Here is a 44,977-nt window from a genome sequence, read left to right on the forward strand (position 1 = left end):
CCCGAGGATCTGTGGAAGCTGGCTTGGATTGGACACCAGTTCCACATAATGACTGCATTCCTTGAAGAGCGACTCAGGATGCGTCGCCTGAAAATAGTCGATACCAATTTCGGTACTCGGGATATGGGCCGCAATGGCGAGGACGGGAACGCCGCTGCGATGGCAATCAAAAAGGCCATTGATAAGGTGCAAATTCCCCGGACCGCAGCTGCCCGCGCAAACCGCCAGCGTGCCGGTCAAATGTGCTTGTGCACCGGCCGCGAACGCCGCACCTTCCTCGTGCCGCGTATGAATCCACTCAATCGTACCGAGGCGCCTGAATGCGTCGGTCAAGCCATTGAGCGAGTCTCCCACGACTCCATAAACATGTTTGATGCCAGCCAGCTCCAGAACGCGAGCAATGTAGTCAGCAGAGGTCATGGCCATCGTAACGATCTCCTTTGCAATAAACATCAGCGCACGAATAGCTGCCCATCATGCGAATCGAACGAATCCATAAGTAGGTGGATGGTTCGAGTGTATTGAGATCCATAGACCTACTGCGGTGTGGAATGAACACTCAAGGATCGCGATTTCGCTTGGCCTTGGGTGGTGATGCCTGAAACACTGAATTGTGGTTGGGATTGGTCACTCCATGCGACGCGCCGACCCCAAATGGCATTGCAACGTGTCGACGTGACAGGGTGCCGCTAGTCCAACCTTCATCGTTCTTCCTTCTGTCACGAACCGCGCTTCATGCGTGGGAACGTTAACGCGCGCATTGAGTCGCTGGCTTGTACGTGATTGATCAGCCATGTACGAAACACTTCAGTTCGGGTGAAAGAGACGGGTGCCGCCGACGTCAACACTTTTGAGTCAAAGGCACGAGCATTTAAATCACCGTTATGGCGATGAGTCATCCCATATGTTCCTTATCGGACATTTTTGTCCAATACCCTATTTTTACGTTCGACGTAACGTCGTTGCATCCCAAGTGATGCGGTAACCGGGGCAAGCGGCATATCGATCTGCGTGCTGTATGCCGTGCCGCCGGGGGCTTTGGCTTAAGCGGTGATGACAGCCAGCGTCACATCAATGCATCGAATGGACGACAACACCACTTTTGGGTTGCAATGAGGAATCGTGATGCTTAGAAACATGACGCTGTCGTCTTGCTCCCGCCTGATGACAGTCGCGGCCTGCATGTTCCTGAACGCTTGTACCGAAGGAGTGCTTCTCCCCAAGGGGCCAATCGGTTCTCAGGAGAAACAGCTGCTACTGGAAGCGCTCATTCCGATGTTGATGGTGATTGCACCCATCATTCTTCTTACGCTGTGGTTCGCCTGGTGGTTTCGCGCATCCAATGCGAGAGCGACATATCGGCCGCGATGGGAGTATTCCGGGCGCATCGAATTCTCCATCTGGATGATTCCGATGCTGATCGTCCTCTTTCTCGGCAGTCTCGCGTGGGTCGGTGCGCATCAATTGGACCCCTATCGGCCATTGACGTCAAAAAGAAAGCCGCTGGTCGTTGATGTTGTCGCAATGGATTGGCGTTGGCTGTTCATTTACCCGGCGCAGGGTGTTGCCAGCATCAACCAGTTAGCCCTGCCGATCGACACTCCCATATCTTTTCGGCTGACCTCGGCGACAGTGATGAATTCGTTTTTCATTCCTTCACTGGGCGGCCAGATGTATGCCATGCCAGGCATGCAGTCGCAGTTGCATTTGCAGGCAAACGAAGCAGGTAACTACCGTGGATTATCTGCCCAATTCAGTGGCGATGGATTTTCCGATATGCATTTCCAGGTGCTCGCCACCGACGAAACGGGCTTTGAAGCATGGGTTACGCGAGCGAAGTCAACCAAAATATCGTTGGACGCAACGTCGTACGACCGCTTGGTGACGGAGCATAAAGTCGGCGAGGTGGCTTATTACTCCCCGGTTTCCGATGGACTATTCGATCACGCGATCGAACACGCCAAGAAACGTACTGGGTCGCCAATGAATGCCTCGGTGAATAGCCCTCGCGCGAATGCACCCGCTTCCGCACTCGCTACCGCTGGATCGGAGCATTAATATGTTTGGTAAGCTTACGCTCAGTGCGATTCCCTTTGATCAGCCCATCATCATGGGGACGTGTCTGGTGCTCATCGTCGGCATCTTGGCAATCCTTGCTCTGATCACCTACAAGCGCAAATGGACCTGGCTGTGGACGGAGTGGATTACTACTGTCGACCATAAGCGCATCGGCATCATGTACGTCTTGTTGGCGGCGGTCATGCTGCTTCGTGGATTCAGCGACGCGATCATGATGCGCTCGCAGCAGGCATTGGCTAGTAATGATGCTCACGGCTTTCTACCGCCCGAGCACTACGACCAGATCTTTTCTGCGCACGGCACGATCATGATTTTCTTCATGGCGATGCCGTTTGTTGTGGGTTTGATGAATTTTGTCATGCCATTGCAGATCGGTGCACGCGACGTGGCTTTCCCGGTGTTGAACTCGGTCAGCTTCTGGCTGACCGCCGCGGGTGCCTTGCTGATCAACCTTTCCCTTGGTATCGGCGAATTCTCCCGCGCGGGTTGGTTGGCATATCCACCACTTTCCGAATTACCTTTCAGCCCCGGCGTGGGAGTTGATTACTATTTATGGGCGTTACAGATATCGGGGGTCGGCACGCTACTTTCGGGTGTGAACCTTGTTACGACCATCGTAAAGCTTCGCGCTCCGGGTATGCGCTTGTCGATGATGCCGGTTTTTACATGGACTGCGCTGGCGTCCAACATGCTCATTGTTGCAGCGTTCCCCATCTTGACGGGGACATTCGCCATGCTGCTATTGGATCGTTACCTTGGCACGCATTTTTTCACCAACGATGGTGGTGGAAATCCCATGATGTACATCAACCTCATATGGACATGGGGGCATCCAGAGGTCTATATCCTCATCCTTCCTCCGTTTGGGGTTTTTTCGGAAGTCATTGCCACGTTCTCGGGCAAGCCGCTGTTCGGCTATCGGTCGATGGTGATAGCCACGATGGCGATCACGCTTTTGGCTTTCACGACCTGGCTGCATCACTTCTTTACGATGGGCTCGGGCGCGGATGTCAACGGATTCTTCGGCATCACCACCATGGTGATCGCCATACCGACGGGTGTGAAGATCTTCAATTGGCTCTTCACCATGTACGGCGGACGGGTGCGTTTTACCTCACCGGTTCTCTGGACGATCGGCTTCATGATTACGTTCACAATCGGCGGTATGACCGGTGTGCTGATGGCGGTGCCACCGGCCGACTTCGTGCTGCATAACAGTCTGTTCCTTATCGCCCACTTCCATAACGTCATTATCGGTGGCGTGGTTTTTGGCTGTTTCGCGGGAGTGACGTATTGGTTTCCGAAGGCGTTTGGTTTTCGACTGCATGAAGGCTTGGGGAAGGCCGCCTTCTGGTTCTGGTTCGTCGGTTTTTATCTGGCTTTCATGCCGCTTTACATTCTTGGCTTCATGGGCATGACGCGCCGCATGAACCATTACGACGATCCGGCGTGGTTGCCTTACCTGCTTGTCGCAGAGTGCGGGGCCGTCTTGATTCTGATCGGCATTCTTCTTCAGATCACGCAACTGGTGTGGAGCATCAGGCATCGCGATCAATTGCGCAGTGGCGCGTCCGACCCATGGGATGGACGAACGCTGGAATGGTCAACGACTTCGCCACCACCAGCTTACAATTTTGCGCGAATCCCGAAGATAAACGGGCTGGATGCGTATTGGGAGGCAAAACAGGAAGTCACTCCCGTTCCGGATGAGCCGTACGAAGCCATAGAAATGCCGAAGAATTCGGCGCTTGGTTTTTTTATCGCATTTTTTGCCGTCGTTGGCGGGTTCGGCATGATCTGGCACATCTGGTGGATGGGTGTCATTGCGCTCATTGGCTTTATTGCGCTCATCACGTGGAAATCCTGGGACGAAGACGACGAATTCGAGCTGTCGGCAAGTGAGATTGCCAAGCTCGAACGCTTACCTCCTCATCTTGCTTGATTAGTAAGGGACAGATCTATGTCTAGCAGTTCCGCTACCTTGGACATATTGCCGGAGGAGTATCAGCGCTCTCGGCAGCACATCACCGGATTTGGCTTTTACCTCTATCTTTTGAGCGACGGTATTCTCTTTGCGTCGCTGTTCGCCGCATTTGCCGTACTAAGAACGTCGACGGATGGTGGCCCAGATGGCCATATGCTTTTCAGCGCCCACAATGCCTTCATCGAAACAGCATGCCTGCTGACCAGCAGTTTTACGTGTGGGATTGCCATGTTGGCCTGTGACCGCCGCAATAAGTTCGTCGCGCTACTTGGGTTTCTTGTTACCGCTGTACTCGGTGTCGCGTTTCTCTCGCTTGAGGTTCATGAATTTTCCGACCTGGTATCAAGAGGCTACGGTCCCGGCCGCAGTGCTTTTCTGTCTTCGTTTTTTACCCTGGTCAGTACGCACGGGTTGCATGTGACATGCGGGCTCATATGGCTCGGCATTCTCCTTGTCCAATTTCTCGGTCGCGGATTCACGCCTGCGATGACGCGCCGCTTTCTGTGTTTCAGCCTTTTCTGGCATGTCCTGGACGTAGTCTGGATTGGCGTCTTTACGTTTGTCTACTTGGTAGGAGGCTACTTATGAGCAACCATCAGCGCCACGATCCGCCGCGTGGAGGATCGGATACGCCGGGACTGGAGAATCACCAGACCCATGGAAGTTTGCTCGGCTACGTTATCGGCTATGTCGCGGCGATTGCGCTTACCATCGCGGCGTTCGCCGTGGCGCCGAGTACGAGTATGGCGCCTTTCAGCATCGAAGCGGCACTTGCCGTGCTGGCGATCGCCCAGATGCTTGTGCATCTGATCTTTTTCCTGCACATCAATACCGCACCCGGACAAAAGAACAACATCGTGGCGTTCGCAGTGACGATGCTTATCATTGCCATCGTGGTTATCGGATCCATGTGGATCATGGATCATCTCAATCGGAACATGGTTCCTATGGATCAACTGATGCAGATGCAACGCTGAGTAGCCGGACAGGACGCCACTGCACCAATGCGGCGTTGGGTTTTCTCTAAGACTAAGGAGATGATGATGCGTATATTCGGTACGGCAGCTTTGGTGCTTGGCTGTGTCGCCACCATGGCGATGTTTCCAGTGGCTCGCGTGAAGGCGGCAGAAGCCAGTGTGACTTGCCAATTGAGCTTCAGCCTGTCGGGTTGGTCGGTGATCTACAAGCACGCATCGGGAACTGGCCTGGTGACTTGCAGCAATGGTCAGCATGCACATGTAAAGATCCGCATCAATGGTGGTGGGCTCACTGCCGGCAAATACCGGATCGACGATGGCAAGGGCGATATCACTCATGTGCGTACCATCAACGATGTATTTGGCAATTATGCTCAAGCCAGTGCGGAAGCGGGCGCAGGGAAGAGCGGGGAAGCTCAGGTGCTTACCAAGGGCACGACCTCGCTGGTGCTCCACGGTAGTGGTCAGGGTATTAACCTGGGGCTTTCCGTAGGCGCCGTTTCTATCACCAAGCTTTGATCTGTCTCGGTTTCAAGATGGAGGGCGCCCCAGGGCGCCCTTTGTTTTGTTGCACATGGATGGAAGGATTAGACTACCGCCTGCAAACCGTCTGCATCGCCACGGATGCCGCTTATCCGCCTAAGAGCCTGGAAGGCCCTCCACTTCAATTTGCGTCGGTATAACTATGAAAGTTCCACGAGTAACGGGAAGGCTTCGCGAAGCGGCGGCCGAGTATGCGCGTGATCCATCCATGATCGTCGAGCGAGCCTATCGGGCAATCACCCAAGGCGACCCGGTCTACGCCGGACTTCCCGCAAGCACCAAGAACGATTTTATGGAGTCGATTCGGTTCTCGGCGGTGCTCTGGTCCACGTCCATGCTGACGGGGGAATATCCCTCTGACGAAGATATGGAACGATTTCGCAATGTGGGACGGCGTCGCGTTCATCAAGGGATTGAGCTGGCATCGCTTCTCAGGGCCTACCGAGTAGGTTCGAAGGAGCTATGGGCTATCTATCTGGAGTTTGCGGCGGAGCACGAGGACGTACGGAACGAACTACTTTTTAGCGTGTCGCCCTATCTCCTCGACCATTTCGACGAGATGGCCCAGGCGATCGCGACAGCCTATATGGCAGAGCAATACGAGCAGTCCAGATGGAGAGATGCACTACGGTATGAACTGTGTAATCTAATTTTTAGCGCTACCGGTGACGTCAACGAATTCAATCGAGTGTCGGAGACAATCGGCATTGATCCAACCATCGCCCGGGTGGCGTTCGCGTTCAACGCTAACCCGCCGGATACGCTGCCATCGCGTGTGGAATCGGAACTGGACAGGATGTTGCTGACGGTGGCTCGCATAGCGAAGGTTGGCGTGGAGGATCTCGTCCGAGTGATGTACCGCGGGCGGTTCATCGTCTGGGTGCCGTGCATCCGGGGTGATTCGCTGCTTGCCAGCGATCGAAGGATGGCGGAGTTGGCTGCACAGCTGACTGCACATGCTCCCGAGTTCAAGCAGGTGGGCGTCGGAATGATGGGGCAAGGACCGTCTGGCTGGTCCGGCTCCGTGGACGAAGCTGTCAAGGCGTTGGAGGTTGGTGAGCGCAATGGAGGTGGCGACAGCGTTTACCGATACTCGAATATTGCGTTGAGTGAAGGGGCACGGCGATCCGATAATGTGCTGCGTTACCTGGAGTCTCTGATTGAGCGCTTGTCGCACGAGGCAGACTTGCTGAAAACGCTGGAGTGCTACCTGGAGCAGCTCCAAAAGCGAAAGAAAACCGCATCGGTCCTGGGGATTCATCCCAACACGCTCAACTACAGACTCGAGCGCATCCAGGAAATCACAGGCGGAAGCCTCGAAGACCCCGCGTGGCTTGCGAACTTGTACGTCGCGATAAGGCTACGCAAATGCAGCATATAAAAGCAGGCAGTCCGGCGGCATGGCTTGATGTATCCCGTAACGCCGCAGACTCCTTGGTGTTGGGGGAGCACACGCGTATGCTTCCAGAAAGTAGCCTAGGCAGCTAATGGAGGAGCGCGATACGGGGTGCTAGCCGATCGTCATTGTGTGTTTTTACAAAAAAGATCAGCAATCTTCCAATTCTTATCGCCATGACCCACTGATAAACAGTTAGCCGAGCGCAAGCGGGTCGGCTACAGAGGTGGTGATTGTGCGGAGCGGTCTAGCCATTTCCCAGGCAGGTTGGGTGAGGTCATTGGGTATTGGGGTAGCGCTGCTTATCGCGCTTTGGAATTTAAACAAGCTTCGATTGAAGTACGCAAGGAAAGGAGCCCGCTTTCTGGAAGATGAGCGACGGGCTGAACGCAAGCGCATAGCCCGAGAACTGCATGACACGCTGCTGCAGGGTCTGCAGGGCATCTTGCTTGAGTTTGAGGTGCTTTCGTCGAGACTTCCCGAACAAGAACGCGAGCGTGCGACAAAGATTGAGCGGAAACTTCGCCATATCGTCGTCGATGCGCGCAATGCGATCAACGCGCTCCGTTTACCTGAAGACAGCGAAAGGGATTGGGCGGCATCGGTTCTAGAGATGGGAGAACGTGCCGCCGCGGATTCGAAAATGGAATTCGCCCTGAAGGTAGTGGGCCGGCCTTGGGGCCTTCCGATCAAGGTTCGTACTGAGGTATTAGCGATCGTTCGTGAAGGTATGCGCAACGCTTTTGAGCACTCTCGTGCCAAGACTGTCCTTGTCGTTATTCGATATGCCAAACGCGGGTTGAAGATTTCAATTCAAGACAACGGCATCGGCGTCAGTGAACAGCAGCTCAAACTTCGCCAGAGCGAGGGGCATTGGGGAATCGCCGGCATGCACGAGCGTGCCGAAAAGCTGTATGGAAGACTGACGATCGTAAGCCAGCCATCCAAAGGAACCACGGTTAATCTGATCATGCTACGCCGTGTCACCTCCATAAAGAGCCGCGTCTCATGCACTTCTGGAAAAGGGCGTCGTTGGGGCAGGAGAAAACCGCCACTATCGTTGGCTCGACTGCTGTCGAGAATAGGGCGGTGAATGGCGTGACACGCTCGTTCGCAGGCTACACGTGGTAACGACGATACATAGCAACGGCGCCGAAAGGCGCTGTTGCGTTATCTGAAGCTGTTGAAAGCAATGACCCAGTGATGCGATCTGGAGGAAGCACTCGTCCCTAGCACTTGAGAAAGGCCAAGATATCCGCATTGATGACGTCCGCGTGCGTCGTCATCAACCCGTGCGGGAGGCCCGGATAAATCGTGAGTGTCGCATTCTTCAGTAGCTTGGCCTGGAGTAGGGATGCATCTTTGTACGGAGCGATCTGGTCATCGTCGCCCTGCATCACGAGTGTCGGTACCGAGATCGCCTTCAGATCGTCTGTTTGATCTGTCTCGGAAAAGGCTTTGATACCTTCGTAATGGGCAAGCACGCTGCCCATCATTTCCTGACGCCACCAACTCTGGATGATTCCTTGCGAGTTCTTTGCACCATCTCTATTGAAGCCATAAAACGGGCCCGAGGGAACATCCAGGAAAAATTGCGCCGTTGGCCGCGAAGAACAGCAACTGTGTATCCCAGCCGTCCGACGATAGTGGCCAGCCGTGATGAAATACGATGGGCTGAGCGTCTTTCGGACCTCAATCTTTAAAAAAGATTTCAACGCCATCTTTTGTAACAATTTTGCTATGCATAGGCCGGCCTTGAGTCGATGAGTGCGCCGGATTCGCAGGCTCGCCGCATGCCACACCTGCGGAAGAGAGCGGGGATGTCGCGATTCAGACTGAAGCATGGGCTGGTGAGGCATGTATAAGCTGTCACTTTTATCATGCTCTTTGAATAAATGTGATGCTTTTCAATATTGACGATGTGCGGCCGGATGATCGATGGCACGTGGTCGTGCCATGCAGTTTTTACCGCGCAGCATTCATTGCAGAAGCTGCTTGGCATTGGATAAAAGTGATAGGCCGTGAGGTCTATGTATACCCTTTAGGGTAACGATATATGCCGGCAAAATTAGTAAAGTGCAATCGCTAACAGGAGAGTGTAAATGAACGCTCAAAACCCTAAAGCCATCACATCAACCTATGCGAAAGCGTATGCAATCGCTTGGGGATTTGCGGCCATTTTCTACTTTCTGGAGTATGCGTCGCGCTCTGCGCCCGCTGTCATGATGCCTGAGCTGGCTCAGGCCTTCGGCGTGAGCGTGCTAGGGTTGAGTGGCATCCTTGGGCTTTACTACTACACCTATTCGACGACAAGTCTCGTCGCGGGCGTGTTATTGGACCGATGGGGAGCCAAGTACGTCGTCCCCATGGGGATGGTGATGCTTGCATTAGGTTGCGTTCTGTTTGCCGCTCCGAAAGCGAATGTCGGCAGTGCAGGGCGATTGCTGCAAGGTGCGGGCTCCGCGTTTGCCTTTACGGGCGCTGTGTATCTCGCTTCGCACGGATTCTCTGCGAAGAAGCTGGCGACGGCTATCGGCTTTACGCAATGCTTCGGAATGCTTGGCGGCACGATGGGGCAAATCGCCGTCGGTCCGCTTATTCATGGCGTCATAACCGTTACAACGTTTTGGGGCGCACTAGGGATCATCGTCCTTCTCGTTGCGATCGTGCTCTTTTTAATGACACCTAAAGAGGATGTCGCCAAGAGCTCCTCGACACAGAGGAGCTTCCTTGCGCCCTATAAGATTGTCTTCAGTAATCCGCAATCTTATTTGTGCGGTCTAGTCTCAGGATTGTTGTTCACACCGACGACCATTGGCGACATGGTGTGGGGTGTCCGTTTCTTTCAGCAAGACCGGCTGTTTAGTTATCACGACGCGGTCTTTGCTATATCTATGGTTCCCCTAGGCTGGGTTTTGGGTTGCCCATTGTTTGGCTGGCTTGCCGACGCCTTAGGTCGCCGCAAAGTAGCACTTGGCATCGGCATCTGTTTGATGCTGGCATGTGCGCTGCAACTGACGTTTTTACCGGATATGTTACCTGCGCCATGGACGCTGTTTGCGCTTGGTGTGGCGTCAGGTGCGGCAATGATTCCGTACACCATCATCAAGGAAGCCAATCCCGACAACGTCAAAGGCAGTGCTACTGGGGCTATCAATTTCATTACGTTTAGCGTTACCGCGTTGGTCGGTCCGTTGTTTGCCAGCAAGCTCGGAAAGTCGCTAGGTACGCCGATTACCACCCCCCAAATTCACTTCTTTCAATCGACGTTATTCTGGGTATCGATTCTTGTTGCTGCACTTTTGGTTTCACTGTTTCTGAAGGAAACAGGGCGCCAAGCGCAGCGCAGCTCACCCTGAATGGGTGGGCGAAATGGTGGCTGGCACTACATGCTTTGTATGCTGCGGCCGCGACTGGTTATGCAGAAGCGCTCTTGAGCCAGCTATGCGCGGATACCGGCTGCGTCTCCTTGAAGCAGGTCCGGGCAGCTTCCATGAACTGGCCAATGCGGCGACGAGGAGAGCGGGAGGAACGCAAACCGTAGCGAGTGCGGCCTTTCCAGGCTATCGCTGCCAGCACATCATGTTGGTGTCGCCGGGATGTCCGAAATAGATCTACTCGCCAGTCGGTTATCTGCTGCAATCACCGACTCTGATCAGGTGAAAGACGCCAACGGTATCCAGATCGGTAACGAGGTGCTCGTGCGCGCACTACTCGATACCGTTCCGGCGCTGATGTGGTCAGTGAGTCCGAGTGGCGAGCCGAGTTATATCAACCAGCGCGTCGGATGAAGTGGTGAACTGTTGCCGGATACCCAAGCGGCCCTGCTAAGGGTCTTGCAAGAGCGGGAGTTCGAACGAAAAGGTAGAAAAAATTTACCGGAAGAGAGATTGGCTATTGCGTGAGGTTCGTAGAAGGTAGCAACCGTTGCTGCAATTGTTGGGCCGATCCGAGTTAGGCGGCTCTGCGATGTCATCTGCGTCCTCACAGAAATGGCACCTTGAATGTGCGCATCGACGGCCCGTAGCGTGATGACGCTACAGCGCTCGCAACGTCGAGTACGCAGCGTCAAATTGAAGCTTGAAGTACGCGTGAAATCCTTGGCGCCATGGCGCCTGCCATATCATCAAAGGCATCGCTCAGGCTCATGTCCCTGCAGCTGCTGGGCTCGATATGAGTAAAGAGGTGCGCGCTTACCCCGATCTGACGCTCTGCTAGCATGGCGACGAGGTTTATCAGCGGAACCTGGCGCGAGGAGCCAACTATTTATGCAGTCGCTGCTGTTCACGACGCCGAAAGGGCCCGCTTCTATCTGTCAGTGCCTGGCTGGCATTGACGATCGCAGCGGCTGCTAAGGTATCACCGATGCGCCTTTGCACAGAGCACTAATTACATTCGCAACGGTACAAACATGAAAATTCCAGTGGTAACGGGTCAGCTTCGCGAAGCGACGGAAAAATATGCAGGCGATCCGAGCGCAGTTGTCGAAAGAGCCTATCGGGCAGTCACGCAAAGTGACGAGATCTACAAGGAGCTTTCAGCGGTCACCAAGAGTGACGTCATGGAGTCGATTCGGCTCTCGGCGGTGCTTTGGTTCAACTCGATGTTGACGGGAGAGTGTCCTTCCGACGAAGACATGGAGGCATTTCGAGATCTTGGGAGAAGGCGTGTCCATCAAGGTGTGGACCTTGCATCGCTTCTAAGGGCCTATCGGGTCGGTTCAAAAGAGCTTTGGGCCGCTTACCTGGAGTTTGCATCAAAGCATCCGGATGTTCAGAACGAACTTCTTTTCGTCGTCTCGCCGTATCTCCTTGATCATTTCGACGAAATGGCTCAGTCGATCGCAGCGGCCTATATGGAAGAACAATATGCGCAGTCAAGATGGAAGGATGCGCTGCGATACGAACTTTGCAACCTGATCTTTAGCGCCGCCCCGGATGTCGCCGAGTTCAATCGGGTGGCTGAGAACATCGGCATCGATCCGACGATCGGTAGGGTGGCATTTGCATTCAATATCGATGTGACGGATACGCTGGCCTCCCGCGTGGAGAAGAAGCTGGACAGGTTGCTGCTCACCGTGGCACGCATAGTAAAGGTCAGCGCAACGGATCTGGTGAGATTGATGTATCGCGGGCGACTTATCATTTGGTTTCCCTGCATTCGCGGGGATTCTCTTCTCGCTAGCGATCGAAGAATGGGAGCGCTGGCCGAGCGGTTGGTCGCGACCGCCCCCGAGCTCAAACAAGTGGGTGTCGGAATGATGGGGCAGGGACCCTCCGGTTGGTCCGGTTCCGTGGACGAAGCATTCAAGGCGCTGGATGTCGGCGAGCGCGGCGCTGGTGGTAATGGCGTGTATAGGTATTCGGACATTGCGTTGAACGAAGGCGCAAGGCGGTCGGATAACGTGCTTCGCTATTTGGAATCCTTGATCGAGCGGCTATCGCATGAGCCCGATCTCTTGAGGACTTTGGAGTGCTACCTGGAGCAGTTCCAAAAGCGCAAGCAAACCGCCTCCGTTTTAGGGATACATCCCAATACGCTCAACTATAGGCTTGAGCGCATCCAGGAGATCGCAGGTGGGAGTCTTGAAGATCCTGCATGGTTTACGAAGTTGTACATAGCGATACGGCTACGCAAAGAAAGCCAATAAGCATAGTCAGCGCCGCGGCGTGGGTCATCACGCCCGACAATTTTGACGCACCTCGACACTTCTTTGCCGAGACTGCGAATTTTCGCCTAAAAAAAACAGCCGTCGATAAATGTACGAAGCCCACATGCCGTACCGCTCGGCATTGTGGTTTTTTACGAAAAAGACCGCAAATCCTCCAATTCCTATTAGGAAGGCGTGCTGATAAACAGGAGATCGAAAGCAAGCGCGTCAATAAGCGAGACAGGCCAGTGTCCCTTGTACGTATGGAGAAGGATGGTAATCGAGCAGGAGAAAAGCTACAGGAAATTATTTCTGCTTAGTTTCTTTGCAAGGAAATGCCATCAGACCGCCATTCTCCACACTATCGGTCCGTTTTTATAACGGCGATAGATCACGCAGACGCTGAAACAAAAATGAAATTGCCGCCCTGTGCAGACAGGCTTCGACTTAAATTTTGTCTGAAATGAAATTAGCAATGAGCAAAATCATTCCTACTACGGCCGTTTCATTCAATACCAAAACCGTCCCTAACGGCACCGTAGCGTACTGTCTCTGAGCGATTTCGCATCAGTTCTACATACAGGTAACCCATGTCTGAAGTCATCAAAGGAAACCATCGGAGCATAGTTGCCGAATCCACCGTTCCGCGTCTATTTGTGCTCGAGCTGAATGCTGGACGCATTCATTCAATGAATACGGATGGTTCAGATCGTAAAACCATCGTAACGGACTGCCATTTGCCGGATGGCATCATCGTCGATCTCGATGCCGGTCACATCTATTGGACCAATATGGGGGTGCCGAATCTAAATGACGGTTCAATCGAACGCACCGACATCGATGGCAAGAATCGAAAAATGATCATCGCGAAGGGAGATACGCACACTCCGAAGCAGATACTTCTCGAAAAGAGAGATCGCAAACTTTATTGGTGCGATCGCGAAGGAATGCGTGTTATGCGCTGCAACCTTGATGGTTCGCAGCTGGAGACACTTATCGAGGCAGGTCGCGGCGAATCGGATAGCCAAGACCAGACACGATGGTGTGTCGGGCTGACGATCGATGTGGCACGCGGACATATCTATTGGACGCAAAAAGGGCCGGACAATGCGGGGCTCGGTCGTATCTATCGAGCGAATGTCGAAATCCCGCCCGGCCAAACGGCAGCGACCCGGACGGACATCGAAATCTTCTATGACGGGCTGCCCGAACCGATCGATCTTGAGCTCGATTCAACAGACCGCGTCTTGTACTGGACGGATCGTGGCGATCCTCCGCGAGGTAACACGGTCAATCGCGCCTCCATCGACAACAAGCCGGCCGAACCACAAATTGTGATGAGCCATCTGATGGAGGGCATCGGCATCGCCTTGGATGTGGCTGGCAATCGCATGTTCGTGACCGATCTTGCGGGGTCGATTTACTCCGCACGACTGGATGGTTCCGATAAAAAAAATTTCCTGTATGCCCAGGGGAACCTGACGGGCATTGCATACGCCGAAGTTCCAAAGGAGAAGTAAGATGCCGCAAAACAAGCCCATTCGCCGCATTGCCATTATTGGTACAGGCGTCATAGGCGCCAGCTGGGCCGCACTTTTTCTTGCGAACGGTCTTGATGTCGTGGCGACAGATGTTGCGCCGGACGCGGAAGCAGCGTTGAAGCGTTTTATCTCAAACGCGTGGCCCGCATTGGAACGTCTCGGCCTGGCGCCCGATGCCTCACAGGAAAGGCTGTCGTTTACGGCGTCCCTTGCTGATGCTGTCAAAGACGCTGATCTCGTGCAGGAAAATGGCCCCGAGAAAATCGATTTCAAAAAGACGCTTTATCGACAATTGGATGAATTGCTGCAACCCGGCGTCATCATCGCTTCAAGTTCGTCAGGTTTGACGATGAGCGAAATCCAATCGGCATGCGCGTTGCGCCCTGAGCGCTGCGTCATCGCTCATCCTTTTAATCCACCGCACTTGGTTCCGTTGGTCGAGATTGTCGGCGGAGCAAAGACGTCGGAGCAGACGATCGAACGTACCGCCGAATTTTATACGAGCCTCGGCAAGCGGACGGTTCGCTTGAAAAAGGAAGTGCCAGGCCATGTGGCGAATCGTTTGCAAGCCGCGTTGGCTCGCGAGGTTTACCATCTTGTCGCCGACGGTGTCGTGAGTGCTGCCGATGTGGATACCGCGTTGTGCTGGGGGCCTGGTCTGCGCTGGGGCATCATGGGTCAGTTGATGCTCAATCATCTCGGCGGCGGTCAAGGTGGCATCGAGCACTTCTTCCAGCAATTCACCGGTCCCATGACCGCTTGGTGGAAAGTGCTGGGCTCGCCGCAACTGACGCCCGACGTTCAGAAGACATTGATTGATGGCGTTCACGCCGAAGTCGGTTCGCGCTCGATCGATGAGCTTGCTGCGGAGCGAGATGAAGTCCTGCTCGGATTGATCGAACTGCGCAACAAAGCTGAAAAGTTGAACCGCGCTAGATCCGCGACATAAGTCGCCTGAAACAAAGCGCCCTCGTAGAACCAGTCAAATATATTTAAATTCTCCCGCTCAAAAGCTGGAGGAAGGAAACTCCTAAATGTCCGATGCAAGCGCAACGAACAAGGCCGCTGAATCAAAGCGTGCACCCATGCCGAACGGTGATTTTTACCAACTGGCCGATCTTCTTACGCCTGAAGAGAAAGCTACCGTGACAAAGGTAAGGACGTTCATGGAGGCCCACGTCCAACCTATCATCAATAAGTACTGGTCGGATGACGCGTTTCCGTTTGAACTGCTTCCTTCGTTCAAGGAGCTCGGCATAGGCGGTCTTGGTTACGAAGGTTATGGTTGCGCTGGCGGCAGCCAGAAGCTATTCGGCTTCGTCACGATGGAGATGGCACGCGTCGACGCATCGATCTGTACCTTCTTCGGTGTGCATAGCGGCCTGGCCATGGGCTCCATTTTCCTCGATGGCTCCGAAGAACAACGACAGAAGTGGCTGCCGCAGATGGCACGCTTTGACAAGATCGGATGCTTCGGCCTCACCGAGCCATTGGTGGGTTCCGGGACGAGCGGTGGTCTGACGACGACTGCAAAGCGTGAAGGGAATAGCTGGATCCTCAATGGCCAAAAGCGCTGGATCGGCAATTCGCCGTGGTGCGACATCTCGATCATCTGGGCGCGAGACCTTGATGACAATCAAGTCAAAGGCTTTATCGTCGAAAACAAGATCACGCCCGGGTTTAGCGTCGAGAAGATGGAGCACAAGATCGCGCTTAAGGTGGTCCAGAACGGTCAGATCACTCTGAAAGATGTGCGAGTGCCCGAAGCGAATCGCCTGCAGGGCGGTAACTCGTTCCGGGATACGGCACGTGTGCTGCGAATGACGCGATACATGGTGGGCTGGGCTTCTACTGGCATCCAGATGGGTGCATACGAGGCAACACTTAAATACACGCAGGAACGATCGCAGTTTGGAAAGCCGATTGCTTCGTTTCAGTTGGTCCAGGACGTTCTTGCGAAGATGCTCGCGAACCTCACTGCATGCCAATGCTTAATGCTCCGGCTTGCACAGCTCGATGACGAAGGGACGCTTACCGATCATCAAGCGGCACTCGCGAAGGCATTTTGCACGGCCAAATCACGTGAAACCGTCGCGTGGGGACGCGAGCTTTTGGGAGGCAATGGCATTTTGGCGGACTACAACGTCGGCCGTTTCTTTGCCGATGCGGAGGCCCTCTATTCCTACGAGGGTACTTATCAGATGCAAAACCTGATCGTTGGAAAAGCGATCACCGGTCACGGGGCCTTTGTGTGACATCACAGTATGTCGATGCGTTGGCATTGGCGGATTTCACCTAGGAGTAGTGAAGATGGTTTCCGGGACCGAATCATCTACATCGTCGCCAGCAGCGGCGTCCGATGTGTCAACGAACGTGACCTTGGCGCTTGCGAACGTCAAATACGAAAAGAAAGGCTCCATAGCCTATGTCATGGTTGATCGGCCAAAAGTGCTCAACGCACTGAATACGTCGACATGGAACGACTTGAGGACAGCGTTCGAGGATGCTAAGGCAGACGCTTCTGTGCGCGGCGTCATCCTAACTGGTGCCGGAGACAAGGCGTTCATCGCCGGTGCTGACATCAGTGAACTTGCGCACTTGGACGCTTATCAAGCCGAGGAGTCCAGCCGATTGGGGCAGGGCGTGCTCGATCTCATCGAGAACTTGGGTAAGCCGGTGATCGCCGCCATCAATGGGTTTGCGCTGGGCGGTGGCTGCGAGACAGCCATGGCTTGCACGATGCGGATTGCCGTTGAACAGGCCCGCTTTGGGCAGCCCGAAGTGAAGTTAGGTCTGCTGCCTGGCGGTGGTGGAACACAACGTTTGCCGCGGCTGGTTGGGAAAGGGCGTGCACTGCAACTGATTCTCACCGGCGAAACGATTTCTGCGCAGGAGGCCTACCGCATTGGCCTCGTTAACGAAGTTGTTCCGATCGACAACTTAATCGACCGTGCCGAGACCATCCTGAAACAGATCGCTGCGAACGCACCGATCGCCGTGAAGTTTTCCCTGGATGCGGCAAACAAAGGTCTGGACAGCAGCCAAAGCGCAGGTCTGGCACTGGAAGCGTCCTATTTCGGCATTTGTGCTGCCAGCGAAGACAAGAAGGAGGGCACTTCCGCCTTCCTCGAAAAGCGCGCGCCCCAATTTCGGGGTCGCTGACGTAACGGCCGCCTACTGCGAATCAAAGAGAACAAACATGGCAAGCGAGAACATTTTTTCTGGGCTGAAAGTCGTCGATTTGGCGAGCTTCATTGCTGGACCGAGCGCTGCAGTGATCTTGTCTGACTTCGGCGCCGACGTCATCAAGGTGGAACCACCGAGCGGCGAGCTGTGGCGGCATGCACACAACGTTCCACCACAACCGATCGCAGAGGACGCATACCCCTGGCACCTGGCCAATCGCAATAAGCGGGGCATGGCACTTGATCTGAAATCTCCGAAAGCACAACAGGTGCTCGAGAAGCTCGTCAAATGGGCCGATGTTCTTATCGTCAATACACCGCATCCAGCGCGCGCACGACTCAAGCTGGAATATCAAGATGTTGTTCAATGGAATTCGCGCTTGATCTATGCAGACCTCACAGGCTTCGGCGAAAAGGGGCCTGATGCGGACCTTCCCGGCTTTGACATTACCTCTTACTGGGCGCGTAGCGGGCTGCTATCGATGACGCGCGATGCGGGTGCACCCCCCACTTGGCCGGTGGCGGGCAGCGGTGACAATGCAACCGCAGTCAGCCTCTATTCGGCGATTGTTACCGCCCTGTATCGTCGAGAGCGAACGGGGAAGGGCGCGCACGTCACCACCTCGCTACTGGCAGGCGGTGTATGGTCTGCGAGCGTCTCCATCCAGGCGGCGCTGTGCGATGCTAAATTCTTTGGTTTGCACGATCGCAAGAATCCCGCGAATGCAGCGATGAACGTATATCGCGCTGCCGACAATACATGGTTCGTCCTTGTCGTCACATCCGACAAATTGGCGGCTGTGGCAACGGCGATTGGGCGCTCAGACCTCCTGACCGACCCGAGATTTTCTGTTCCCGAGAAAATGATGGAGAACATGCCGCAGCTCAGTGCCATCCTTGATGAAGTATTCGACACACAGCCGATGGAATATTGGTACAAAGTATTCCAGGGTATTCACGTAACGTTCGGTGCGGTACGCGATCCACGGGAAGTCATCAACGACCCACAGCTGAGGGCAAATAACATCGTCGTTCCGCTTGATGGTGCGGGCGGAAAGTTGACGTCCACCATTAGTAGCCCACTTCAAGTGCATGGTGTTGACAAGGTGTCCGCCAAGCGCGCTCCGACAATTGGTGAGCACAACGACGAGATTCTTCAGCAGTTGGGATTCGGCGCAACCGAAATAGAAGAGTTGCGCACAAGTGGGGCCATTCCGGCAACGAAGGTGCGTGCGGGCTAGTACTATAAAAAGACCACGTGATCTTGAAGGCCGATGGCACCCGGGTTTTCTGGGTGCCAGTTATTTGTCGTGGCAATGGTTAATGGGATGAATAAGCGTCCCTACGTCATTTCGATCCCAACCTCGAACGAGCGCTTATGGAAACAGCATTGATTGGCGCATTGTCTGCACTCACGGGCTCTGCTATCGGTGCGCTCGCACCTGTTCTAAGTAACGTCATCTTGCAGAGAGGCACGACCAGCCGGGAATTTTTGACGCGGAGGAATGCTTGTCATGGCAAAGTCCTCAGGCTTGCATAGTCGGCCGGTTAACCTCGGCGATGTCGGGCAGCCATCCAATGATCCCAGGGTGGATCACCGGCGAATTCCTGCTGCAGGAACTCCGTGAACGTTTGGACCTTGGCGGACACGAATCGGCGAGTCGGGTAAATGATCACCGCGTCGGTATGCGGTGGCCGCCAATTCGGCAATAACGGTACCAGGTCGCCGCGCGCAAGATCGTCGCCGACGATGAATGTAGGCAGCATGATGATCCCTTGTGCTGCAAGCGCGGCACTCCGCAATAGATCGCCACTGTCGGCGCGAAAGTCGCCGTGAACGCGAACGGTAACGACGGCATCCTCACCCTCTAGGGGCCAGCGGTCCTCGAACCCTCCGCTCGGTAACGTCAGGCAATTGTGTTTTGCCAGATCCCGCGGCGTGCGTGGTGTTCCGTGGCGTTTGAGATATTTCGGCGCCGCGCAAACCACCAGCCTCACTACGGTCAGCGGACGTGCCACATAGGTGGGTGGAATCTCCAGCGACAAGCGCAGGGCGAGATCGAAGCCTTCTTCGATCAAGTCGACACGCCGATCCGTCGCATGGACCTCCAATTCCACCTCGGGGTACCTCTTGCGGTAGCGGGGAAACAGTTCAGCCAGGTGATGAACGCCAAACGTAAGCGGCACGCTGATACGCAATCGCCCTCGCGGTATGGTCGTTGCCGAACCGACCTCCGCTTCCGCTTCGTGCAGATCGGCAAGCAGTTGCGTCGTGCGTTCGATGAAACGGTGGCCGGCATCGGTGAGATGAAGCCGCCGGGTCGTACGTTGCAGCAGGCGTGTGCCGAGATGTTCTTCGAGCTCGGCGATCATCCGCGACACCGAGGTTGTCGACACGCCGAGCTTTTCGGCACCGCGCACGAAGCTGCCGGCTTCGACCACTTTCGAGAATGCCTGCATTGAGAGGAATCGATCCATGGGATTGTCCTGTTTATCGGGATAAATATTGCCATAAAAGTCTATTTATCCGCCAATTCGGGATTCTTAGTATGGCCACACCGTCCCACCCACCCTTGGAGATCGCCATGAACGCTTCAACGCTTGTTTCCACGAAAACCAGCACGACCACCACATCGTCCAGCATCACGCTTCGCGACACGGCCGAACTCGGCGGTCGCATTCTTCTGTCATCCTTGTTCGTCCTCTCGGGCTTGAGCAAGATCGGCGCGTACGCCGCCACCATCGCCTATATGTCGGCCATGGGCGTTCCTGGCGGTTTGCTTCCAGTGGTGATTGCCACAGAGCTTCTCGGCGGCCTGGCCATCGTCTTAGGTTGGAAAACACGCATAACGGCATTCCTGCTTGCTGGATATGCACTGCTGACAGCGCTGGTGTTCCACACTCACTTCGCTGATCAGATTCAGATGATCATGTTCCTCAAGAACGTATCGATTGCCGGCGGGTTTTTGCTGTTGACCGTCCATGGCGCAGGCCGGATCAGCCTCGACGGCGCGTCGCACTGAACCTTTGCATCCGTGCCATCGACAGTCCGTCAGGAGACATCTTATGAGTTACGCCATCATCGGATCGGGCGCCATCGGCGGCGCCCTCGCCAAACAGTTTGCTCGCAGCAAGATCAAGGCTGCGATGACCAATCGCCGCGGACCGGCCTCGCTGAAGGATGCATTGCAAGCCTTTGCGCCTACCGTAAGCGCTATCGAAATCACTGACGCACTGGATGCTGACGTGATCATCCTCGCCGTCCCGTTCGGGGCGGTGGGGGAGGTCGCCAAGTTAGGCAGCGACTGGTCCGGCAAGATTGTGGTGGATGCCACCAACGCCATCGAGTTTCCCGCCTTCAAGCCGCTGGATCTTGGTGGGCAGCCTTCCAGTCACGTGGTTGCGGCGCAGTTCAAGGGAGCCCAGATCGTCAAAGCGTTCAACACGCTACCAGCCGCGGTGCTCGCGGATGAGCCGCGCCGGAGCGAAGGCCGTCGCACGATCTTCGTCTCAGGCAACCATGCCGGTGCCAACGAACAGATCGCATCGCTCGTTACGTTGCTTGGCTTCAGTCCCATCATCCTCGGGCATCTTGAAGAAGGCGGTTTGCTGCAACAGTTCGGCGGCCCGCTGACGATGCACAGCCTTATCCATATCCATCCCGCCAGCACGCCGGAGTCATGAGCAATTTGACGTGACCCATGAAGGATGGATGGCGCTTTTGAGCGCTCACTCAGCCGCGATAACCAACCCACCCCTAGGCTGACTACGACGCAGGGTTTGAACCGGCAATTCACCGAATATTTTCCGGTAATAAGCGCTGAATCTTGCGAGGTGTAGAAATCCGTTGGCGAGCGCGACCTCCGTCACCGACGTGGTTGTATTCGGCGCGAGCAAGGTTTCACGCGCCTTGCCCATGCGCACCCTTCTCAGAAATTCGCTCGGTGAGCAATCATGCACAGCGCGAAATCCCAGCTCCAAGGTGCGCAGGCTGACGCCAAGCTCCGCTGCAATCTTGCTCGGCGTCTGATTGGGCTCGCTGTCGCGCATCAAACGTTCGGCCTCACGAACCAGCCGCGGTGGAAGCCCTTTTTGCGGGCGGCGTAGGTCGTCGCTGTAATTGTGCGGATGTTGGGAAAGTACTAGCGAGATGAGAAACTCGTCCAGGTTTGCGACCGCCGAGGGCGGAAGCAGAATGCCATTGCGCGCGTAGTTCACGATCAGACTAACGGCTTGGCCCCAGGCTTGCTCTAGCTGTGCAGAGAAAGGATTCAAGTCGAACCGCAGCGGGCGATCGAGCGCAGGTACGTTCAACCAGGTGCTGCACAGCGCTTCAACGCGTTCGATGTCGAGTCGGACCGACTGCTGCGCAAAATGGCTGTCGAATGCGAGCCGGGTTGCCAGTCCCGGCGACAAGGGAACGGTCTGGCCACGTCGCAGTTTGGCACCGAGCGATCCTTGTTCCACGGTGCCGCTGCCATCGAGACACGTTTGCATCAGCATGAGTTGCGGGAAGGTTCCCGCATCAATCCGGACCGAGCGCCCATAGTGCAACTGGACAACTGGCTGCGGTGCGCGCCGGATCACGTCCAGTCCAGCGACATCCGCGCGGACACCGCCCAAGGCCCTAACTGAGTGTGCGCAATAGATGCCAGCGACGAGGGATTGAACCTCTTCGAGGTCCTCAGTCTGGAGATGCGTTACGGGAGGCTTCTCCATCAACCGATCAAGTCGTTGCGGAAATTGGATAGTACTTCGAAAAACGGATATTGGCGACGAGGCCGCGCGAGCAACCTGTGTCCATCCGCTCTCACCAGAGCGTCATCCCAGACAGGAGGCTTCCATGAACACTTCAGCAAAAGCACTGGCGTCCATCGTTCTCATTCACGGCGGTTTTGTCGACGGCTCAGGCTGGCAGGGCGTCTACAAGCAGCTCAAAAAGGACGGTTACGACGTGACCGTGGTGCAGAATCCAACCACCTCGTTGGCCGACGATGTGGCATTTACGAAGCGCGCGATTGCAGCGCAGAAGTCGCCCGTCATATTGGTCGGTCACTCCTACGGTGGCGTGGTAGTGACGGAAGCGGGCAACGATCCGAAAGTAGCCGGGCTCGTCTATATCACCGCGTTTGCCCCGGATGCCGGCGAGTCCGTGTCGTCGTTGATCGCGAACCCGCCGCCAGGCGCACCGGTCCCCCCGATTCTGCCGCCCCAGGAAGGATTTCTTCTGCTGGACAAAGAGAAGTTCCAGGCCAGCTTCGCCGCAGACGTCGACGCACAGACCGCCGGCTTCATGGCCGACTCGCAGGTGCCATGGGGGCTCGCTGCCCTGCAAGGCGCGGTGACTACGCCGGCGTGGAAATTGAAGCCAAGCTGGTATCTGGTCGCTGGCGACGATCATATGATCCCCCCACCCGCACAGCGCAACATGGCCCAACGCGCTGGCGCCACTATTAAGGAAGTCGCAGGCAGTCACGCCGTCTACGTATCCAACCCGCATGCGGTAGCCCAATGGATCGAGCAGGCGGCAACAGCCATCAGTAAGTAACGTGGATCCTGCTGCAATCAAAGGGCCGACCTCGTCGGCCCTTTGTCTTGCAAAGTCACTTTCGGTTCAATCAGATTGCAATGTTCGCTTTCATCCAGAGCAGACATGCATGGTCCGCCTTTGACATGGGCAGTAGCTAGTACGGTGGAGTAGATGCCCATGAGCAGAACGATCAACCATGCCTTGGGATTTTTCTCGCCACAAAACATTGCCGACACGATCCAGCGTGTTTGCGAAGACCCAACGCGAATGCAGCATCAACGTGATGCGAGCTCGCCAGACAATCATCGATCGTTATGATTTAAGCACCGTTTGCCTTCCCATGCAGCGGGCTTTGATCGAGTCTCGTTCACGAGCCTGAGCGCTCTTTGGGAGTGCAAGCTCATAAGATTGGTGATTAGAGCGAGTTGTCGAGGGTAGGTGGCGCTGCTTCCGACCCATAATTGCCATTGCGTGACGAGAAGAAGCAAGCCCAAGCTATCGATCCACAGATTTTAGAGGCACGTTTGTTTATGAGCATCTTATCAAGGCACTTAAACAAGGAAAGCATGCGATCGCAAATTAAAACGAACGGCCCCACGAGTGGCGCATTAAACTTAGCCTGATGAGCGCTGTTTTCGTTACGGCCGTTTATTCGAGGAACCTCGGTCAACGCGGCAGGTCTATCGGGTCGACGTGCAACACCCGTAACGGGTATTGGCGTAAGTGTTGCGCGAGCAATCAGCTTGAATGAGGCGGGGCTATCGAAGCTTCCAGACATAATCGCGATCAAATACATGCGCAGGACGCCGCGCGTCGCAAGATTGCCAGGTACAAAAATCATGCGCCGTGGTCCACACAGTCCTTGAATCCGCGGAGGAGAGGGCTGGTGCTGGTCGTAGTGCTGGCCCTACACGCGCTATTTGCCTTGATGCTATGGAACGCGATGCAACCACCCTCGGGGGAGCGGGAGCAACCGCTGCGCGTGCGTTTGATCGATGTGGCAACGCCATCGAAACAATCGCCGCCGCCTGCGATACCCGTCATGGTGACGCTAGCACCGGCAACACCGGCGAAATTCAAATCAACTGAAAAGCAGCACAAGGAGGTAATCGACGCGCCGGTCACAAAACCAACGCCAACACCGACCCCATCTGGCAACAAACTGGAAGCCAGCCAATTATTTTCCGCCAGCGGCTCGGTTCGCCTGCCGCCCGAACACATCCAGTACTCGGCCAATACACCATCCGAAGTAAAGGCCAGCAAGCCGAAGGACGACCGCCAGATCATGGAGCACACCGACTTCACGCATTACCAGCCGACGCGTTTCAATAAGTATTTCCCACCGCCGAACGAAACCCTTGGCGGTGCGGTGGGCAGGCATATCGACGATGTGATCAAGGAAATAGCCAAGACCATGTGCGATCCGGAAAATCGCAACACGGCGACTAACCTGCTATGCGGCGCGCCGCCGATCCCGCCTGACCCGAAGGACACCGACGAGCGCCTCAATCTGCCGCCACCGCCGTTGGCTGGAGGTGGCACGCCAGCCAAGTCGGTACCGCTTTCAACCTGCATCGATGAGTACGGCCAAGGCAAGGGCCTGTCGCAAGGCTGTCCGGTCAATACGCCTGAAATTATTTTCCAAGCTCAAATGCGCGAGTGCATCGATCTCTATCGGGCTGGCAAGCGCCTCAAGAGCTGGTGTCCGGCCGATACTCCCAAGCGTGCTGCGGCGGAGGCGCGGGCAAGCTCCGATTTGCATTGATAACCCGAAAGTTCGGAATGCAAGAGTGAGGCTCCCGCTTCCGACCCGTAGCCAGCATCAGGGCAGGGCGACTAGCTCGTGTTATCGCGAGTAGGGCAGCAAAGCTTGTGGCCGAACCTATCTAGGAACAACTGTCACCTATTGCTTGTGTACAGAGAAGCAAAGTGCAGCGACCAGCAGTGCAAATGCTGGCGATTGCCTCGGTACGCCTGTCGCGTTCAAAGTGAAACATCTTCTAAGGATGCCCACGCTCCGTTGTCAGACCAGACGACATCTTGTAGCTTTCAAACATGGGGCTTAAACGGATGGACAACGTAGGAATCGTCGTCGCCGACCTCGCTGCGTCGATTGATTTCTTTCGCGAGGTCGGCCTTGAGCTCGAAGGGCGGGCCACGATCGAAGGAGAATGGGCCGGGCGTGTCACCGGATTGGGCGATCAACGCGTCGAGATTGCCATGATGCGCACCCCCGACGGTCATGGACGGCTCGAGCTCTCTCGCTTTCTCACGCCGCCCACCGTCGCGGATCACCGGAACGCCCCGGTGAACGCTTTGGGCTATCTGCGCGTCATGTTCACCGTGGACGACATCGACGAGACGCTCAAGAAGCTCCGCGAGCACAGTGCGCAGCTCGTAGGCGAGGTAGTACGTTATAAAGACGCATATCGGCTCTGCTACATTCGCGGGCCTGAAGGGCTTCTCATCGGACTCGCCCAGGAGCTCAGCTGAGCGCCATAAGAAGCGGTTTTGCGTGTCATGAAGGATTGCACAAGGGGCCAGAACGACATCTAGATCTGCACCCTATTTTTAGGCCGGCCAAGGGAGCAAACCTAGATGCCGGACTGGTGCAATTCATCTACCGCTTGTGGTCAAACCTAGGTGCGAAAGTCACATTGCTCAATGTCGTGACATTCAAATACGGCACAAGGTCAATGCGATGCTTGCAAGCGGAAGCAAAAAAGTTGTGATTGAACGGCACGATTTTCCCGCAAGGATCTAAAGTTGTGACCTGGAAGAAAGTTGTTTACCGCACTCCAATGGCAGATGGCTAATTTATTGATCTGATGCAACTTGTAGTGCGCGCAAGGCCAGCTTATCCGAGCATAGCTTCGCGCCAATGTGTGCATAGGAAAGAACCGCCGCACCTAAGCCTGCGAAACGCCGGAAGCCTGGGCAAGAAGTCTGCAGATGTACTGCGGAAGTGCTTAGAACCTATCTCAAAATCGGAAAGTAGTACGATAGGCCTGTAAAATAGGCAGATGCTGAAGATTTCAGACGCGCACTGGGAGCGGATCAAACCCCACTTCCCGGAAGAAAACATCTCGGACGGTCGACCGGGCCGCAAGCCCGTGCCAACACGGCAAGTGCTCGATGCGGTGATGTGGATCCTCAATACGGGTGCCCAGTGGAAGATGCTTCCGCAGTCGTATCCGAACTATAAGACGGTACACCGCCGTTTTCAGACATGGGCGAAGCAAGAGATCTTGCGCACCATCCTGATCGATCTTGCCAATGAGTTGCGTGAGCAGGATCGGCTGGACATCACGGAGTGCTACATCGACGCGACCTTTGCCAACGGGCGCGGCGGCGGCTTGGACATCGGCAACACGAAGTGCGGAAAAGGCGTGAAAATCATGGCAATTGTGGACCGCGCAGGCCTACCCTTGTCGGTGAGCACGCACGCGGCGAACCATCATGAAGTGAAACTGGTGCAATTGAGTTTCGACTTCTACATGATCGAGGCGATGCCGGATGTCCTGATCGGCGACCGTGCCTACGATAGCGATGATCTGGATGACGATCTGCGCGGCAAAGGCATCAAGTTGGTGTCGCCGCATCGCAAGAACCGGAAGAAGCCTAAGACACAAGACGGCCGCGAGCTTCGCCGATACAAACGACGCTGGATCGTGGAGCGGTTCTTCGCGTGGATCAAGCACAAGCGCCGGTTACTGAATCGCTGGGAGTTCCACCCGGAGAATTTCCTCGGTTTTGTGCAGGTTTCAGCGATTATCCTATTGCTCAGGCAATTTTGAGATAGGTTCTAGTTATCCATCTAGCAATGGCCATACGATCGCCCACATGACGATGAGTGTGCGTTATCGCCTTTAACTCGTCGAGTTCACAAAGCGTGGTTCAGGACCACAAGGGGCCTCCGCAGCCATTCCTCGGCCTACTCACTTGCAATTAAGAGTATATGCTCATATATTTGCAATTGAGGGCATATGCTCTTAATTGATCGAGGACCAAAGCCATGAGTGAAGCAACCATTCTTGTAACCGGGGCGACCGGGCGTACCGGCGGTGCAGCCGTCGACGAGCTGCTCAAAATGGGCAAGCGTGTGCGGGCCTACGTGCGGTCGGACGACGACCGGGCAGCGGCTCTGCGGGCGCGCGGGGTGGATATCGCCGTGGGTGATTTCACCGATATCGACCGCATTCGGGCGGCGATGGAGGGCGTCAGCTCCGCGTATTTTCTATACCCCATTGCGCCGGGGATCATCAGCGCCGCCGCGTATTTCGCACAGGCTGCGAAGGAGGCGGGCGTCACTGCTATTGTCAACATGTCGCAGATTTCAGCACGGCGAGAGTCGGCCAGCCATGCCGCGCAAGACCATTGGGTTTCCGAGCGAGTCTTCGACTGGTCCGGTGTGGCGACAACGCATCTGCGTCCCACCTTTTTTGCTGATTGGCTCGTTTATCCGCACTTCGCCAAGGAAATCTGGGCCGAGAAGAAGATCCCGTTTCCCTTCGAGAACGGACGTCACGCTCCGATCAGCTCGGACGATCAGGGGCGGGTCATTGCGCATATTCTGGCCAATCCAAACGGCCACGAAGGGAAGACTTACACCCTACACGGTCCCGTCGAGATGAATCACACCGAGATCGCCGACGCCATGAGCGAGGTACTCGGCGCAAAGATCGACTATGCACCGACGTCGATAGAAGCGTTCAAGCAGAAGATGGAAAACTTGTACAAATTCCCGCCATTTCTGGTACAGCATCTTGTGGAAGTTGCGCAGAACTATCGAGAGGGCATCTTCCAGGGCACCAATGATGCGGTCGAAGCGATTACCGGAACACCGGCGCTTTCGGTTCCAGCGTTCATTGCAAAATATCGCGATGCTTTTGCTTGAAAAAATCTTGCTGGCACTTAGGCCGTTTACGAAGATTGAGGAGAACGTGAGATGTTGCCGGACAATGCACCTATTGGGGTCGATCAATGCAACTGCTTCGCCGCGAGAAAGGCCGCCCGGCAAATCTCACGCCTTTATGATGCGCACCTCCAGCCAACGGGGTTGCGCATTACGCAGTTCCTGCTTCTGGCGACATTGAACGAGCAGCAGAACGTGACGGTAAACGGCCTCGCCGAGCGCCTCGACGTCGAGCGAACCGCAATGGGAAAAATGGTTGGCTTTTTGGAGCGGGACGGCTTTGTTCGGGTTCGTCCTTCGCCCACGGATGGCCGTAGCCGCATTGTCGAACTTACCTCGGAGGGAAAAGCCCTTTTCAAACGCGCGGCTCCGCTTTGGCTTGAAGCGCAGCGTCACTTCAGCGAGATGAATGGGACGACCAATGTAACAGCGCTACGCCGTAGTTTTTCAAAGATGAAGGCTGGAAAAGCGGCAACACAATCGTCTGAGTAACTGAGGAACCCGGCAAGACTTGATATGAAGATGGTGTCCGCAGAAAGCTGACCGAGCCTACGCGGTGGTTATCAGCATCATCGGATCAGGCAGCATGGCCGCAACGATCGGCGGCCTTGCCACCAAGGCCGGACACACTGTCGGGGTGATGCGTCGCGTCGTTACGGCACGCACTTTTCGAGAGCCACACCAGTGGCGGCTATCCGGCGCCAACCGTCGATCGCTAATCACCAATCAACGGTTCGTCGCACAAAGATCACGTTTCAACGAATCTCTGAAGTTCCACCGCCCCGCTATGCAATGCGGGTGATCTAATGGTCGCTCCTCACGACGAGAATTACCTCAATGAATCGTGCCTCGATATGCTTTTCCACCGCATTGATGATTTTGCCTTTGGGGGCAATGGCGCAGTCGCGCACACCACCACCCGATCAACTCACCAAAGACACGGTGGACGTGAAGCACGTCATGTCTGCATACCATGAAGCGATTGTGACGCATGACGGTGCTCGGCTGGCGAGTCTGTTCATTCCTCAGGGAAGCACCTGGCTGAATGTTCTTTCGGACAAGGCGTTCGCGCAGTTGCGCGCATCCAAGCCCGGCATCCCGAAAATCAAGGTGGGTAACTACCAGGACTTCGCCAGAATTGTCTCGCAATCGACCAAGCACATGGATCCTGAGCACCAGCATGTTCGTATCCAAAGCGATGGCACAATTGCCTCGGTTTATTTTGATTACGTTTTCTTGATCGACGGAAAACCCAAAAATCGCGGCAGCGAAACCTGGCAATTGGTGAAGGGTGAGCATGGGTGGCGTATTGCCACGATCATCTACTCGTCGAACCCGGCAGGCACCTGACGCCTGGAAGTTTGTCGGCCGCGCTTCGGAACAAAACTCATAGCGTGTACAGAATTCTCTGTAACCGGGTTCCAGGCACGAGGGGCATTCCCGATGCCTGGTACTGGACTGTCCAGTTCGCAACATGGTTGATCAATCTTGCAACATCTCTCTACGGGATCCGGAGTTCAGCGTCCACAGTTTGGCGTGAATCAGTCAGGTTCTTGGCTTGGTGTGAGGTAGGTGACGATGAACAGAAGTAAGGCATGGACATGGGTCCGCAGCGCAGCACTGTACTTGGGCCTGACGGTTGGCACCGTAGTATCAGCGACCCCGGGAGATTCGGGCTCGGTACGCGCTGCCACAATGAACGCTGGTTCAATTAGTTCCAGCTCGTCCGCATCCTTGCCGATGGCGGCACGGTGGCAAGTGACGGGTGATGTCAGCTTCAAACAGAAAGAAGGGTTCCCGAATGGCCTGATGGTCATGAAAGCAAGCAAGGGGCATGAGGAGCCCCAGGCACGACTCGATGGGGTGGCATTCGAAAACGGCACCATTGAATTCGACGTGAAGCCTATTAATGATGAATGGCCGACAGTGCGCTTTCGAGTGCACGACGCAAGCACTGCCGAAGAATTCTACATTCGCCCCGAACCGGACTGTGTAGTAGCCATAGACTGTTTGCAATATGCACCGATAATCCGTGGTCGCATGCTGTGGGACAGCAATTACGAATATCAGTACTCGGCGCCGTTCCATGACAACGAGTGGAACCACGTCAAGCTAGTGATCTCAGGCCGTCGCATGGACGTCTACATCAATCGGATGGCACAGCCAGCGCTTGTGGTTGGAGACCTGGAGGGTGAGGGTGGCGCCGGCAGCGTCGAGCTGCAAGGACCGGCTATCTTTACCAATGTGATGGTCACGCCAGGTAATACCAACGGTCTGTCGCCCAAGCCACTGCCCGATCCTACCGCAAACGACCGTGGCTACCTGCGCCACTGGCGAACGTCGGGACCTTATCCGCTGGTGGCACATGCCGAGCCAGTAACCTTTAGCGACCTGCCGGACGCGCGCTCGGCCTGGTTGCCTATTCAGGCCGAGCGCTTGGGGCTGGTGAACTTGGCGCGCCGCGTGGACCCTACCAGCGACCGCAAAGTGCCGCGCTATACATGGTTGAAAACCACTCTGTATTCCGAGCGCAGCCAGGTGAAGCAGATTTCGCTGGGTTACCTTCGCATGGTCACGGTATTCGTGAATGGGCAGCCCGTCTTCAGTGGGGAAAACCTCTACAACACGCCCAGCGAGCGCAAACAGCCGGACGGACGCTTAGGCCTGGAAAATGGCCATTTCGAGCTCCCCTTGAAGAAAGGTGACAATCAAATCGTGGTGGCTTTACGCAGCAACTCGCCGGATATGGCCGATCACTACGGCTATGGCTTCCGTTTCCATATAGATGATCCTAGCGGGCTCAATATCGGCGACTAAGGCTTCTTTTGTGAAGCATGGGATCTCACGCGCACGGCTATGACGCAATTCGAAGGAGTCAGAGAGCATTCCGTCGGGGCGCCACATCGTCGCAGGTCGACTCGAAACTCGCTATTGCTTATCACGTCCGGCCCTGGAATGGGTGGCTGGAACAAAGAATCGTCTTCTCGAAATAGCTATGCCTCGCTAGCGGTTTCGATTGCGCATCAGACCGAGGAATACATCGATGAAAATATTAAACGCCGCAACAACGCGCCCTCTCGCTGCGGCCATTGCCCTTCTAATGGGGAGCATCCATTTCACCAACGCATTCGCCCAAGCCAGCAATACGCCTGCCGATGTCAGGAACATGCTGTACGCCAATGATAAGCTGCTGCTTACCGCGATTCATCGTGGTGATCGGTCGACATGGGCGAGGCTGACTACCTCCGATTTCATGTATGTCGAAGAGGGACAAGTCGCCCGGCGCGATGAGTTCTTGCGCGAACTGAAAGATGACGGCCTTCTGCCCCTCATCATCCGCCACTACGAGGTCAAGATCATCGGCGACACTGCGCAGGTCTTTCAGCAGGACGATGTACCGCAACGACCGGGCAGTGTTGACGCAAGCAAGGCTCACCTGCTCATGACGGAAACCTGGCAACGCATTGATGGCAAGTGGCTGCTTAGGATCGTGCATACCGATCGAATCCGTATCAATCCTCCGCCGATAAGGCTTAGCTCAAGCCAGATCGACGAGCTGGTCGGAACGTATCGAAACATCGGCGGTACCTACGTAATTCGGCGCGTGGGCGATGGCATCCTTGGAGGCAAGCCAGGTGGACCCTTTGTGGTGTTGAAGGCTGAAACACGCGACGTGCTGTTTGAGCCCGACAACGTCTACCAACGGGACGTGTTTCAACGCGATGCGACCGGACACGTCACGGGTTTCGTCATGAGAAACGAAAACACCGATCGCCCATGGGTACGCATCGGTGCTCCTGATTCACCACTTTACCCATCCAAGGTTGCGAGTCGGTGAGTCGGCGGCGTGCGAGCTGCCGCAACGATGAGACGTGGCGCCAGTGCAGCCCGTCGAAGCGTCGCTTGAAGCAGTAGCAGACCACCAGCCTTCAAAGAAACGTGCACCATGCCGTTTGAACTGAAAGACCACGACGCTAAACCGCGTCAGGAGGATTTGTCATGAGTCACCCAATGCTTTTCACGCCGATACACGTAGGCAATCTGGCATTAGGCAATCGCATCGTGATCGCGCCCATGGCCCAGTACTCGGCCCAAGACGGAAAGATGGGTGATTGGCACCTGATGCATCTCGGCCAGCTGGCGATTTCGGGTGCGGCTGCATTAACCATTGAGGGGACGGCCGTTACACCCGAGGGACGCACCACTTATGCCGACGTAGGGCTCTATTCGGATGAGTGCGAGGCCGCCATGGGGCGAGTGCTGCGCGGCATTCGGCGATGGTCAGATACACCGATTGGAATCCAGCTCAACCATGCTGGCCGAAAGGGATCTCGGCAGAAGCTATGGGAAGGTGGCGCGCAGATTCAATCTGACCACGCAAATGGTTGGAGCACGTACGGCCCATCCCCGATCGCTGTGACGAGCGATGAAATACCACCCATCGCCTTGGACCGTGATGGCTTGGCCACCATTCGCGATGCCTTTGCGGCCGCAGCACGACGTGCCTCAGCGCTTGGGCTGGATTTCATACAGATTCTCGGCGGACATGGCTATTTACTCCATCAATTTCTCTCGCCCCTCTCAAACCGTAGGAACGACGAATATGGCGGCTCAGTTGAGAACCGAATGCGCTTCCCGCTCGAGGTTTTTGATGCCGTGCGAGAAGCGTTTGCACACGATCGCCCCGTCACCATGCGGGTGTCCGCGACGGACTGGGTGGACGGTGGGTGGTCCATCCAGGACACCATCACATTTGCGAAGGCATTGGAGGTCAGAGGCTGTGCTGCCATCAATGTCTCAAGCGGCGGTTCCAGTCCAACGCAGCAAATTCCAATCGGCCCCAGCTATCAGGTTCCTTTTGCCAGGGCAGTGAAGGAAGCGACGACGCTCCCAGTCGTCGCGGTCGGCATGATCACGGAGTTCGAGCAGGCCGAATCCATACTCAGCACGGGGGATGCCGATCTGGTCGCGCTCGCGCGGGCCATGCTCTTCGATCCTCGTTGGCCTTGGCACGCTGCCGCTCACTTCGGGACTCAAGTCCGAGCGCCTGATCAATATCTTCGCGCCCAACCCGGTCGGCTGCGAAAGCTGTTCGTTTAAATACGCCTTGTCAGAAGCCCCATTCACAAGCCTATTGCGCTGACGCGAGGCTCAGACGAGCGCATTGTCGGCTTCAGAATTGGAATGCACTGTGGTCAGACGATCGTTGCTTTCAGTGAATTCGGCTACCCGGTGTCACACCCACACAACCAATGGCGAGCGACATTTCTTCGAAGGATGCTGGCTTTCGGCGAACGGCAAAGTGTTGGCGCGATGCCGATCGAGACGATGAAGCTGGTCGCCGACGATGTGCGTGGCGGGGTACTGAATGCCTGCGGGCACTACTTGCCGGAAGAAGCGCCACGTACGGTTGCACGACGCATTATCGAATTTATGAATTCGTAATGTTGAAGATGCTGAAGCGCTTGCATTGGCAAGCCGTCTGGTATTTCAACGACCTGTTGATTACTGAACTTTACGAAGCGATATCTATATAGCGAGGAAAATCATGCGGAACAAGCGTAACGTGAACATGTTTCTCGTCGGCCTTGCCCTCGTTTCATGCGTGGGCACCGCTTTCAGCTCAGGATACCGAATCTCGGGTGCAAACCAATCCGCCACGGATGCGCAAGTACTGCCTTCGCGTGTCACACGCCTGCCCACCGCATTTCTCGACATTATGGGTTCGGAGGGCAACCATGAGCATATTACGTCTCACGCACTGACACCGGAAGAGCGGCAAATGGTCCGACAATCGCTGACAGCACTTGCGCCGCTTCAGCAACGCGTGATGCTGCAGCATCTGGCATCCATCAGTTTCGCCAACGGCATGCCCAACAGTGCCCTGACTTACCCTGCGAAAGGGCGGCCGGGGTTCTTCAACATCACTATTCGAGCCGGCGTGTTGCACGAAACAGTCTCGCAACTCGTGAACCACAAGGAAAACGCATGCTTCGCGCACGAAAATCCTGGTTCGCGCGTGGTTATCGACGCCGGCCGGATGCCCGCCTTGACCTATATCCTGTTGCATGAATCCACCCATGTCGTCGATGCGTCGATTGGACTCACCCTTGATACGGCCAAGAAGCGCGGACTAGACAAGCCCATTGGTGAGTTCGGGCAGGGCGTCTGGGTCGACTGGAAAAAGCCCGTTCCCGCGTATGGCAGCGCCGCATTGCAAGTCGGCTGCTACCACCATGGTGGAAAGGACGTTGATATTTCAGCGGCACCCGCCGTTTACAAGGCACTGGCAGACACGCCCTTTCCTTCGCTTTACGCTACGGCCAGTGAGCACGAATACATTGCAGAACTCATGGCGTATTCGGCGCTGTCACAACGGTTCCACCAGCCTTATACAATCACTGTGTACTTGAACAACGTACCGGTATACAAGATCGACCCGATGAAGGGCGTACTAGTAAGAGCACAGATGTCGAAGACTCGTATTTTCTACGGGACATTGAGCGATTCATCTGCATCACCAAGCAAGACGTAGCGGCGGCTATTTTTTATGCATGGCTCAATCGTTGGTGCCGTGTTGCCGGCCCCCAGGGCAACACTGAAGTGGTTGGCTGATATTGCTGTCGCTCTCCACGTAACTCTGTCATCGATCGAGCCTCTTGAGTAATTGCATAAAATGCAATGACATAGGTCGATTTCCCGATTTAGAGCGAACTACAACTTGTCAAAAGATGACGTGGTTACACGGATACTTTGAAAAAGGGGACATGGTTACGCGGGTATTGCGCAAAAGATGATGCAGTTAGGGGATGAACTTCTCCCTTGTCGCGATTAGGGCGCGTTATCGGGGGTAGAGAAGTGCTCAGTACCTCTCCCACCAGATAGACAACGTGCTTCCCACGCCCTGCGCTAGCCACGCAAACCGCGGCTACGGCGGCGCAAAGCCTGGGGTGAGAGCCCATAGATGCACAGGCAGGCTCGCCGCATGCGCTCCATGTCGAAGCCGACCTGCCTTGCGAAGCGCAGGCGCTCGATAGCGCGGGCGGGGCGTCGCCGGTTTCGGTAGTGAACTGGCGTGCGAACTGGCGTGGACTGATATTGGCTACCTCGGCTAGCGGCTCGACGGAAAGATGTTCCTTGAGGTGCTGGCGAGCGTAGGCCAGCGCGTCGCGGATACGACCCGGGGTCGGCTCAAGATCGAGCATGGTCGAAAACTGCGACTGTCCTCCGCTGCGGCGGTGGTAGACCACCAGGTCGCGCGATGGCCTTGGATGTTTCGGTGCCGCAGTCTTCCTCGATCATCGCCAGCGCGAGGTCGATTCCGGCGGTGATGCCTTGGCCCGTTTGGATCAACTTTTACTAAAGTCACTAAAGGCAGTGTGGATGACATCTATCTGACTCCTCAGCTCAAGGCTGGCGAGACTTATAGCAATGTGTTTTCTATCTTGCGCTCCATAAGAGCGCCGGGATTCAATGAAAATGCGACGACGCAGACCGTCTTGTTGGTCCTGGAGGCGATGGCGTTGTTTCAAGAGGCCCAAAAATTCTTTCGGCGGTCGATGACCGAACCCTTTTCGATGGCCGTCGCCGAAATACGGCTCAAAGGGACGCCGGCGGGCTCACCGTGATTCGCGTGAGGTTCCATCGTGCATTCAGGCGTCATAACAGCGCCGTCGCGCGAGGTCGCCTGCGTCATGACACCTCGGCTGATGGCTTATTTCGGTGCGGGAATGCAGGCACCTGCGACATCAGTTCTTCACTGGTGCTTTTCACGGGTGGTGCAACGCCGCTCTCACGGCGGCCATGAGTTTAACGCTAGTTTCACCGTGCGATGAAGAGCACTCCGAGTTGCCCCGGACTGCGCTTCCACCGCCATGCCCCATGCGATAGTCACGATATACCGTGCCAGTGCGTCGGGGTCGGCATCAGCAGGGAGCGCGCCATTGGACTGGAAATGCTTAAAGCGCTTCCGCAGCTCGATCCGGTTCGCCTTCCTTAGTTCGGCCAGTTCATGCCGGACAGAGTTCTCCGTTTCGTCGGAACATGGCAAGCTGCTGTTGATCACCAGACATCCGCGCGGGTGTAGCTTCGACGTATAGGAGTCCGCCAAGCCGTAAAGTACCCGCTCCGCGACGGCTAAAGGAGTTGCTTGGTTGAGGGCTTCCGCAAAGAAACCGCGCTGCTGCCTAGATTGGTAGCGGTCAACCACCTGTTTGAAGAGCGCCTCCTTGCTCTTGAAAGCGAAATAGAAGCTCGGCGGTGTGATTCCGATCGCTTCCGTTAAATCGGAGAGCGATGTGCCGTCGTAGCCCTTGCGCCAAAACAACTCACCCGCCTTATCTAACGCCTTCTCGATATCAAATTCGCGCGGCCTTCCCATCGATTTCATCTAACTCCGTCGTTGTATAGCAAGCAGCATTTAACGTTAACGCCTCGTCCTCCAAATGCCAGCGCTTTTGCACAGTTGGAGCCAATCTGGCGAACAAACGCGGGAACCGCCGCGTCCTCAGAACTGTTCCGTCCACGGGCGAAGATCGACATCGAATGACCAAGCGCTTCGTGGCTGTGACAACACGTCAGTGTAGGTTTGCGCAATCGCATCCGGGTCCAGTGTACCGTCCGGGTGGTCAGGACGATCTGGCCAGCTGGCGGAACGCACACCTCCATCGATGTTGAAATGGGCCACGTGAATGCCTTTCGGTCCCAGCTCCCTCGCCACGCTTTGGGCAAGGCCTCGTAACGCGAACTTACCCATGGCAAAGGGGGCCGACTTGGCAAACCCCTTCACGCCCGCCGTCGCGCCCGTGAATACGATCGCCCCGTGTCCCCGTGGCTCCATCCGCTTTGCCGCCTGCTGTGCAACGAGAAAGGCGCCGATAGCATTTACAGCGACGCACCTTTCTACGGCTGCAGGGTCCAAATCAGCTAGCCTTCCGGCCACGCGAGAGCCGGCGTTATAGATGACGACGTCGGGCTCGGCGAGTAGGCGCTCGGTATCGAGGAAAAGCTTCGCGACAGCCGAGGAGTCTGTGGCATCCACAGAGAAAGTTTTTGCGCCTGTCTCATCGGCCAGTGCCTTGAGCTTCTCGATATCGCGAGCAGCCAAGCCAACTCCCACACCAAGCGATGAAAGACGACGCGCGAGTGAGGCGCTGATGCCTGGTCCGGCGCCAACGATGAGGGCGGTCTTATACGGAAATTTTGCCATCACTATATTCCTTCATTGGTTGCATCTCTCGTTACTCCAATACGTCACGGTGCTAGGCGCGCTCGGCGAGCGATTGTATAGCGGCTAGTATAAAACGCTTGACGCTGCTCGTCCACATAATATAGCGTGTGATACAGAATCGGCGTCTTGATAACACGCCTATCTCGACGGGATCGGGACTGCCTCGATTCGTCATCTGAGCAAACGTCGTGTTGCTGCTCAACGTTCAAAAGAGACAACAAAATGAAGATACGAAGAATTGTTACCGCGGAAAGCAAGTCCGGCGTCGCGGTGCAGGCGACCGATCTGCTCGAAACGACCTCGGTCAATCTCCCCACCAATATCTGGGGGTTCGACCAACTTCCGACCCTGCCCCTCACAGCCGGGCAGGTGCTCGGCGAGTACCAGCAAAAGGGCCTCTTCGGTCCGAAAGGTGCCCTCCGGGTGGACGTCATGTCATTTCCCCCGGAGACGAGCAACCAAGTGCCGGATCTTGGAGCCCTTATGGCCAAGGTCGACTTCGGGACGGGTCACAACATGACGCCCGGAAAATCGGGCGGGGGAATGCACCGCACCGACAGCATCGACCTCGTGGTCGTGATTAGCGGCGAAGGGGAGATGTCTTACCCCGACGAAGACGGCGAGTTGAAGGAAATCCACCTCAAGGTAGGCGATTTCGTCGTGCAGAATGGCAACTTTCACGAGTGGCGTAACCGCTCCGGCGCACCCTTCGTGGTTTTAATCGTCACGCTTGGGGCCGAACGCAAAGCGACCTGAGTAACAAGGGCCATCAAACAGCTCCCCGCGCCTGCGCCTAACGAGGAAGAAAACAAAATGCCTAAACTGAAAGAAGAGAACGTTCCTGTGATGGTGGTTGATGGCGTCGTAAAGCTCCCTCCAGAAGCAAACGGTGCCATCGTTGTTGGCGGTTCGAATGCCACGGCTTACGCCGCGTATTTCTCGGCCAAAGCTGGCGTTCGCGCTGCCATTCATCATGACTGCGGCATAGGTCGAGATGAGGCGGGGGTCAGAGGTCTGCCTTGGGCGGACCAACATGGCATGGCTATGGCTGCCGTAGCAACGGACAGCGCTCGGGCCGGCGACGCCGCAGACATGCTCCACCGCGGGATTATCAGTCGCGTCAACAAACTTGCGGCCACGTGTGGCGTAGAGACCGGTCAAACCGTCGCCCAAGCAGTGGAGCTATTGAAGTCTGCCCCTTGGCCCCACGCAGACGTGGAGGCACCGGTAGAGGAACGCGCCTTTGTTGACGGCATCCTCTGCATAGGCTCCATCTCATTTGCTACTCCAGAAGATGCAGGCTTGGTCGTGGCAAGCGGTAGTCATGGCGGCAGAAGCGCTGCTCCATTTACGCGTTCCTTCAAGCCACGCTTTGTTTTCTTCAACGATGCCGGCTTCGGTGCGGATCGCGCGGGTGCTGCCGCCCTTTCTCTTCTCGATGCTGATGGTATTGCCGCCGCTACGGTCGCCGCGGACTCGGCGTGTATCGGTAATGGCGAGTCAACGCTGACACAGGGCATTATCTCGGCGGTGAATGAAACAGCATACCGACTCGGTGCCAGGGTCGGGGCGACGGCCCTTGATGTAGCGCGCACCGTGTCGGAGAGAGCCAAATAGTCCGCGCGCGGACAAAGCTGACTCACAACGAAGAAGGAAACAAAATGCCATTATTGAAAAACAAGATCGCCGTCGTCACGGGGGGCAGTAGCGGCATTGGCCTCGCGACCGCAAAGAGGTTCGTTGAAGAGGGAGCCTATGTCTTCATTGCCGGTCGCCGACAGGCGGAGCTTGACAAAGCCGTCGCGGAGATCGGCAAGAACGTCACCGGCATAAAGGCTGACATCTCAAATCTAGATGATCTCGACCATCTCTACGATACCGTTGCGAAGGAGGGCAAGATCGATGTGATTTTTGCGAACGCGGCTTTCGTCGAAAAGACGATGACCGCCGTCGCGACGCCCGAGCATTTCGACAAGACCTTCAACATCAACGCCCGCGGTACTTATTTTTCGGTTCAAAAGGCGCTGCCCCACTTGAATGATGGCGCTTCCATCATCCTCGTGGCATCCGCCGGGAAGAATAAAGGCCTTCCGGGCCGCAGCACCTACAGCGCCACCAAAGCGGCGCTTCGGTCGTTCGCCCGGACGTGGACCAGCGAACTCAAGGATCGGAAGATCAGGACAAACGTGCTGAGCCCGGGCCCAGTCGACACGGTGATGTTCGACGGGCAGTTCCCGTCCAAGGAGGGCGCCGCCGAAGCCCGTAAGCAGATCACCTCGCAAATCCCGCTCAACCGCCTCGGCCGACCGGAAGAGATCGCCGCCGCAGCGCTGTTTCTAGCCTCGGATGAAAGCAGTTTCGTCGCCGGCATCGACCTTGCGGTCGATGGCGGGCTAACCGCAGTTTGAGGAAGAGACGCGGCGCGATGAGCATTGAACATTTGAACAAACAACAAAGGCCTTATGACGGGGAAAATCAATCGCTAGAAGGTCGGCAACGTCAAGATCACGCGCGTGGTCGAGAGTTCGCCCGTGACATTCGGAAGGTAGCTACGATGCCCGTGATGGTGACCGATGGCATCCGCCGTCGACAGGTGGCTGAGCAGGTGATCCAAAGTGGTGTAGATATGGTGGGCATCGCGACCGTGTTGGCCATTGATCCGTATCTGCCAGTCGATTGGCGTATGGGCATCGACAACGCTCCGGAATTATGCCCATGACCTAGTAGAAGAACAAATCGCTTGCTTCGTTGGCCAACATGGCCGCGGTGCGTTTCCAGATGCGCAAGCTCAGTCACGGTAAAACACCAAACCCGAAGGTGTCGCCGTTACGCGCGTCGATCGAACAGCTAGCCGCCACCGTGTGGCGATCGCAGCAATAATTGAAAGTGGATCGCGCAGCGTTCAAAGACGCCGAGTGGGGCGCCATCTTCATCGCGTCAAACGGCGACGTTGGAGTATTAAGGCTCGCGCGCGCCAGTCTGTCCACGGTTGCATTCAAGGTAACTTAATATGGGCTACCAACGAAATAATGGGCAGTTCTCCTTGGATCTGCACCCATGACAACACGTTTGGATGGTCGCTCTTCGCACAATTTCGAAGTCACTCACACCGACGAGGAGTGGCGGAAGATCCTCACCCCTGAGCAATACAACGTGCTCCGTGGCCACGCGACAGAACGCGCAGGCACCTGTGCGCTGCTTTATGAAAAACGTAAGGGCACGTTTATCTGCGCAGGGTGTGATCAACCGTTGTTCGTCGCAAAAAAGAAATTTGAAAGTGGAACAGGTTGGCCAAGCTTCAATGAGCCGGAGCCGGGTTCGGTCGAGACCACTACGGATACCAGCCATGGCATGGTGCGCACCGAGGTTCATTGCAGTCAGTGTGGCGGCCACCTTGGGCACGTGTTTCCTGATGGGCCTCCGCCCACCGGCTTGCGCTATTGCATCAATGGGGTCGCCATGAACTTCCTACCAAATTCGACCCAGTGAGGTAGCACGATCTGGAGCGATAGCTTCTTGGTATCCGGAATTATTAAAGACTAACTCGAAGGTCCGCTTTCGACCGAGGCTGTGTGAAAACATCAGGCGGAGCTTTTCATTGCGCGGTTCTCGATCAAAATCGGCGACGTAGATGCGAGTCTGACCAACTCGCGGTCAGTAAGTCAGCTAGATTTCGCGTAGAAGGTACATCGTCAATGATCAAATTGCGTTTTCACGCAGTCTGGACCCAGTCCAGAGGTCAGGGAAAATCGATTAGAGCAGGCTATCGCGGGTAGAGCAGGGTAGCCCTCAACCCAAAGCGGAGCGGGTACGGACTGTGAGGTGCGAATCCCCTGCCTGAGCGTATGGATCGACGGTGTGCCGAAAAAGTTGTGGGCGATTTCTGAACACAGCACAAGACGTGTTCCGATGAGCCGCTGGCGATCCCACTAGAGAGAATCAACTGCTCATGTGTTCCAAGATTGCCCATGTCATTGCGAGCGCGTTTCGGATCTTCGAGCGCACGCCTTCATTTGCTTGCATCGGCAGGTTCACATGGGTCGCTGGTCTGTCCTCGGCGATTTTCGCAGAGGCCCTGGCGGCACGCGCAGCCGAGACATGCGGCGATTGCTCGTAGCGCGCACAGTCTGAGAGCGCTTTCGATAATCGGACCACCGTTGACTCCAGATTTTCCAATCGGGCGTTGACATCAGAATCGGAGTGCGTGCTCATTGAATTCCTTCAGAGGACAGTGGTCGTGGATAGCGAAATGCATCATCTCGGTATGGGCATTCAAAGCCACCGGGAGTTGAATGCCATGCCGTCACTTCACTTCGAAACGCGGACTAGCTTTTCAGAGTTGCGACCACCCCCCGTCGACCGGAAGTTCGACGCCAGTCGTGAAGGTCGCATCGAACGCGAGGAAGATGACGGCCTTGGCGATCTCGTCCGACGTCCCGAAGCGCTTCATGGGAATCATGCCAATCGTCTTCTCCCTAACCTGGGCGAGCACGTTTTTATCGGGAAACACTTTGTCGAGGATCGGCGTGTCGATGGGACCGGGCGTCACCGCGTTGACGCGAATCTCGCGAGGAACCAACTCAGTAGCGAGCGTCCGAGCGAATGATCGCAGCGCAGCCTTGGCGGCTCCGTATGTGGCTTGGCCGGGCATTCCCTTGACGTTGGCGACGGAGGTCGTGAGGACGACGGAGCCTCCCCGGTTGATCATCGGTGCGAGCTTCTGGACCGCGAAAAACGGTCCTTTGGCGTTCAGGTTGAACATCTCGTCATAGATGGCTTCGGTCACGCTCTCGAGAGGCGTTGGAATGCTGAAACCTGCATTGACGAAAAGCAGGTCGAAGGTGTCGAACTCGGCCTTTACCCGAGAGGCGAGGGCGTCGATGTCCGTCAACGACCGCGCGTCGCTCGAAACCACGAGGGCGCCCTTTCCGAGCTCTTTCTCCGCCGATTCCAGGCCGGCCTTCGAGCGACCCGTCACTAGAACACGTGCCCCTCCATCGAGGAGCATCTTCGCCGTCGCGAGCCCCATGCCGCTCGTGCCGCCGATAATCACCACCTTTTTACCTTGGTACCGTTCCATATGTATTTCCTTGTGAGCGTAGGGTTGCTTTGCTAATTTTGAACTGATTGGTAAGAAAGCTAGGCACAAAAGCGGTGCCCAAGGAATTTGTGAACTATTTATTTCACAATGCCCCTAAGACCCCTGTGGACGACCGCTTGGCCCCGCAATTGCAGGCTGACTCGGGTTACCCGGATCAGTTCAGCCGCGTCGGGCTCTCCTTCGGGACACTTGCCGAGTAAGAGAAATCGACTAAATCGACGCCAGAGACATTGACGACGGCCTGCCAGGCGGCTTCCTGGTTGGCACCATCGAGCAGGTGTGGTTGGAGTTGCACTTCCATTGGGCCCGAGAACTTCCCTTGAGCCGAGGCGAAGAATTGCCCTGAGACGTCGGTTCCGAACTCCGACGCCTGGAGGTACCGACGGGCCGCGGTCTCCGGCGTCTGATTCATGCCGGGAATGAGGTTCACGATTGGAATCATCAGATACTTCAACAACGGGCCAGCGTTTCGCGCCACGTTGGTGGCGTTCGACGCACCGGGCGAGACAGCGTAAACGGCCATGCCGGAGGGTAGCCGGCGCGCCAGCGCCGCGACCCACCACGCGATAATGAGCTTCGCGTCGGCATACGCAGTGTTGGGCACATACTTCACATGCGGCCCGTTGCGAAGCAGGGCTTCGGCAGCGGCGGTTTGGTCACCCTGGAAGTGTTTGTCCGCGAAGGCCGGCACGTCGGTGTACTTGAACATGGGAACGCCTCCGCGGGCAGGCTCCGCGCCGGCGATAACAATCCGCGCGTTGGGGCTAAGCAGGTTGGCACGGAGCAATCCGACCGTCAGTCGATGATGGCCGATCAGTGGGGCCTGAGACGCCTCGATGCCCTCCGCAGTAAGCACGCGCTGCTTACCTGGAACCAGCCCCGCATTGAGCAGCAGGAAATCGATGGGCCGATCTCGCTTGACGAGCTCGGCAACGGCGGACTGAACGCTGGACGGCGTGTTCAGATCCAGCGCCAGCGGGGTGAAGATCTGTTTCTTAGTCTCCGCCGCGAGCTGGGCGGCTGCTTCCCGCGCCTGAGCCAGGCTGCGCCCGGTGACGATGATCTCGCGCCAACCCTCTCCGGCGAGCAGGCGGGCTGCCGCATGGCCGAGCCCAGAGGTGGCGCCGGTGACGAGAGCGATCGAATGTTCCATGGGCGATTCCGTGGCGATGGAAAGGTCGACGCCGCCCCACAAGATCGGGGCCGCGTTGTCATTTTAGAACTGTTCGGTTACATTATATAGACTCAAGGTCGTGGTCAAGGAGTTTTGAACTAAATGTTTCAGAATGCCGCCAAGCCGCGGGGACGTCCGCGAAGCTTCGACGAGAGGGACGCGCTGGAAAAGGCGACGCGGGTGTTCCGGTCGAAGGGTTATGACGGTGCGACGATCGACGATCTCGTCGCAGCCATGGGCGTGGGACGGCCGAGCCTATATGCCGTCTTCGGGGATAAGCGGGCGATATTCTTGCGCGCTCTTCGGGCGTATGCGGAGGCAAAAGGCGCTCGCGCTGCGAAGGCGCTTTTCTCGCCGCCGACTCTTCGCGACGCGCTGGTCGGCTTTTTGAGGCACGCCGTAGAAGCTGCGACCGAGGAAGGATCCGCCCCAGGATGTCTCATGATGTGCGTCGCGCCGCTGGTAGACGACGCTGAGGTCAGGCAGTTCCTGAAGGATGCCGTAGCTGCCGGTTTGGCGCTCGTGGAACGCCGTCTCTGCGACGGAATTAGTGCGGGGGAAATCCCGTCTGACTTTCCCGTAGCCGCCCGCGCGAGCCAGGTGCTCGACCTTGGCCGCGGTCTGACGATGCGTGCGCAGATGGGCGTACCGCGCAAGACGCTCCTCGAAGATGCTGAGGCAGCGGCCGACTTAGTGCTCCTGTCGAGGCGTGGAATTGTGGCGCCGGACCTTTGAAGAGATGACGTCAGTGCATCAGGTCGCGAACGGGGAAAGATTCTCGTTCATAAGGCCAAAGCTCTAGCGCCGACGCGACGATCTCCCGATGCAAAGTATTTCGCGCCTCGATTACAGCACGGTAGAACAATACTAAAGCTGTGAGTTTTTTGGCTTGGCTGGCCACAGGGCAAAAAAGGGGCAAAGTCACAGCATCACATAGTGGTTTGGTCACAACTTCAGTGTGTCGTTGTTCTAGCAGGGCGCCAGAGCCAGCCGATTGTAGCGATAGCCACAATTTTACATAATATACATTATGCGCAATTTAGGATGATGCCGATGAGGCTTCAGGACGTGTGTCGTTTGCCCCTTAATTGTTGCACGCTGTCTAAGGACGACGAACTGCCCCCGCTGCAACCAAGAAACCGCCTCCTGGCAGCCAACAAACTGCCACATAGTCGCCGGTCGACCAACAATCTGCCGCATTCTCGCCGGGCACACCGACAAACTGCCCCGGATTTTACGGAGCTGGAGTCGGCGGACAACTTTGGGCCGTTCGCGCTTAACTCTGACGTTTCGTCCCGAGCGGACCAGTGCTCGTCCCACCCTGTAGTGAAATGCTCTGGGAGATTGCATCCGATCATTTAGTAGAGCTCTTGCTCCGCATTTAAGATCGCCTGCTCTTCCATCCCAATACGATCTCTCGTGGACTTCGTTGCGGCATCACCCAATTTATTGTCTTCCTGGCCGGCTACGATCGATGCAAATCGGGCATCGTCGAGGTTCTTTAACAAGGACACTTCTACAAGAACTTTTCGGTAAAAGGGATAAAGGTCCCCTTGTAAATCCAGCTTTCGGTCTGTAGTGGTCAACCCAACTTGGACAGTCCGATAGGAGTTTTGCCGACCATCGCGTCAACGACGGCCGGAATGCGTTGGCCGATGGCGGCATGCCATCGG

The 44,977-nt window shown here is 56.0% G+C and carries 44 protein-coding genes and 1 pseudogene (1 of these 45 only partly in view); 36 read left to right on the top strand and 9 right to left on the bottom strand.

What is annotated here, in order from left to right:
- Window positions 1–420, bottom strand: the start of a protein-coding gene (gene poxB / locus AC4HNJ_RS14130; RefSeq protein WP_490480277.1) for a ubiquinone-dependent pyruvate dehydrogenase. The gene continues 1,296 nt to the left of window position 1, outside the view; the window shows 420 of its 1,716 coding nt (coding positions 1–420); it begins with the start codon at window positions 418–420; its stop codon lies off the left edge, out of view.
- A 717-nt stretch (window positions 421–1,137) separates the two neighbouring features.
- Between poxB and cyoA the strand changes: the two genes are divergently transcribed.
- From cyoA to AC4HNJ_RS14165, 7 genes are all read left to right on the top strand, one after another.
- The gene (gene cyoA / locus AC4HNJ_RS14135) at window positions 1,138–2,058 is read left to right on the top strand and encodes a ubiquinol oxidase subunit II (protein ID WP_490480230.1); all 921 of its coding nucleotides are present in this window, start codon (window positions 1,138–1,140) and stop codon (window positions 2,056–2,058) included.
- A gap of 1 nt (window position 2,059) precedes the next feature.
- A complete protein-coding gene (gene cyoB, locus AC4HNJ_RS14140) occupies window positions 2,060–4,021 on the top strand; it encodes a cytochrome o ubiquinol oxidase subunit I (protein ID WP_490480231.1) in 1,962 nt (653 codons plus the stop codon).
- 18 nt (window positions 4,022–4,039) lie between these two features.
- Entirely contained in the window at window positions 4,040–4,651 is a 612-nt protein-coding gene (gene cyoC, locus AC4HNJ_RS14145) for a cytochrome o ubiquinol oxidase subunit III (RefSeq protein ID WP_490480232.1), read from the top strand.
- Complete coding sequence (gene cyoD / locus AC4HNJ_RS14150; protein ID WP_490480233.1) at window positions 4,648–5,040, top strand: cytochrome o ubiquinol oxidase subunit IV; 393 nt, start codon at window positions 4,648–4,650, stop codon at window positions 5,038–5,040. Before cyoC ends, cyoD begins: the two co-directional genes overlap by 4 nt.
- Window positions 5,041–5,100: 60 nt before the next feature.
- Window positions 5,101–5,559 (top strand): hypothetical protein, encoded by a 459-nt coding sequence (locus tag AC4HNJ_RS14155; RefSeq protein WP_490480234.1) that lies wholly within the window; start codon window positions 5,101–5,103, stop codon window positions 5,557–5,559.
- A gap of 166 nt (window positions 5,560–5,725) precedes the next feature.
- Complete coding sequence (locus AC4HNJ_RS14160) at window positions 5,726–6,964, top strand: PucR family transcriptional regulator (protein WP_490480235.1); 1,239 nt, start codon at window positions 5,726–5,728, stop codon at window positions 6,962–6,964.
- Window positions 6,965–7,259: 295 nt separating this feature from the next.
- Window positions 7,260–8,072: a sensor histidine kinase gene (locus AC4HNJ_RS14165; protein ID WP_490480236.1), complete on the top strand. Its 813-nt coding sequence runs from the start codon at window positions 7,260–7,262 to the stop codon at window positions 8,070–8,072.
- A 136-nt stretch (window positions 8,073–8,208) separates the two neighbouring features.
- Here AC4HNJ_RS14165 and AC4HNJ_RS14170 read toward each other — a convergent pair.
- Window positions 8,209–8,725, bottom strand: a pseudogene (locus tag AC4HNJ_RS14170) (alpha/beta fold hydrolase).
- A 356-nt stretch (window positions 8,726–9,081) separates the two neighbouring features.
- Here AC4HNJ_RS14170 and AC4HNJ_RS14175 point away from each other — a divergent pair.
- The 8 genes from AC4HNJ_RS14175 to AC4HNJ_RS14210 all read left to right on the top strand — a co-directional run bounded on the left by AC4HNJ_RS14175 (window position 9,082) and on the right by AC4HNJ_RS14210 (window position 18,596).
- Window positions 9,082–10,338 (top strand): MFS transporter, encoded by a 1,257-nt coding sequence (locus tag AC4HNJ_RS14175; protein WP_490480237.1) that lies wholly within the window; start codon window positions 9,082–9,084, stop codon window positions 10,336–10,338.
- A 240-nt stretch (window positions 10,339–10,578) separates the two neighbouring features.
- The gene (locus AC4HNJ_RS14180; RefSeq protein ID WP_490480238.1) at window positions 10,579–10,770 is read left to right on the top strand and encodes a hypothetical protein; all 192 of its coding nucleotides are present in this window, start codon (window positions 10,579–10,581) and stop codon (window positions 10,768–10,770) included.
- Between the two features lie 620 nt (window positions 10,771–11,390).
- Window positions 11,391–12,629, top strand: coding sequence for a PucR family transcriptional regulator (locus tag AC4HNJ_RS14185; RefSeq protein ID WP_490480239.1), 1,239 nt, complete (start codon window positions 11,391–11,393; stop codon window positions 12,627–12,629).
- Between the two features lie 590 nt (window positions 12,630–13,219).
- Window positions 13,220–14,149 (top strand): hypothetical protein, encoded by a 930-nt coding sequence (locus AC4HNJ_RS14190; RefSeq protein WP_490480240.1) that lies wholly within the window; start codon window positions 13,220–13,222, stop codon window positions 14,147–14,149.
- The gene (locus AC4HNJ_RS14195) at window positions 14,118–15,119 is read left to right on the top strand and encodes a 3-hydroxyacyl-CoA dehydrogenase NAD-binding domain-containing protein (protein ID WP_490480241.1); all 1,002 of its coding nucleotides are present in this window, start codon (window positions 14,118–14,120) and stop codon (window positions 15,117–15,119) included. Before AC4HNJ_RS14190 ends, AC4HNJ_RS14195 begins: the two co-directional genes overlap by 32 nt.
- Before the next feature lie 85 nt (window positions 15,120–15,204).
- On the top strand, window positions 15,205–16,425 hold the full coding sequence (locus tag AC4HNJ_RS14200; protein ID WP_490480242.1) for an acyl-CoA dehydrogenase family protein: 1,221 nt from the start codon (window positions 15,205–15,207) through the stop codon (window positions 16,423–16,425).
- A 124-nt stretch (window positions 16,426–16,549) separates the two neighbouring features.
- Complete coding sequence (locus AC4HNJ_RS14205) at window positions 16,550–17,332, top strand: enoyl-CoA hydratase-related protein (RefSeq protein ID WP_490480243.1); 783 nt, start codon at window positions 16,550–16,552, stop codon at window positions 17,330–17,332.
- Between the two features lie 37 nt (window positions 17,333–17,369).
- Complete coding sequence (locus tag AC4HNJ_RS14210; protein WP_490480244.1) at window positions 17,370–18,596, top strand: CaiB/BaiF CoA transferase family protein; 1,227 nt, start codon at window positions 17,370–17,372, stop codon at window positions 18,594–18,596.
- 307 nt (window positions 18,597–18,903) lie between these two features.
- Here the strand turns inward: AC4HNJ_RS14210 and AC4HNJ_RS14215 are convergent, their stop codons facing one another.
- Window positions 18,904–19,833, bottom strand: a complete 930-nt coding sequence (locus AC4HNJ_RS14215) for a LysR family transcriptional regulator (RefSeq protein ID WP_490480245.1) — start codon at window positions 19,831–19,833, stop codon at window positions 18,904–18,906.
- 107 nt (window positions 19,834–19,940) lie between these two features.
- Here AC4HNJ_RS14215 and AC4HNJ_RS14220 point away from each other — a divergent pair, with 107 nt between their 5' ends.
- Together AC4HNJ_RS14220 and AC4HNJ_RS14225 are read left to right on the top strand one after the other, a co-directional pair.
- Window positions 19,941–20,378, top strand: a complete 438-nt coding sequence (locus AC4HNJ_RS14220; RefSeq protein WP_490480246.1) for a DoxX family protein — start codon at window positions 19,941–19,943, stop codon at window positions 20,376–20,378.
- Complete coding sequence (locus AC4HNJ_RS14225; RefSeq protein ID WP_490480247.1) at window positions 20,338–21,039, top strand: NADPH-dependent F420 reductase; 702 nt, start codon at window positions 20,338–20,340, stop codon at window positions 21,037–21,039. The genes AC4HNJ_RS14220 and AC4HNJ_RS14225 overlap by 41 nt, the downstream gene beginning before the upstream one ends.
- A gap of 45 nt (window positions 21,040–21,084) precedes the next feature.
- Here the strand turns inward: AC4HNJ_RS14225 and AC4HNJ_RS14230 are convergent, their stop codons facing one another.
- Window positions 21,085–22,074, bottom strand: coding sequence for an AraC family transcriptional regulator (locus AC4HNJ_RS14230; RefSeq protein ID WP_490480248.1), 990 nt, complete (start codon window positions 22,072–22,074; stop codon window positions 21,085–21,087).
- 124 nt (window positions 22,075–22,198) lie between these two features.
- On the opposite strand from AC4HNJ_RS14230, the gene AC4HNJ_RS14235 reads away from it, so the two are divergent.
- From AC4HNJ_RS14235 to AC4HNJ_RS14295, 13 genes are all read left to right on the top strand, one after another.
- Window positions 22,199–22,903, top strand: a complete 705-nt coding sequence (locus AC4HNJ_RS14235; protein ID WP_490480249.1) for an alpha/beta hydrolase — start codon at window positions 22,199–22,201, stop codon at window positions 22,901–22,903.
- A gap of 868 nt (window positions 22,904–23,771) precedes the next feature.
- A complete protein-coding gene (locus AC4HNJ_RS14240; RefSeq protein WP_490480250.1) occupies window positions 23,772–24,650 on the top strand; it encodes a hypothetical protein in 879 nt (292 codons plus the stop codon).
- Window positions 24,651–24,955: 305 nt separating this feature from the next.
- Window positions 24,956–25,378 carry a VOC family protein gene (locus tag AC4HNJ_RS14245; protein ID WP_490480251.1) on the top strand — a complete coding sequence of 141 codons (423 nt, stop codon included), beginning with the start codon at window positions 24,956–24,958 and terminating at the stop codon, window positions 25,376–25,378.
- Window positions 25,379–25,908: 530 nt separating this feature from the next.
- On the top strand, window positions 25,909–26,682 hold the full coding sequence (locus tag AC4HNJ_RS14250; protein WP_490480252.1) for an IS5 family transposase: 774 nt from the start codon (window positions 25,909–25,911) through the stop codon (window positions 26,680–26,682).
- 218 nt (window positions 26,683–26,900) lie between these two features.
- Entirely contained in the window at window positions 26,901–27,782 is an 882-nt protein-coding gene (locus tag AC4HNJ_RS14255; RefSeq protein WP_490480253.1) for an NmrA family NAD(P)-binding protein, read from the top strand.
- Window positions 27,783–27,833: 51 nt separating this feature from the next.
- Window positions 27,834–28,292, top strand: a complete 459-nt coding sequence (locus tag AC4HNJ_RS14260) for a MarR family winged helix-turn-helix transcriptional regulator (RefSeq protein WP_490480254.1) — start codon at window positions 27,834–27,836, stop codon at window positions 28,290–28,292.
- A gap of 345 nt (window positions 28,293–28,637) precedes the next feature.
- Entirely contained in the window at window positions 28,638–29,150 is a 513-nt protein-coding gene (locus AC4HNJ_RS14265; protein WP_490480255.1) for a Cif family virulence factor, read from the top strand.
- 390 nt (window positions 29,151–29,540) lie between these two features.
- Entirely contained in the window at window positions 29,541–30,617 is a 1,077-nt protein-coding gene (locus AC4HNJ_RS14270; RefSeq protein WP_490480256.1) for a hypothetical protein, read from the top strand.
- 226 nt (window positions 30,618–30,843) lie between these two features.
- Window positions 30,844–31,638 carry a nuclear transport factor 2 family protein gene (locus tag AC4HNJ_RS14275; protein WP_490480257.1) on the top strand — a complete coding sequence of 265 codons (795 nt, stop codon included), beginning with the start codon at window positions 30,844–30,846 and terminating at the stop codon, window positions 31,636–31,638.
- 161 nt (window positions 31,639–31,799) lie between these two features.
- The gene (locus AC4HNJ_RS14280; RefSeq protein ID WP_490480258.1) at window positions 31,800–32,900 is read left to right on the top strand and encodes an NADH:flavin oxidoreductase/NADH oxidase; all 1,101 of its coding nucleotides are present in this window, start codon (window positions 31,800–31,802) and stop codon (window positions 32,898–32,900) included.
- Window positions 32,901–33,113: 213 nt separating this feature from the next.
- Window positions 33,114–33,245: a hypothetical protein gene (locus AC4HNJ_RS14285; protein WP_490480259.1), complete on the top strand. Its 132-nt coding sequence runs from the start codon at window positions 33,114–33,116 to the stop codon at window positions 33,243–33,245.
- A 103-nt stretch (window positions 33,246–33,348) separates the two neighbouring features.
- Complete coding sequence (locus AC4HNJ_RS14290; protein WP_490480260.1) at window positions 33,349–34,335, top strand: hypothetical protein; 987 nt, start codon at window positions 33,349–33,351, stop codon at window positions 34,333–34,335.
- Between the two features lie 844 nt (window positions 34,336–35,179).
- Window positions 35,180–35,428 carry a hypothetical protein gene (locus AC4HNJ_RS14295; RefSeq protein ID WP_490480261.1) on the top strand — a complete coding sequence of 83 codons (249 nt, stop codon included), beginning with the start codon at window positions 35,180–35,182 and terminating at the stop codon, window positions 35,426–35,428.
- A gap of 164 nt (window positions 35,429–35,592) precedes the next feature.
- Here the strand turns inward: AC4HNJ_RS14295 and AC4HNJ_RS14300 are convergent, their stop codons facing one another.
- Window positions 35,593–36,189, bottom strand: a complete 597-nt coding sequence (locus AC4HNJ_RS14300) for a TetR/AcrR family transcriptional regulator (RefSeq protein ID WP_490480262.1) — start codon at window positions 36,187–36,189, stop codon at window positions 35,593–35,595.
- Between the two features lie 117 nt (window positions 36,190–36,306).
- Window positions 36,307–37,008 carry an SDR family NAD(P)-dependent oxidoreductase gene (locus AC4HNJ_RS14305; protein ID WP_490480263.1) on the bottom strand — a complete coding sequence of 234 codons (702 nt, stop codon included), beginning with the start codon at window positions 37,006–37,008 and terminating at the stop codon, window positions 36,307–36,309.
- A 243-nt stretch (window positions 37,009–37,251) separates the two neighbouring features.
- Here AC4HNJ_RS14305 and AC4HNJ_RS14310 point away from each other — a divergent pair, with 243 nt between their 5' ends.
- The 5 genes from AC4HNJ_RS14310 (at window position 37,252) to msrB (ending at window position 40,518) form a co-directional block, all read left to right on the top strand.
- Window positions 37,252–37,785, top strand: coding sequence for a cupin domain-containing protein (locus AC4HNJ_RS14310; RefSeq protein ID WP_490480264.1), 534 nt, complete (start codon window positions 37,252–37,254; stop codon window positions 37,783–37,785).
- Window positions 37,786–37,842: 57 nt separating this feature from the next.
- Window positions 37,843–38,646 (top strand): hypothetical protein, encoded by an 804-nt coding sequence (locus AC4HNJ_RS14315; RefSeq protein WP_490480265.1) that lies wholly within the window; start codon window positions 37,843–37,845, stop codon window positions 38,644–38,646.
- A 44-nt stretch (window positions 38,647–38,690) separates the two neighbouring features.
- Entirely contained in the window at window positions 38,691–39,437 is a 747-nt protein-coding gene (locus AC4HNJ_RS14320; RefSeq protein WP_490480266.1) for an SDR family NAD(P)-dependent oxidoreductase, read from the top strand.
- A gap of 17 nt (window positions 39,438–39,454) precedes the next feature.
- Window positions 39,455–39,748 (top strand): hypothetical protein, encoded by a 294-nt coding sequence (locus AC4HNJ_RS14325; protein ID WP_490480267.1) that lies wholly within the window; start codon window positions 39,455–39,457, stop codon window positions 39,746–39,748.
- Window positions 39,749–40,086: 338 nt separating this feature from the next.
- Window positions 40,087–40,518: a peptide-methionine (R)-S-oxide reductase MsrB gene (msrB, locus tag AC4HNJ_RS14330; protein WP_490480268.1), complete on the top strand. Its 432-nt coding sequence runs from the start codon at window positions 40,087–40,089 to the stop codon at window positions 40,516–40,518.
- Window positions 40,519–40,968: 450 nt separating this feature from the next.
- Here msrB and AC4HNJ_RS14335 read toward each other — a convergent pair whose 3' ends face one another.
- From AC4HNJ_RS14335 to AC4HNJ_RS14345, 3 genes are all read right to left on the bottom strand, one after another.
- Window positions 40,969–41,241: a hypothetical protein gene (locus tag AC4HNJ_RS14335; RefSeq protein WP_490480269.1), complete on the bottom strand. Its 273-nt coding sequence runs from the start codon at window positions 41,239–41,241 to the stop codon at window positions 40,969–40,971.
- Window positions 41,242–41,362: 121 nt separating this feature from the next.
- On the bottom strand, window positions 41,363–42,109 hold the full coding sequence (locus AC4HNJ_RS14340; protein ID WP_490480270.1) for an SDR family oxidoreductase: 747 nt from the start codon (window positions 42,107–42,109) through the stop codon (window positions 41,363–41,365).
- A gap of 175 nt (window positions 42,110–42,284) precedes the next feature.
- The gene (locus tag AC4HNJ_RS14345) at window positions 42,285–43,283 is read right to left on the bottom strand and encodes an SDR family NAD(P)-dependent oxidoreductase (RefSeq protein ID WP_490480271.1); all 999 of its coding nucleotides are present in this window, start codon (window positions 43,281–43,283) and stop codon (window positions 42,285–42,287) included.
- 123 nt (window positions 43,284–43,406) lie between these two features.
- Between AC4HNJ_RS14345 and AC4HNJ_RS14350 the strand changes: the two genes are divergently transcribed.
- Window positions 43,407–44,039, top strand: coding sequence for a TetR/AcrR family transcriptional regulator (locus tag AC4HNJ_RS14350; RefSeq protein WP_490480272.1), 633 nt, complete (start codon window positions 43,407–43,409; stop codon window positions 44,037–44,039).
- The last annotated feature ends 938 nt before the right edge of the window (window positions 44,040–44,977 follow it).

It is taken from the genome of Dyella sp. SYSU CM1112 (assembly GCF_058216415.1).

What these genes read in the sequence shown, in the direction of transcription:
- cyoA (WP_490480230.1), top strand. Translation starts at nt 1,138, where the DNA reads ATGACGCTGTCGTCTTGCTCCCGCCTGATGACAGTCGCGGCCTGCATG.
- cyoB (WP_490480231.1), top strand. Translation starts at nt 2,060, where the DNA reads ATGTTTGGTAAGCTTACGCTCAGTGCGATTCCCTTTGATCAGCCCATC.
- cyoC (WP_490480232.1), top strand. Translation starts at nt 4,040, where the DNA reads ATGTCTAGCAGTTCCGCTACCTTGGACATATTGCCGGAGGAGTATCAG.
- cyoD (WP_490480233.1), top strand. Translation starts at nt 4,648, where the DNA reads ATGAGCAACCATCAGCGCCACGATCCGCCGCGTGGAGGATCGGATACG.
- AC4HNJ_RS14155 (WP_490480234.1), top strand. Translation starts at nt 5,101, where the DNA reads ATGATGATGCGTATATTCGGTACGGCAGCTTTGGTGCTTGGCTGTGTC.
- AC4HNJ_RS14160 (WP_490480235.1), top strand. Translation starts at nt 5,726, where the DNA reads ATGAAAGTTCCACGAGTAACGGGAAGGCTTCGCGAAGCGGCGGCCGAG.
- AC4HNJ_RS14175 (WP_490480237.1), top strand. Translation starts at nt 9,082, where the DNA reads ATGAACGCTCAAAACCCTAAAGCCATCACATCAACCTATGCGAAAGCG.
- AC4HNJ_RS14180 (WP_490480238.1), top strand. Translation starts at nt 10,579, where the DNA reads ATGTCCGAAATAGATCTACTCGCCAGTCGGTTATCTGCTGCAATCACC.
- AC4HNJ_RS14185 (WP_490480239.1), top strand. Translation starts at nt 11,391, where the DNA reads ATGAAAATTCCAGTGGTAACGGGTCAGCTTCGCGAAGCGACGGAAAAA.
- AC4HNJ_RS14190 (WP_490480240.1), top strand. Translation starts at nt 13,220, where the DNA reads ATGTCTGAAGTCATCAAAGGAAACCATCGGAGCATAGTTGCCGAATCC.
- AC4HNJ_RS14200 (WP_490480242.1), top strand. Translation starts at nt 15,205, where the DNA reads ATGTCCGATGCAAGCGCAACGAACAAGGCCGCTGAATCAAAGCGTGCA.
- AC4HNJ_RS14210 (WP_490480244.1), top strand. Translation starts at nt 17,370, where the DNA reads ATGGCAAGCGAGAACATTTTTTCTGGGCTGAAAGTCGTCGATTTGGCG.
- AC4HNJ_RS14215 (WP_490480245.1), bottom strand. Translation starts at nt 19,833, where the DNA reads ATGGATCGATTCCTCTCAATGCAGGCATTCTCGAAAGTGGTCGAAGCC.
- AC4HNJ_RS14220 (WP_490480246.1), top strand. Translation starts at nt 19,941, where the DNA reads ATGAACGCTTCAACGCTTGTTTCCACGAAAACCAGCACGACCACCACA.
- AC4HNJ_RS14225 (WP_490480247.1), top strand. Translation starts at nt 20,338, where the DNA reads ATGGCGCAGGCCGGATCAGCCTCGACGGCGCGTCGCACTGAACCTTTG.
- AC4HNJ_RS14230 (WP_490480248.1), bottom strand. Translation starts at nt 22,074, where the DNA reads ATGGAGAAGCCTCCCGTAACGCATCTCCAGACTGAGGACCTCGAAGAG.
- AC4HNJ_RS14235 (WP_490480249.1), top strand. Translation starts at nt 22,199, where the DNA reads ATGAACACTTCAGCAAAAGCACTGGCGTCCATCGTTCTCATTCACGGC.
- AC4HNJ_RS14245 (WP_490480251.1), top strand. Translation starts at nt 24,956, where the DNA reads ATGGACAACGTAGGAATCGTCGTCGCCGACCTCGCTGCGTCGATTGAT.
- AC4HNJ_RS14250 (WP_490480252.1), top strand. Translation starts at nt 25,909, where the DNA reads ATGCTGAAGATTTCAGACGCGCACTGGGAGCGGATCAAACCCCACTTC.
- AC4HNJ_RS14255 (WP_490480253.1), top strand. Translation starts at nt 26,901, where the DNA reads ATGAGTGAAGCAACCATTCTTGTAACCGGGGCGACCGGGCGTACCGGC.
- AC4HNJ_RS14260 (WP_490480254.1), top strand. Translation starts at nt 27,834, where the DNA reads ATGTTGCCGGACAATGCACCTATTGGGGTCGATCAATGCAACTGCTTC.
- AC4HNJ_RS14265 (WP_490480255.1), top strand. Translation starts at nt 28,638, where the DNA reads ATGAATCGTGCCTCGATATGCTTTTCCACCGCATTGATGATTTTGCCT.
- AC4HNJ_RS14270 (WP_490480256.1), top strand. Translation starts at nt 29,541, where the DNA reads ATGGCGGCACGGTGGCAAGTGACGGGTGATGTCAGCTTCAAACAGAAA.
- AC4HNJ_RS14275 (WP_490480257.1), top strand. Translation starts at nt 30,844, where the DNA reads ATGAAAATATTAAACGCCGCAACAACGCGCCCTCTCGCTGCGGCCATT.
- AC4HNJ_RS14280 (WP_490480258.1), top strand. Translation starts at nt 31,800, where the DNA reads ATGAGTCACCCAATGCTTTTCACGCCGATACACGTAGGCAATCTGGCA.
- AC4HNJ_RS14285 (WP_490480259.1), top strand. Translation starts at nt 33,114, where the DNA reads ATGCCGATCGAGACGATGAAGCTGGTCGCCGACGATGTGCGTGGCGGG.
- AC4HNJ_RS14290 (WP_490480260.1), top strand. Translation starts at nt 33,349, where the DNA reads ATGCGGAACAAGCGTAACGTGAACATGTTTCTCGTCGGCCTTGCCCTC.
- AC4HNJ_RS14300 (WP_490480262.1), bottom strand. Translation starts at nt 36,189, where the DNA reads ATGAAATCGATGGGAAGGCCGCGCGAATTTGATATCGAGAAGGCGTTA.
- AC4HNJ_RS14305 (WP_490480263.1), bottom strand. Translation starts at nt 37,008, where the DNA reads ATGGCAAAATTTCCGTATAAGACCGCCCTCATCGTTGGCGCCGGACCA.
- AC4HNJ_RS14310 (WP_490480264.1), top strand. Translation starts at nt 37,252, where the DNA reads ATGAAGATACGAAGAATTGTTACCGCGGAAAGCAAGTCCGGCGTCGCG.
- AC4HNJ_RS14315 (WP_490480265.1), top strand. Translation starts at nt 37,843, where the DNA reads ATGCCTAAACTGAAAGAAGAGAACGTTCCTGTGATGGTGGTTGATGGC.
- AC4HNJ_RS14320 (WP_490480266.1), top strand. Translation starts at nt 38,691, where the DNA reads ATGCCATTATTGAAAAACAAGATCGCCGTCGTCACGGGGGGCAGTAGC.
- AC4HNJ_RS14325 (WP_490480267.1), top strand. Translation starts at nt 39,455, where the DNA reads ATGAGCATTGAACATTTGAACAAACAACAAAGGCCTTATGACGGGGAA.
- msrB (WP_490480268.1), top strand. Translation starts at nt 40,087, where the DNA reads ATGACAACACGTTTGGATGGTCGCTCTTCGCACAATTTCGAAGTCACT.
- AC4HNJ_RS14335 (WP_490480269.1), bottom strand. Translation starts at nt 41,241, where the DNA reads ATGAGCACGCACTCCGATTCTGATGTCAACGCCCGATTGGAAAATCTG.
- AC4HNJ_RS14340 (WP_490480270.1), bottom strand. Translation starts at nt 42,109, where the DNA reads ATGGAACGGTACCAAGGTAAAAAGGTGGTGATTATCGGCGGCACGAGC.
- AC4HNJ_RS14345 (WP_490480271.1), bottom strand. Translation starts at nt 43,283, where the DNA reads ATGGAACATTCGATCGCTCTCGTCACCGGCGCCACCTCTGGGCTCGGC.
- AC4HNJ_RS14350 (WP_490480272.1), top strand. Translation starts at nt 43,407, where the DNA reads ATGTTTCAGAATGCCGCCAAGCCGCGGGGACGTCCGCGAAGCTTCGAC.